Raw genomic sequence first — 57,671 nt, 5'->3', positions numbered from 1 at the left:
ATGCGCTGGTGGTCGGTTTTGCTATGGGATTCGCGGTTATCCCGACCATTTTTACTATCGCAGAAGACGCGATTTTCTCTGTGCCTAAACACTTATCTGATGGTTCATTAGCTTTAGGTGCAACCGCGTGGCAGACCCTTATTTATGTGGTGTTATTGACGGCTAGCCCAGGTATCTTTTCAGCCATCATGATGGGGCTAGGACGAGCTGTGGGCGAAACGATGATCGTTTTGATGGCAACAGGTAATACGCCGATCCTTGATTGGAATATTCTAGAAGGGATGAGGACGTTATCGGCAACGATTGCTGTAGAGCTGCCTGAATCTGAAGTGGGGGGATCTCACTTCCGCTTGTTGTTCTTGGCTGCACTCTTGCTGTTTATTTTTACGTTTGCGGTGAACTCAGTCGCAGAGTGGGTTCGACAAAGATTGAGAGACAAATATCGTGCACTGTAGTTTTATCGGTTTATCTCAATGTGTATCAACGGCTTTTAGTTGTTTGGCTAGCGCATCTCGTGATCTTTACTGTACCTTGGTTTCAGCGCGTCAGAGCAAGGTCGATTATGATCAATAAACTGAAGTCATTATTATTTTGGGTTAAATCGGGCTCTCCGTGGATATGGCTAACGGGTGGGGCGGTGAGCATCAGTATGCTTTCTGTTCTTGGCCTGATGCTGCTGATTGGTTGGAAGGGCTTGACCTATTTTTGGCCAGCACCTTTGTACCAATGGCAAGTTGATTCCAAAGACTTATCGTTAGTAGTTGACCTTGACGAAACCGTATCGAAACAAGATTTATTGATTGGTCAGTTATATGAACGCAAGTACATCCCGATAGAGCAAGTTCCACAAGTCCATGACCTTTTGTCACCTCAAAATTTGTCGACAGGGCTAATACAGCGCTTAAGCATCAAAGTCGCCAATAGAGAACTGTACCCTGCGGACTTTGTTTCCATTCTGGATGTTAACTTACGTGAACCAACCACTCCACTTGATTGGATTGTGATTGAACGAAGTCGAGGTGGCTATTTCTTTGGTAAGCCAGTGGGTTTTAAAACCGCTTCTGGCACATTTGATTCGAACATAGACCAAAAGCTCGAACAAGGTTTAGCGTTTGCTGATACGTTACGTAAAGAAACGTCGCGTGTTGTGAACCAAGAAATTCGCAATATAAGCTGGCAATTGGAAAACTTGCGTTTAGAAAAGCGTAAGCTTGAACTCAATGAATCAGTGAGCGATGAATATCTTAAAACCTATACTCAAACTAAACTGGAATTAAACCGCCAATTAGGTGAGGCTGAAGTAAAGCTTGAGCACTTGAGAACGCAGCTTAATGTAGAAAGCTTGCTCGTTGAGGATATGACAGGAGAACAGGTCGAAATTTCGCTCAGCCATATTCTGGATTATTGGTACCCGAATAATATGTCCTACCTTGAAAAGGTTGGGCATTGGGGCAAACAAGTTTGGAAGTTCTTGTCAGAGAACCCACGAGACTCAAACTCTGAAGGTGGCGTATTCCCAGCCATTTTCGGTACTGTTTTGTTGGTTATTCTGATGTCGATTGTAGTGATGCCTCTTGGTGTTGTTGCTGCTATTTATCTTCATGAATATGCAAAAAACAACGCCCTGACACGTTTGATTCGTATCGCCGTGATTAACTTGGCTGGTGTACCATCGATTGTGTATGGCGTTTTTGGTTTAGGCTTCTTCGTCTATACCATTGGCGGCTCGATTGATACGTTGTTTTATGCAGAGCGATTACCCGCTCCGACATTTGGTACGCCTGGCTTATTATGGTCTGCTTTGACCTTAGCAGTATTAACCTTGCCCGTTGTTATTGTAACTACGGAAGAGGGCTTAACGCGTATCCCTAGCTCCGTGAGGCATGGTTCATTAGCGCTTGGTGCTACTCAATTTGAGACGCTTTGGCGCATTGTTTTACCGATGGCAAGCCCTGCGATTATCACTGGTTTAATTTTGGCCATCGCGAGAGCCGCGGGGGAAGTTGCTCCACTCATGTTGGTGGGTGTTGTTAAGCTAGCATCCAGCTTGCCAGTCGATGGTCAGTTCCCGTATCTACATTTAGACAGAAAGTTCATGCATTTAGGCTTTCATATTTATGATGTTGGGTTTCAAACCTCGAATATCGAAGCGGCACGACCTTTAGTGTATGCCACTTCATTTTTATTGGTTACGGTGATTGTTGGATTAAATTTAACGGCCATCAATATCCGAAATAACTTGCGTGAAAAATACCGAACCTTAGGACAAGATTAGATGTTCTCGATTAATGAAACCTTGGGTTACCAAGCACCACTAGATGTTCATAACCTGAAGGATGAGCAAGTTGCTATCTCAATTGAAGGGCTGAATCTTTATTATAAAGAGAGTCAAGCACTCGATGATATTTCAATGCAAATTCCGAAGGGGCAAGTGACGGCTTTTATCGGCCCATCAGGGTGCGGTAAGTCGACGCTGCTGCGCTGTATTAATCGCATGAATGATCTTGTTGAGGGCTGCAAGGTTTCCGGGAAAGTGAAGCTTCATGGCAAGAACGTCTATCACCCTAAGGTAGATGTCGCGACCTTGCGACGTCGTGTTGGCATGGTATTCCAGCGCCCGAACCCTTTTCCTAAATCTATCTATGAGAATGTGGTTTATGGTTTGAGACTACAAGGTGTCAGCAATAGTCGAGACCTGGATGATGCGGTTGAGCGATCTCTGCGTGCTGCTGCACTATGGGATGAAGTGAAAGACCGACTTCATGAAAACGCATTTGGTTTATCGGGTGGTCAACAGCAGCGTTTGGTGATTGCACGTGCGGTCGCGATTGAGCCTGAAGTACTATTGTTGGATGAACCGACATCGGCACTGGATCCTATTTCTACTTTGACGATTGAAGAGCTGATTAACGATCTCAAAACACAATACACCGTGGTGATTGTTACTCATAACATGCAGCAAGCGGCGCGCGTGAGTGATCATACTGCTTTTATTCATATGGGAAAATTGATCGAGTACTCAGATACGGACTCAATTTTTACTTCTCCATTGAAAAATCAGACGGAAGACTACATTACTGGTAGATATGGCTAACCTCTATAGAGGCGTCATTTAGAGCTAAGTCACTCTATAAAAATGGCTTTCTTCATTTCTTTCAAGGAGCAGGTATGCATTTCGGTCGCCACATTTCAGGGCAATTCAATGTCGAGTTAGAGTCGATCCGTACTCATGTATTGACCATGGGCGGGTTAGTGGAGCAGCAACTTTCGTTTGCAATGCAGGCGCTTCATAAAGACGATGTTGAATTGGCTAAAAAAGTGATTCGTGACGACCATAAAGTGAATGCGATGGAAGTGTCGATTGACGAAGCGTGTACCCGAATTATTGCAAAGCGTCAGCCTACAGCGAAAGATCTGCGTTTGATTATGGCGATCATCAAAACGATTACCGATCTGGAACGTATTGGTGATGTAGCCTCTAAAATTGCTCAAGGCGCGATAGAGATCCCTTCGACCAAAGAGCAAAAATTCCATGTTTCGTTAGAGCCGCTATGCCGACAAGCAATCACCATGCTTCACCAAGTATTAGATGCTTTTGCTCGTATGGATGTTGATGCGGCAGCTGAAGTTCATAAGCTTGATGATAAGTTGGATGCGGAATACGAGGCGGTTATTCGTCAGTTAATGACGTATATGATGGAAGATCCTAAGAACATTCCTAATATTTTGCAGGTGATGTGGTCTGCGCGTGCGATTGAGCGAGTGGGAGACCGTTGCCAAAACATCTGCGAATACATTATTTACTTTGTGAAGGGTAAAGATGTACGTCACCTAGGCGATCAAAGCCTTGATGACGCATTGAAGTAGGGGACATCTTAAAAGCTAAGGATTGCACCAAGATTAAAATTGATCGTCGTGTCGTAAGGTACAAAGGTTTTATTGTGATCAAAAATATTCATATCAACACCAGCACGTAACCCAAGCATTGGTGTCGCTTGGTAAACATAGGCACCGCCTAGGCTTAACCCATGTGATGTTTTCTCTTCTACTTCGCCTGAGCGCGTTTTTGTACCGTCATAGCTTGCCACACCAATTTCAGCCTGAAAGCCGTGGGTTTGATTTCTTCCAAACATATTTTGGATACCAATACGATATGCATCGACAGTTTCATCATATCGATCGCTGTCATACCAAAGGTGAGAATAACTTAGGTAAACAGCGCCTAAATTTGCCACATCAGTAATACCCGCCTGTAATCCGAAGCCATGATAAGAACCAATTTTTAGTTCAGGGGATAAATGAAGACCACTTGAAAATGCAGAGGTTGAGAATAAAGCCGAAGTGAGAAGAAGTGTTTTTAGTTTCATGGTACCACCGAAGTAATTTTTGCTCTCCTTAGCATTAGGTCGATCCATGAATGAACCCAGAGAATTAACTGGATAACGGAAATCATTATATGGACTTTGAAAGAGCAGGCTAATTCGCATTGGTTATCTCTGTAATAACGTGTACTTATCAGTGGTTGTTTTCGTTATTTAGCGAATGCTTTGTCTTACGTAGCCTTACAAAACGAGTTTGATAGATAAGCGCCTACTTAACCTTATGTTATTTAATGTATTTGTTCCGATATGATGATGATAATGTCGATGTGGCTCATTAGTGTTTACTATATTCCGATCAATCTTTAATTTATTCTCCTGATGAATTTATCCTCCACATTTATTTTTCAGGTAGATATCAGTATGAAAAAGTTTCTTTTAGTTTTAACTCCCCTTTTCACGTTAACAGCGTGCGGCAGCGTTGCCATCATGGACAAATCAGAAGTGGTTAGTAAGCAACCGCAACTTATTATTAAAACAGATGGTGACTTCTGGGGATTGGGACAAGAAGGAACGTTTGATATTGCAGGTATGTATCAAGGCAAATACAGTCGAAACTCATCAAGCTCAACATGGTTTGATACTGTCTCTTTTAAAGACGGAGAGCTTGCTGCTGAGATCACTAGAAACGACAATGGTCAGGTGTGGAACTTAATTTGTTCTGGCGGTGGGACTTCAGTTAACTATATGGGTGTTGATTTCGGTGGCAATAAGCCTTATCGCTGCTCTGTAACCCAAAGGAATGAGAAAGTAGGAGAGTTCGTCTTAGAGCCTCAATCTGGGATGATTAAAGTTAGTTTAGAGAAGAAAGAAGCTGGCTACATACGAGTTGGGTCGAATAAATATGATGTCGAAACTGTCCACTCAAGCAAAGACCTTTTGATGTCAGTTGAAAAACCTTTAGGGTATAGCTTTAAACAAGCTTCACAAGAGGCAGCAGCGGCTCAGACGAATGGAATGCTAACTTTACAGATGATGCCTGAACTTAATGATGATGAGAAAGATACGTTAGTTATTGGTACTATCGCGAGTGCATTGAGTTGGCGTCCAGAAGATTAGAAAAGCGATGGTATTAATTATTTTGCTCACAATAAGAAATAATTGTGAGCAAATAGCGTACCTGATTACGAGAGAGGTTAGAACTTGTAGCCCACGGTTAAAGATAACTGGTCGATATCGTAATCATCCATCATGATGAAATTGAAACGCAGGTCAGTGTATAGGCCGAAATCAAAGTTTGCTCTTACACCTGTGCCGAGTAGGAGTGATGTTTCTTTATTTTTAAGACTAATACTATCCCCTGGCTCTTTTAAAGTTAGCTTTTCCTCGATACGTGCAATACCAATAGCACCGTAAGGTTTGATATTAAGCCCATCTAATAGAAATGCGTAACCAATATCTGAGTCAATTTTAAATGTCGATACTTTAGAATCGTAACCATACCCGTGGTAACTCTCATCATCTTTGCTGGTGTCCATCGCAACGTTCACACCAAAAATTCGGTTAATGTCATAACCATATTCAAGTTTTAGGCCGCTGCCTAAGTCACTTTTGGTGTAGTCTGAATCTAGGTGATCGACTTCGCTAGAAACAAAGCCCATTCCGATGCGGTGACCTGAATAGTCGGTATTTGCGTAAGCTGCTGTTGCTGTAGATAAGGCGATGATTGTAGTAACTGTTTTAAGTAATTTCATAACACTCTCAATAAACTTTGATATTGAGCATCCTTACTATGGCTTAATTGATGGACTCCGTGTCGATGGAATGGATATTAAACAGTGTTTTATTTTTAGGCTAAGTAGTATTTTGTATAGTTGTAATAAGTGTTACTTATTTATTTGTTCATTTAGTGCATGCTGAACGACATCGTAGAGCCACATATGAAGAGGGTTATTACGATTCTTTATATGGATATGGCTATACACTCCCACCGTTTTTAGTTCGCTCGCGATGTCTACATCTATGGCTCTCAGGTTGGGATAGTTGTGGATAGGAAAGAGGGTGGAATGTGGCATGTACATATCAGAATTAAGCAGAACATCAACAAGAGCTAATACCATTTCAGAACGGAATCCAACGCGATGAGGAATCGAGTGGGTTTCTAATATTCGTGAAGCTTGACTAAAGTTATCGTTCCAACCTGGTGATATTAGTGATGCAATCTCATAGCCTGCCAAATCTTGTGGGGTGACAATTGATTTTCTTATTGGATGATCTTTTCTTACAAATAGCTGCCCATCAATATCAATGAGCTTTTGAATATGAATTTCTTTTGAAACATCAGAGAGTTGATAAGCAACGCCTAAAAAGATCTTTTCTTTTTGTATGTCTTCAGCTGAGGCTGTCGTCCAGCTCGTTAGCTCTAGCTCGCAGTTAGGCGCCTGTTGCTTGATGATTTTGTAAAGAGCCCCCGACAAACATGAAAGTACGACAGGGGAAAGCGCGATTTTTATTGAGTAGTCGATTTCTTTGGGGTCAAAGGTATTTGAAGAGTTAATCGCCGTTTTCAAACCATCTAAATGAGGTGTGATTTCATTTGCTAGCTGTTCGCTAAATGCTGTGGCTTGCAAACCTCCGTGGACTTTAACAAATAAGTCATCCGAAAAGTGATGACGCAGCTTCTGCAAAGCTTGACTAACTGCAGGCTGTGAAACAAAGAGTCGCTCCGAAGCCTTTCTGGTGTTTTTTTCTTGATAAACAATCAGAAATGTTCGTAACAGGTTTAAATCAAGAGAGTTGAATAAGTCTTTAGCCATATCTATCCATGAAAAATTTCTGCGCTATTAAATCTAATATACGTCAGTCAGTTAGATTAGTCAGCGAGGTTCTCTAGATTTGTGTTAGCGACTGTTACCCTAAGCGATGAGAGAGGCTCTTACATCGGATATCTTACTCGCATCTGTCACGGGGATCTGATAATCATCAATATCATCACTGCCCATTTGAGCACTTGAGTTGTTTTCCATTAGGCTTGCTCTTGTCGACTTACCAGACAAATGCAGCGCTTGAACGCCAGTGTGCTTGAGGATATCTCGGCCATTGTTAGCGGTAACTCCCGCCCCAGCCATAATGTCTAAGCGGCCTTGAGCAAGCTCAACCATCTCCTTAAGAATATCTTTTCCTTGTTCTGCGTTACTTGCTAAGCCTGAAGTTAAAACACGTTCACAACCAAGTTCGATAATCTGTTCTAGTGCTGTTTGGTAATCCTTAAGTTGGTCGATGGCACGGTGAAAGGTCACGCCAAGCTTTAGTTGGTGGGCCTTTGAGGTGAGAGCTTTCATCGCGACCATTTCTATTTCACCTTGAGCGGAAAGTACACCCAATACCACGCCATGTAAACCAGCGTCGGCAGCGGCTTGGATATCATCAAGCATGCACATCATATCGTCATTATCGAAGATGAAGTCACCTTGTCTAGGGCGAATCATGGCATACACGGGAACTGATGATATGCGAGCGGCTTGCTTCATCATTCCGAAGCTCGGAGTTAACCCACCAAGTGCTAGTGAAGAGCAGAGCTCAATACGATTAGCTCCGCCAGCTAGGGCATTGTGTAGAGATTCTAGGTTATCGATACAAACTTCAATTTCGATGTTCATGCTATTTTACTCGTTCAAATTGAGACTAAGGAAATCATAGCAATCTTGGGATTATTCTGAATAGGTAGGGGCAGAGGAAAATAGAGGTAAAGTTTGGCTTTGCGGTTACCCCTATTCATAGCGGATATGAGCGAGGAATAAATCATTATTGAAGGGGTAGATGCAAAAAGCCCGAAGCGTTAACTTCGGGCTTTTAATAGGACTTTACTTCTTAACTGATTGGCGGTGCGCTTTGCGCTATTAGCTTATGCTTTATGTCTCTTTATAGAGAATCTTCCAACCATTAACCCGCGTTGAGTTCGGGCTTAAGAGGTAATTACTTGCTTAGGTCGTCAGCGTGCTCAGATAGGAATGCTGCAACACCTTGTGGAGATGCGTCCATACCTGATTTACCTTCTTCCCATTGTGCAGGACAAACTTCACCGTTCTTCTCGTGGAAGTTTAGTGCGTCTACCATGCGTAGCATTTCGTCGATGTTACGACCTAGTGGAAGGTCGTTAACTACTTGATGACGTACAAGACCGTCAGCATCGATTAGGAAAGAACCACGGAAAGCAACGCCTGCTTCTGGGTGCTCAACATCGTATGCTTTGCAGATCTCGTGCTTAACGTCAGCAACTAGAGGGTATTTAACTTGACCGATACCGCCATCAGCGATAGCAGTGTTACGCCATGCGTTGTGAGAGAATTGAGAATCGATAGAAACACCGATTACTTCAACGCCTTTAGCTTGGAAATCTTCAAGACGGTTGTCGAAAGCGATTAGCTCTGAAGGACAAACGAAAGTGAAGTCTAGTGGGTAGAAGAAAACTACAGCTTTCTTACCTTTAGTGAATTCTGCGAAGTTGAAGTTATCAACGATCTCACCGTTACCTAGAACAGCTGCTGCAGTAAAGTCAGGGGCTTGACGACCTACTAGTACCATTTTGGAATCTCCTAAAAAATTAGTTGGCCCAACACATCTTTGTTTGGGCTCCGTTTCTACGCGACAAACTATAGTACAATCGGTACTATAGAAAAAAGCGAATTAAATAGATTAAGTTAATCGAAAAAAGCGATAAGCTTATTCTTTATCCTGTTCTTAGGTCTCATGACCTTTACGTAACTTATCCTACTCATATTACAAAGTAATTTCATGAATAAATGGCCAAGTCTTAAGCAACTTCACTATCTTGTTACTCTTCACGAAACTCGTCACTTCAGTGATGCCGCTGATCGCTGCTTCGTGAGTCAATCTACGCTCAGTAAAGGCATTCAAAACCTAGAAGAGCTAATTGGTTGCCCTCTTTATGAAAAGAAGGATAAGAAGAGCCCATTGGTTTTTACTCAAGCGGGTGAGCTGGTGGTCAAGCATGGACGAGATCTACTGGCGAAGGGGCAAGACCTTGTCGAGCTTGGAAACCTATGTAACGGGGATGCGATGCAAGGTCAGCTGCGAGTCGGGTGTATTCCTACCATTGCACCATTCCTTTTGTGCGATTTGGTACAAGAAGCTAACCAACGCTTTCCTCAGCTAAATTTACTGTTACGTGAAGATACGACAACTAACTTATTGGCTGCATTACGTCATGGTGAGTTAGATGTGTTGATTCTGGCTTTGCCTGTCGATATCGATAACATGGAGAGTAAAGTTGTTGGGCAAGATCCGTTCAGAATGGTGATCAGTCGTAATCAAGCAGATGGTATTCGGGTTCCGATTAAATACGATGACCTGCCAGACGAGTCTGTATTTTTGCTGGAGAACGAACACTGCTTAACCGAGCACGCGGTATCAGCTTGTAAGTTAACCGACAAAGAGAAGATAAACCCATTTACCGCTACAAGCCTACACACATTGGTGCAAATGGTGGCCAATGGTTTAGGAACCACCTTTATTCCGCAGATGGCAATCGACCACGGTTTGTTGGAAAACCAAAACCTAGTGGTTATTGATCCCCCTGGTCAGCAAGCCTACCGAGATATCGGTCTCGTATGGCGACCAAGTTCATCACGTCGTGAAACCTTCCATCAGTTAGCCGATGTGGTATCTGAGTTACTTTAAGAGACATCATTTATCAGCGTATTTAATTTATATCTTTGAGCGGCTATTAAAGCCGCTCTTTTATTTATTGATACTGTTAAATAAATTTATTATTAGTTAAATCTAATGAAGCATAAAATAATAAATGGTTATTTTCTTCTAATTGTTATGCTTTTTATCATTCCATCTATTGATAACTGTGATCGAAATTAAGTTAATGATAATTGGGTTTTATAAAAGTTGATATTGCATTCCCTGTGTGGATAGTGAACCCGACTAATGATAAAAAATATTATTGTTAGCTAGGTAAAGTAAATGACCATTATGTTATTTACTTAATGATCAAAAATAAAATTAAAAGAATAATTATGATTGATACTAAACAGCGTTTGGTAGGGCTTTTTACGCCCTTATTACTATTATCAGGAGTTGCTAACGCTTCAGATGATAAAAATGAAAACTCTATATTTGATGAGAATAATCTAAGGCAGAGTTGTTATCAGGAGTTTATTGAAGGTGAACGCTGTTGGTCGAGCGTACCTCAATTTTCTACAACATATACGACTATCGAACAAGCGTTATCTAAATTATATCCTCAGTATGCAAAAGATACTGAAGCTAAAGATTTAACAGCTTTTCGTTATTTGGAGCGTATGTTTACTCTCGACCCAAAAACAGGAAATATTATCGTTGCAATATCTGAAAGCGGAGAAGGATGGCCCTTCGACTCTTTATGGGGTAATGCAGAAAAACGTCAAGCTGCTGGTGCCATTAAAACGATTGAAAAACTCGTTATCGAAACTTCTGATTTGGTGGGCTTAAAAGCGGTACTTTTTGATATTTATTATGATCGCGCTACAGCAGATTTTATTTTGGCGAATCGTGCAACTGACCAAGCTAGAATATTATGGGTAGATCGAGCAAGCACAGCCGCAGTGGAAAAGTACCGTCAACAGTCTTTAGATATTCTATTAAGCGCTTTTGATGATTATTGGAGATTGATCGAAAAGTACCCTCAATCATTTGCTAGTGCGCAGCCATTTCGTGATGTGAAAAGTGCTCGATACCTAAATGAAAAAGGACAGTCATTACCTGTATACCAAGAAGACCGTTTAATTACAGGTTATAAAGATGCTTTATTAGCTTATCAGTTTATGAATGAGTTATTAGCTCAGCAGTTACAAATTAGTAAATTAAAGTCGGTATCGGCGAGTTCTGTAGAGCAAAAATCTAAGCTTGCATATGATGCTAGTTCACTGCTTGAGCGAGTTATTTCAAAAGAGACGCAGTTACGTCGTTTGTTAGGCGATGATTCCTATACCCATATAATATTGTCGTCTGAGCTAGATAAATTTAAAGGTAACGTTGTTGAATTGAAATCTGTAGCCAACTGGCTCGAAGGTGGAGCTAACTATTTAGGGCTGCCAGATGATTTCGTTTTGTTGATGCCAGATTATGACTCTGAAGATAGTATTGGGAGCAGTTCAACTGAGGTTATAGGGAAAGTATTAGATGAAATGACGCTCTCTCTTGAGAGTTCACTGAATTTTGCTCAAAAAAAACACCTTGATTACCGTTATCAGTTGGGCGTCTTTACACGAAATTTTGAGCAAGAAAATCAACGCTCAAAAGAGAGGTTATCAACTCTTCTAGGTTGCCCTTCTTCATTGATTGTTAACTCCTGTAAAGAGCAGACTAAGAGTCAACGTAGAGGCAGCTTAATCGGCTATCAGTTGAAAAACATTCAAGCTGCAAAGCGCGAAGTTGAACGAGCTTATAGAGTCCATAGTGAGGTATTAAACAACATAGCACTAGAAGTGGCACGTCTTGAGCTGGTGCAGCAAACTAGTAATTTGGTCGATAAGATCACGGTTAAATTAGGTCTTAATGAATTTAAGCTCCAAAGCCTAATTGATGAAAGTCGAACTTCGACTTTCGATATGAACACATTGCTGCTGTCTGAAGAAGTACAACACTCTCTTGATATACTAAATCGTTTCTTGAATGATACCGGCTCTACCGATTTATCATCGACATTTACTGCTGTCGAGAACTTACAAGGTGCATTGAAGGGAAGTTCTCTTAAGGCTGACTTATATACACAGAAGTTGGCTTTGCTTGAGCGTGCAACAATAAAAGGTTTACAGGTAGAGACATCAGATGTTTTTGCTAAGGGGCGAATTCAACAACTAACCTTAGAATTGGCAACGGCTAGAGCTGATATGGCTAAGTCACTTTCTAATTTAAGTGATGATGCTGGTAGGTTACTTGCTTTAAATGCTGAAGCTTTGCGTTTGGTCGCGGAAACCGACCAAAATGAGTATCTGGCTTCAGAGCGCTCGTACGCTAATCCACTATCTTTCAGCACATTGACTGTTGAAACGTATCAAGCAGAATTAGAGTTTTCTGAACTTCAAGAGTGGCTGTTTTATGCTGTACAAGCTTTTGAGCATAGTAGACAAGTGTTGTTCAATGACCGTAATGCAGAGCTAGATAAAGGCGATGTATTCAAAGTCTCAAACATTCAGCAATCTATCGAATACCTCAATGCTTTGGAAAGTTTCTATGGCGGATGGTATACATCAAATGGTCATCAAACCGTGGATATTATTTCTCTCAAGAGGGATATCTTTGGTTACGTTGATAACTATAACGGGAGAACTATCCTTTACCCAGACCCAAATGGTAGTGGTGAAATGTTGAATGCTGATGAAGCATTTAATGCCAAGCTTAAGTTATTATCTCGCGATTTAGTTTCTGGTGAATGGCTAACGGTAGAGTTCAGTACCGTGAAAAACTTTCCATCCTCAGTCCTTTTTCAAGGTCCGATTGTGGGTAGTGATGATGACGTTATGTGCTTAAGTGCTGCCGGTACATATTCTGATAAAATTGGTGGTGTTGCTATTGATCTCGCGCTGAATTACGACATATCTGGCGAGGCGACAACTAAAGCATATCTTACTTACGGCGGGAATAGTTACATGCGTAGTAGCACTCCAGGAGTATTAGTAGGTGATGGCGAGGGGCTTCAAGGTGGTTTGAACTCTTATTCCACTCGTTTTGCTGATATTTCCCGTGATAGCGTTGTATCTAATGGTAGTTTTAGACAGCGTATGACCGCTAACTTAACGGCAGGTTATCATGACAATAGAGAGTTACTTAATCCAACCTATTCATTTAAAGAGAGAAGTGTAGCTGCTTCTGGTTGGAGATTGTCTCTGCAATTAGGTGATGAATATGGCGATATTGTTGAGACGGAAGCGATTGATGATATTCAGCTAGTTATTCAGCATCAATTCAGAACTCGACAAACTAACCTTTGCAGTGATGCTACCCCTCTGTAACAACAGAAACAGTAAATCTGATTCTAATAGAGCCTCATGATGTCATGAGGCTCTTTTTATTGTTGCCTCAATCTACTTCAGCTTCTTCTGGCTCGACTTCTTCTTGCAGTTCAAGCAAGTTAATCGCGATGGTGACGAAGTCACTGTCGGTGATAATGCCTACTAGTTCGTGGTTTTCTACGACAGGTAAACAGCCCACTTTATGTTTCTGCATATAGATAGCCGATTCTTTTAATCCTGCACGTGGCTCTACTGACATAACACTTTTGTGCATGGTGTCGTTGAGGGGAGTAGCAAGAGTAAAAGATTGAGCTTGTGGGATGTTTTGTAGGCTGGATTCTTGAGCGGCTAGAACGTCTCGTTGTGTGACAACACCGAGTAGCTTTCTATCGGAATCAACGACCGGAATATGGCGGATATCAAGCGCTTCCATCATGTGCTTAGCATCGGCCAGTGAGTGTGAGCGCAATAGGGTATGAGGGTTGCGAGTCATCATATCTTCAACCTTGATCATACGAACCTCCTTCTTTTTTATTTTGTTGCTATTACTATAGTTTTTTATCCTAAAAATAACTGAGATCTGACGCATTTTTGGGTGAGTTTTATGCAACTAATTCTTTAGTTTAAGGAGGTGAGTTAGTAGCATTATTTTACGCCTCTTTACAATAATCCATTGCTGTAAACCTTGCTATTGCGGCTCGTGTGCCTATACTAGCCCACTGCGAAATTTTTAGTCGTGTTTGCGATGTGTTTCCGGTAATGATTGACTTACCGTAACCATTGTTCAGCAACTACGATTGATGATTCGTCAACGGCACAAATCTCATCAACTAAGACAAGACTAGACACATGCAAGTTTCAGATTTTCACTTTGACCTACCAGATGAACTCATTGCTCGCTACCCTCAAGAGGAGCGTACAGCAAGCCGCCTGCTTAAATTAGATGGCAACAGCGGTAACCTAGCTGATGGTTCGTTTAAAGACGTTTTAGACTTGGTTGAACCAGGCGATCTTGTTGTTTTCAATAACACTCGAGTGATTCCAGCTCGTGTATTTGGTCGCAAGGCATCAGGCGGTAAGCTTGAAGTGCTGGTTGAGCGTATGCTTGATGAGAAGAGTATTCTAGCGCATGTTCGTTGTTCTAAATCACCGAAGCCGGGCACTAAATTGTTCCTTGGTGAGAACGATGAGTATGAAGCTGAAATGGTGGCGCGACATGACGCGTTATTTGAAATCCATTTCACATCTGACCAAAGCGTTTTAGAGATTCTGAACAGTGTTGGTCATATGCCGCTACCTCCTTATATTGATCGTCCAGATGAAGACGCAGATAAAGAGCGTTACCAGACGGTCTATAATGAGAAGCCAGGTGCGGTTGCAGCTCCAACAGCGGGTCTTCATTTTGATGACAAGTTAATGGCTGACATGAAAGAGAAAGGTGTTGAGTTTGCTTACGTGACGCTTCACGTTGGCGCTGGCACATTCCAGCCAGTTAAAGTAGACAACATCAATGATCACCACATGCATGCGGAGTACGTTGAAGTCCCGCAAGAAGTGGTTGACGCCGTAGCTGCAGCAAAAGCTCGTGGCGGTCGTATTATTGCCGTTGGTACAACATCAGTACGCTCATTAGAAAGTGCAGCGCAAGATGCATTGAAAAAAGGTACTGAATTCGTTCCTTTCTTTGGTGATACAGAAATCTTCATCTTCCCTGGTTATGAATACCAGTTGGTGGATTGCTTGATTACCAATTTCCACTTACCAGAATCAACGCTGATTATGTTGGTGAGTGCATTTGCAGGTTACGACAATGTGATGGGCGCATACGATCACGCAGTGAAGAGCGAATATCGTTTCTTCAGCTACGGTGATGCCATGTTCATCAATAAGAAAATAAGCTAATTTAAGCTAGTTATAAACGATATACATAAGAATTTACGGGTGCTAGCAGTAAGCTAGGAGTCGGGCAGGGTGTCTGTCTAATCTCTCGCAAGGAATACGCGACCGCTCCTCATAGAACTCACTGGACTGAACTTTTGTTTGGCTTAAGGTTCTGAATTAACAGTCAGATTGTTTCTCTGGCATATTGGAGGCTTCGTGAAATTAAAATACGAACTTAAAAAAACTAATAGCGGCGCACGTCGTGGTCAACTTCAGTTTGAACGCGGTACCGTTGAAACCCCAGCATTCATGCCTGTAGGTACTTACGGTACTGTAAAAGGTATGACACCTGAAGAAGTGAAAGACACAGGCGCTGAAATCCTATTAGGTAACACATTCCACCTATGGCTACGTCCTGGTCAAGAAATCATGAAACTGCACGGTGACCTGCACGATTTCATGAACTGGCACGGTCCTATTCTGACTGATTCAGGCGGTTTCCAAGTATTCAGCCTAGGTGCAATGCGTAAGATCACTGAAGAGGGTGTTCACTTCCGTAACCCTGTAAACGGTGACAAGATCTTCATGGACGCTGAGAAGTCTATGGAAATCCAAAAAGACTTAGGTTCAGACATCGTAATGATCTTTGACGAGTGTACGCCTTACCCAGCGACACACAAAGAAGCAAAAGACTCAATGGAGATGTCTCTTCGTTGGGCTGAGCGTTCACGTAACCACTTCGACAAACTTGAAAACCCGAACTCACTATTCGGTATCGTTCAAGGTGGTGTGTACGAAGACCTTCGTGATGTATCTGTTAAAGGCCTAACTGAAATTGGTTTTGATGGTTACGCAGTTGGTGGTCTAGCAGTAGGCGAACCAAAAGAAGACATGCACCGTATTCTTGAACACACATGTCCTCAACTGCCGGAAGATAAGCCACGTTACCTAATGGGCGTAGGCAAACCAGAAGACCTAGTTGAAGGTGTTCGTCGTGGTATCGACATGTTTGACTGTGTAATGCCAACGCGAAATGCACGTAACGGCCACCTGTTTGTGACTGAAGGTGTGATCAAGATCCGTAATGCGAAGCATAAAACCGATACAACACCACTAGATTCAGAGTGTGACTGTTACACTTGTAAGAACTACAGCAAGTCGTACTTACACCATTTGGATCGTTGTAACGAAATCCTAGGTGCTCGACTGAACACGATTCATAACCTGCGTTTCTACCAACGAGTAATGTCAGACATTCGTCAGTCTATCGATGAAGACCGCTTTGAAGAGTTCGTTGCAGAGTTCTACGCAAGAATGGGGCGTGAAGTGCCACCACTAGGTAAAGAATCTTAGTATTTCTTTTTTGCGAGCCCTATCTCTCTTCCGAGTGATGGGGCTTGAAAATAAAGGGATGCAACCCAATTAGACAAACAATTACGAAAATATAAATAGAGGATGTTTTAAATGTTTATTTCTCAAGCTCACGCAGCAGCAGAAGGTGCACCAGCAGGCGGCGGTTTCGAAATGCTTATCATGCTAGGTATGTTCGCTGTGATCTTCTACTTCATGATCTACCGTCCACAAGCTAAGCGTGTTAAAGAGCACAAGAACCTTATGTCTTCTATGGGCAAAGGCGATGAAGTTCTTACAAGCGGCGGCCTAATCGGCAAGATCACTAAGATTGCTGAAGACAGCGACTACGTTGCTATCGAACTGAACGCAAACAACGAAGTAGTTATCAAGAAAGACTTCGTTACAGCAGTGCTACCAAAAGGTACTCTGAAATCTCTATAAACAGCTAGAGGATCCTCGCTGTGCTAAACCGTTACCCGTTATGGAAGTATTTGATGGTGGTGTTTGCCATCGCTATCGCTGCGTTGTACGCACTTCCAAATATATACGGTGAAGATCCGGCAGTTCAAGTTACAGGGGCGCGCGGCGCCTCTGTAGATATGTCTACGCTGGATGCTGTCACCAATGCTCTTGAAGCAGAAAACCTTTCTACTAAATCCGTTGCTCTCGAAAACGGTTCCATTCTTGTTCGCTTTAACGACACAGATACGCAAATTAGTGCCCGTGATATCATCACAGAAGCACTAGGCGATGACGTTATTGTTGCTTTAAACCTAGCGGCTTCAACTCCTGATTGGCTTGAATCTATTGGTGCTGCACCAATGAAACTTGGTCTTGATCTACGTGGTGGTGTTCACTTCTTAATGGAAGTGGATATGGACGCGGCGATGCAAAAGCTGGTTGGTCAACAAGAAGAAGCATTCCGTAGTGAACTTCGTGAAGAGAAAATCCGTTACCGTGCGATTCGCCCATCTGGTAAAGATGCGGTTGAAGTGATTCTGCGTAACGAAGAGCAGCTTGCTGAAGCGAAATCGCTACTGCAATCTAAGCACCAAGATATGACGTTCGTAGATTCTGAATCTAACGGTCGTTTCTCTTTGGTTGCAAGCTTTACAGAGGCTCGTCTTCAAGAAATCCGTAACTACGCGGTTGAGCAAAACATTACCATTCTACGTAACCGTGTTAACGAACTTGGTGTTGCTGAACCTTTGGTTCAACGTCAAGGTTCTAGCCGTATCGTAGTGGAATTGCCTGGTGTTCAAGACACGGCTCGCGCTAAAGAAATCCTTGGTGCTACCGCGACGCTTGAGTTCCGTGAAGTAGATAGCAGTGCTGATTTAGCCGCTGCCGCTTCTGGTCGTGCCCCTGCGGGTAGCGAAATCAAGCAAGATCGTGATGGTCGTCCTGTGGTACTTAAGAAGCGCGTTATTCTAGGCGGTTCAAGTATTACTGATGCAAGCTCAAGTGTTGATGAATATGGTCGTCCTCAAGTTAACATCTCGCTAGACAGCGAAGGTGGTAGCAAGATGTCTGCATTCTCTCGTCAGAATATCGGTAAGCTAATGGCGACGGTATTTGCAGAGTACAAAGACAGCGGTCGTAAAACACCGGAAGGTCGAGTTATCTTAAGTAAGCACGAAGAAGTGATTAACCAAGCGACGATTCAGTCTGCACTTGGTCGTAACTTCCGTATTACTGGTATCGACTCAACGGCTGAAGCTCATAACTTGGCACTTCTACTGCGTGCTGGTGCTCTGATTGCGCCTATCTCGATTGTAGAAGAACGTACGATTGGTCCATCTATGGGGCAACAAAACATCGATATGGGTATCATGGCGATGGTTTGGGGTATGGCTGCTGTAATGCTGTTTACGCTGCTTTACTACCGCAGCTTTGGTCTGATTGCGAACGTTGCGCTAATGGCTAACTTGGTGTTGATTATCGGTGTGATGTCGATGATTCCGGGGGCTACTATGACCCTGCCAGGTATTGCCGGTATCGTATTAACGGTCGGTATGGCGGTTGATGCCAACGTTCTGATCTTTGAGCGTATACGTGAAGAGCTTCGAGATGGACGTAGTCCACAACAAGCGATTCACCAAGGTTACGCGAACGCATTCAGCACAATCGCCGATGCCAACATCACCACGCTACTAACAGCAATTATTCTATTTGCTGTGGGTACTGGTGCTATCAAAGGCTTCGCGGTAACGCTGTCTATCGGTATCTTGACTTCAATGTTTACAGCTATTGTGGGAACACGTTGTATCGTGAACCTGATGTATGGCGGCAAACGCGTTAAAAAACTGTCGATCTAAGGCTAGGAATTAATATGTTTCAGATTCTAAAAGCAGACAAAATGATCGACTTTATGCGTTGGTCAAAGGTTGCCTTTGTTTTTTCTATCTTGATGATTGGTACTGCTATCTTCACCCTAACAACGAAATCGTTGAACTGGGGTCTAGATTTTACTGGCGGTACTCTGATTGAAGTTGGTTTTGAACAACCGGCACACCTTCCTGATATCCGTAGTGCACTAGAAGCCGAAGGCTTTGGTGATGCAACGGTACAGAACTTCGGTTCAGCTCGTGATGTGATGGTTCGTTTACGTCCACGTGATGGCGTAGCGGGCGAAACGCTTGGTAACCAAATCCTTTCTGCTATTGAGAATGGTACTGGTGAGCAAGTTGAAATGCGTCGTATCGAGTTCGTTGGTCCTAACGTAGGTGATGAGCTAACAGAAGCGGGTGGCCTTGCTATCCTAGTTTCTCTTATCTGTATCTTGATCTACGTATCAGTGCGATTTGAATGGCGTTTGGCTGCGGGTGCGGTATTAGCACTGGCGCACGATGTTATCATCACACTTGGTGTGTTCTCTCTAATGCAAATTGAGGTCGACCTTACCATCGTAGCAGCCTTGCTAACGGTAGTCGGTTACTCCCTCAACGATACCATCGTTGTATTCGACCGTATTCGTGAGAACTTCCGTAAGATGCGTAAAGGTGAAGCGCCTGAAGTACTGAACAGCTCAATCACACAAACATTGAGTCGTACATTGATCACTTCTGGTACCACGTTATTCGTAGTTATCGCACTGTTCGTTCAGGGCGGCGCTATGATTCACGGCTTCGCAACTGCCCTTCTATTGGGTATTACGGTTGGTACTTACTCTTCTATCTACGTTGCATCTGCACTAGCAATGAAGTTGGGTATTACACGTGAACACCTAATGCCACCACAAGTGGAAAAAGAAGGTGAAGAGTTTGACGAAATGCCTTAGGCCTTGGCTTAACAAGTTTCGCTAAACCAAAAAAACCGCTAGGCAACTAGCGGTTTTTTTATGGCTGCATTTTGCAGGAAAACTCAATACAAATTTTATGGTCGAAGTGAGTTGTACTTAATACCATAAGCGCTATTCTGCTCGCATCTCGCATCTCGCATCTCGCATCTCGCATCTCGCATCTCGCATCCCTGAACCACAGATACAAAAAAGCCTCGCTATCTAGCGAGGCTTTGGAATTTTTATGCGCCCTTAAAACAGGGAGCTTTAACGTAAGGTCTGAATTATTTCAGCATACCTTCGTTAGCGTTCTCACGAACGTGCTTAAGAATAGACTTAACACCACGTGCGCTTGAAGCAACAACATTACCAGAAGTCATGTAATCAGTACCGCCAGCGAAGTCGGTCATGATAGCACCAGCTTCACGAGCGATTAGGTCACCAGCTGCTAGATCCCATGGCTTAAGGCCTAGTTCTAGGTAACCATCAACACGGCCAGCTGCTAGGTAACATAGGTCAAGAGCAGGAGAACCTGTACGACGGAAATCAGCACAGTCAATGAATAGACCAGAGATGATCTTCATGAAAGATTCTGAGTGTTGTTTTTGCTTGAATGGGAAACCAGTCGCTAGAACAGTACCTTGAAGGTCTTTTAGTTGAGTAACACGCATACGAGCGTTGTTAAGTTGAGCGCCAGCGCCACGTTGAGCTGTGAATAGCTCGTTTAGCATTGGGTCATAAACACAAGCAACTTCTGTACGACCGTTCATGCGAACAGCGATAGATACAGAGAAGTGAGGGAAACCTTTTACAAAGTTGTTGGTGCCATCTAGTGGGTCAACGATCCATTGTACGTCAGAGTCTTTACCTTCAGTCAGGCCTTTCTCTTCAGAAATAATGCTGTGCTCTGGGTAAGATGCTTTGATTGTCTCAATGATCATGTACTCAGCTTCTTGAGCAATGTTAGTAACGTAATCGTTGTTACCTTTTAGAGACGATTCGATCTTATCAGTTGTTTCTAGAGATTTAGCAATATGGTTGCCAGCTTTACGCGCAGCGCGTATCGCAATGTTTAGCATTGGATGCATATGGTTTTTCCCACAAGATGTTAAAGAACAATTTAAAGCGGCGGCGAGTATACCAAAGTTTTACCAAAAGGGAAGTGGTTATTTTTTGAACTCTTGGTTTCACATTGCGCGAAGGGTCTGACCATTTTACTTTGCTATGTGTTAATATCTCGCGATTATTTTTAAAGTGGTGTCATATAGCATGTTAGACAATGTAAAAGTCGTTCTGGTTGGTACGTCTCATTCGGGAAATATCGGATCAGCAGCTCGCGCAATGAAAGTGATGGGTTTGAGTCAATTAGTTCTTGTAGACCCTCAATGTGAAGTTGACGAGCAGACCTTAGCACTGGCTGCGGGTGCTGGTGACATCGCAGAAAACGCGACTATCGTTTCCACACTGGACGAAGCAGTAAAAGACTGTGGTTTAGTGGTTGGTTCGAGTGCACGTTCACGCACACTTGAATGGCCAATGCTTGAGCCTCGTGAGTGTGGACAAAAATTTGCAATTGAAGGTCAGAAGCACCCAGTAGCATTAGTATTCGGCCGTGAGCGTACGGGCTTGACTAACGATGAGCTTCAGAAGTGCCACTTCCATGTATGTATCCCAGCTAACCCTGAATACAGCTCGCTAAACCTAGCAATGGCGGTACAGACTCTGAGCTACGAAGTGCGTGTCGCCCACCTTGATATGGTCGCTAGCCAATATCAACCACAGCCACAAGATGAGTACCCTCGTCACGAAGAACTAGAAATGTTCTACGAGCACCTTGAAAAAGTGATCATTGATACCCAATTTATCTCTAAGGATAAGCCGGGGCAGGTGATGAATAAGCTGCGTCGTCTGTTTAGCCGAGCTCGTCCAGAGCTGCAAGAGATCAATACTCTACGTGGCATTTTGACTTCAATTGAGAAGAGCAAAAACGATAAATAAAGCCCACGTGAAAACTAAGGGTGAATACCTGACTAAAATAGTCAACTAAATACTTGACCAATTTAGTCGGGTATGGGAAGATTCCAACCACATAAACAATGTGGATACGGTGTGATATGAAACTTACATCTAAAGGAAGATATGCGGTAACAGCTATGCTCGATGTAGCACTGCATTCGCAAAAAAGCCCAGTTCCTCTGGCTGACATTTCAGAGCGACAAGGCATCTCGTTATCTTACTTAGAGCAACTTTTTTCTAAGTTACGTAAAGCTGGCTTAGTTGCTAGTGTTCGCGGCCCTGGTGGTGGTTACCGTTTAGGTGCTGAAGCGAGCGACATCGCTGTCGGAACTGTGATTGCAGCAGTAGACGAATCAGTTGATGCGACTAAGTGTCACGGTCGAGCAGATTGCCAGGGTGGTAGTCGTTGTTTAACTCACACTCTATGGCGTGATTTAAGCTCCCGAATCAGCAGCTTCTTAAACGACATTACGCTCGGTGAGCTAATGAAAGATAACGAAGTTTTAGAAATTTCTGATCGTCAAGATATCGATCTTGCGGTTAATAATGGTTTTACACATAAAAATACGAGCACTACAACGATTAGTGCAGCACCTCACGGTGTTAATGCCCGCTCTTAGCGGTCAGTTTTTACATTGGAGTAGAAAATGAAACTGCCTATTTACTTTGACTATTCAGCTACATGCCCAGTCGATCCACGAGTTGCTGAGAAAATGGTTCAGTGCATGACGATGGACGGTAACTTCGGTAACCCTGCATCTCGTTCACACCGTTACGGCTGGCAGGCAGAAGAAGCAGTAGATAATGCTCGTGAGCAAATTGCTGACCTATTAAATGCAGACCCACGTGAGATTGTTTTCACTTCAGGTGCTACAGAGTCAGACAACCTTGCTATTAAAGGTGCAGCGCACTTTTACGAGAAGAAAGGTAAGCACGTAATTACGTGCAAAACAGAACATAAAGCGGTTCTTGATCCATGTCGCCAACTAGAGCGTGAAGGTTTTGAGGTAACTTACCTTGAGCCAGAAGCAAACGGCATCATCGATCTAGACAAGCTACAAGCTGCAATGCGTGAAGACACTGTTCTAGTTTCTATCATGCACGTTAACAACGAGATTGGTGTAATCCAAGATATCTCTGCAATCGGCGAATTATGTCGTTCCCGTAAGATCATCTTCCACGTTGATGCGGCTCAGTCTGCGGGTAAAATCCCACTAGACGTACAAGAGATGAAAGTTGACTTAATCTCACTTTCAGCTCACAAAATGTATGGCCCTAAAGGTATCGGTGCACTTTACGTTCGTCGTAAGCCACGTATTCGTCTTGAAGCGCAAATGCACGGCGGCGGTCATGAGCGTGGTTTCCGTTCAGGTACGCTTGCTACTCACCAAATCGTGGGTATGGGCGAAGCTTGTGCTGTTGCTAAGCAAGACATGCAGAAAGATTACGATCACGCACTAGCACTTCGTGAGCGCCTATTGAAAGGTGTTCAAGATCTAGAAGCGGTAACGGTAAACGGTGACTTAGACCAACGTGTACCACACAACCTAAACGTTAGCTTCGCTTTCGTCGAAGGTGAGTCTCTGCTTATGTCTCTAAAAGACCTAGCAGTATCATCAGGTTCTGCATGTACATCAGCAAGCCTAGAGCCTTCATACGTTCTACGAGCTCTTGGCCTGAACGATGAACTGGCACACAGCTCAGTACGTTTCTCATTCGGCCGTTTCACAACGGAAGAAGAAATCGACTACGCGATTGCACAAATTCGTGTAGCGGTAAACAAATTACGCGACATGTCTCCTCTATGGGATATGTATAAAGAAGGGATTGATTTGAACACTGTTGAGTGGGCTCATCACTAATCTCACGGAAATAGAGGATTCGAGGTAACTATCATGGCATATAGCGAAAAAGTAATTGATCACTACGAAAACCCACGTAACGTAGGTTCGTTTGATAAAGAAGACCCAAGTATTGGTAGCGGTATGGTTGGCGCACCAGCTTGTGGTGATGTAATGAAACTGCAAATCAAGGTAACGCCAGAAGGCATTATCGAAGATGCAAAATTCAAAACTTACGGTTGCGGCAGCGCAATCGCTTCTAGCTCACTAGTAACTGAGTGGGTTAAAGGCAAAAGTATTGATGAAGCGGCAGCTATCAAAAACTCTGAAATCGCAGAAGAGCTAGAGTTGCCACCAGTGAAAGTTCACTGTTCAATTCTTGCTGAAGATGCAATCAAAGCAGCTGTTGCGGATTACAAAAAGAAGCGTTAATCGTCTCATTAAGTAATCACAAAAAATAAGCAATATTTGGGAGCATCCTTTGTGCTCCCCCTGAGTTCTCAATTTATATAAAACACAAGGTTGTAGTATGGCCATCACCATGACAGATACGGCAGCAAGCCGAGTTCAAGCTTTCCTAGATAACCGAGGTAAAGGTATCGGGTTACGCTTAGCGGTAAAAACGACTGGCTGTTCGGGTATGGCGTATGTACTAGAATTCGTTGACGAGCTTAACGAAGAAGACGAAGTGTTCGAGCATTCAGGTGTTAAGGTCATCATTGATCCAAAGAGCCTAGTTTACCTAGACGGAACTGAGCTTGATTACGTAAAAGAAGGCCTAAACGAAGGTTTTGAATTCAACAACCCTAACGCGAAAGGCGAATGTGGTTGTGGTGAGAGCTTCAACGTATAAACGCTTCAATCGTTAAGCGTTTATAGTGAGCGAAGAATAAAATTAGGCTCTGATTGAAGAGCCTAAACTTAGGACCACCGTTACATGAATCATTTCGAATTATTTGGGCTACCACTTCAGTTTCAACTGGATGGTAGCCTTCTTTCTTCTCAGTTTAGAGATCTGCAACGCCAATTCCACCCTGATAAATTTGCCACTGCTTCTGAGCGTGATCGCCTGCTAGCCGTGCAAAAAGCTGCGCAAATCAATGATGCGTATCAGGTATTGAAGAATCCAATCAGCCGAGCTGAATACCTGTTAGTGCAACATGGTGAGGATATTCGTGGTGAACAGCAGACCCTGCAAGATCCTATGTTCCTAATGGAGCAAATGGAATTGCGTGAAGAGCTTGAAGATATCGCCGACAGTTCTGAACCTGAAGATGCTTTGTTTGCATTTGAAGGAAAGGTTAGCAAAATGTATAAACAACAATTAAGCGCTATCCAACAAGAACTCGACAGTGAGGCTTGGCTAGAAGCTGCAGACCGAGTAAGAAAGCTTAAGTTTATTGCAAAATTAAAGAATGAAATCGAGTTAGTTGAAGATCGTCTGATCGGCTAGTTCGTATAACAAGGACACATCCATGGCACTACTTCAGATTGCAGAACCAGGGCAAAGCGCCGCTCCTCACCAGCACAAGCTTGCTGTGGGTATTGATTTAGGTACAACAAACTCATTGGTTGCGGCAGTGCGCAGTGGTGAGGCGAGCACACTGATTGATCAACAGGGTCGCAGTATTCTTCCTTCCGTTGTTCACTATACGTCAGAGTCATACACGACTGGTGATGAAGCTCGTGCAAATGCACAGACTGATCCTAAAAATACCATTATCTCAGTTAAGCGACTAATCGGTCGCTCACTGTCAGATATTCAACAGCGATACCCATCTCTGCCATATCAATTTGAAGAAAGTGATAATGGTTTGCCTGTGATTCGCACAGAGCAAGGTAACAAGAACCCGATTCAAGTATCTGCAGATATTCTGAAAGCGCTCGGTCAACGTGCTGAGTCTACATTAGGTGGTGAGCTATCTGGTGCGGTGATTACTGTTCCTGCGTATTTCGATGATGCACAACGTGCTGGTACTAAAGATGCGGCGCAACTTGCTGGTCTTCACGTGTTACGTCTTCTTAATGAGCCGACTGCCGCTGCGATTGCTTACGGTTTGGATTCAGGTAAAGAAGGGGTAATTGCTGTTTATGACTTAGGTGGTGGTACGTTTGATATCTCTATCCTACGCCTATCTAAAGGTGTCTTCGAAGTTCTAGCTACGGGCGGTGACTCTGCATTAGGCGGCGACGACTTTGACCATTTAGTTGCGGATCATTTCCAAGAGCAAATGGGCTTATCGGAGCTAACTGCAGAGCAGAACCGTATTCTTCTAGACGCCGCAACAGAAGCTAAGATTGGCTTATCTGAAGCTGAAAGCGTTGAGGTTGACGTACTAGGTTGGTCTGGTTCATTAACTCGTGAAGAGTTTGAAGAGATCATCAAACCGCTCGTTAAGAAAACACTGCTTTCATGCCGTCGTGCACTAAAAGATGCGGAAGTTGATGCAGATGAAGTTCTAGAAGTCGTGATGGTCGGCGGTTCAACTCGCACATTACTTGTACGTGAAATGGTCGGTGACTTCTTTGGTCGTACGCCACTAACCAGCATTAACCCTGATGAAGTGGTTGCAATTGGCGCATCGATTCAAGCGGATATCTTAGTCGGTAATAAGCCTGACTCTGAGATGCTGCTACTGGACGTTATCCCTCTGTCTCTTGGCATCGAAACCATGGGCGGTTTGGTCGAAAAGATCATCCCTCGAAACACCACGATCCCAGTGGCTCGCGCACAAGAATTTACCACGTTCAAAGACGGTCAAACTGCTATGACAGTGCACACCGTACAAGGTGAACGCGAAATGGTTGATGACTGTCGTTCACTGGCTCGATTTGCTTTGAAAGGCATCCCGCCGATGACTGCAGGTGCTGCTCATATTCGTGTGACTTACCAAGTGGATGCTGATGGCCTGCTATCGGTTACCGCAATGGAGAAGAGCACAGGCGTTCAAGCTGAAATCCAAGTTAAGCCCTCTTACGGTCTAAGCGATAACGAAGTGGCTAGCATGCTGAAAGATTCGATGACTTTTGCAAAAGAAGACATGCAAGCGCGTGCTCTTGCTGAGCAACGCGTAGAAGCGGATCGCGTTATTGAAGGCCTAATTGCTGCAATGCAAGCCGATGGCGATGAGTTACTTGATGAGCAAGGCAAACAACAACTTGTTCAAGCGATTGAAGCACTGATTGAAGTGCGCAATGGCGATAATGCCGATGCGATTGAACTAGAAATTAAGAATACCGACAAAGCGAGCCAAGACTTTGCTTCTCGTCGTATGGATAAATCAATTCGTGCTGCACTGTCAGGTCAGTCAGTCGATAATATTTAATAGTTAGAGAATAGATAAACATGCCAAAGATTATTGTTTTACCTCACGAAGATCTATGTCCAGAAGGCGCTGTTTTAGAAGCAAAAACTGGTGAGACGGTTCTTGATGTTGCATTGAAGGCCGGTATTGGTATTGAACACGCATGTGAAAAATCGTGTGCATGTACGACATGTCACGTTGTGATTCGTGAAGGTTTTGATTCTTTAGAAGAGAGTGATGACCTAGAAGACGACATGCTAGATAAAGCATGGGGCTTAGAGATGGAATCTCGACTGGGTTGCCAAGCAAAAGTGGCGAATGAAGATCTTGTAGTAGAGATTCCAAAGTACACATTGAACCTGGCTTCTGAAGACCACTAAGAACCTGTTCTCAGTCATGGCTAATACAGTGATGACTGAGAGAGCTATTGCTTAGACAAACATACTAAGAAAACTGGCCTAGAATATAGATCATAAAGGTGACATAGCGTCGCTGATAAATATAAGGAAGTGTTATGAGCTTGAAGTGGATTGATTCGCGAGATATCGCAATTGAGCTATGTGATTTGTACCCTGATACTGATCCTAAAACGGTACGTTTTACCGATCTGCATCAATGGGTGCTAGACCTTGAAGAGTTCGACGACGAGCCTAACCACTCGAATGAGAAAATCTTAGAGGCTATTATTTTGTGCTGGATGGATGAGATGGATTAATCCTCTTATCTGATGATTTGGTCGCGGGTTGGTATCAGTCCAATATAAAACGCAGCCAAGTTAACAATTCTTACTAAAAAAAGCGGACCTTATGGTCCGTTTTTTTATCAAAATGACATTTTCCTCCTACATAATGCTAACATCAGTGCGCTAATAAAAAATAATCAGAATCACACACTCAAAGTGGTTCATGACAAGGAGAAATCATGTCTACACAGATGTCAGTATTTTTAAGTCAAGAAGCTGCCCAGCCTCAGTGGGGAGCAAGAGCTATTTTATCGTTCTCAGAAGCGGGAGCGACAATTCACATTGGTGAAGGCCACGATCTAGGCGCGGTTCAGCGTGCTGGTCGTACGCTTGACGGACAAGGTATCGCATTCGTTTCACTTCGTGGTGAAGGTTGGGATCTAGAAATCGTTTGGGCTTTCTACCAAGGCTACCGTGGACCAAAGAAAAAGAATGCATTGGAATGGGGTGCACTTTCAGAAGCCGATCAAGCTGAGCTAGAAGCTCGCATCCGTGCTACTGATTGGACGCGTGACATTATCAATAAAACGGCTGAAGAAGTGGCTCCTCGTCAATTAGCGACGATGGCAGCTGAATACATCAAATCAGTGGCGCCAGCAGGCACAGTAAAAGCAAAAATCGTTAAAGACAAAGATCTCCTAACTGAAGGTTGGGAAGGCATTTATGCGGTAGGTCGTGGCTCTGAGCGCACCTCTGCAATGCTGCAACTGGACTTCAACCCAACCGGTGATGAAAACGCACCAGTGTTTGCTTGTCTAGTGGGTAAAGGTATTACCTTTGACTCAGGCGGTTACAGCATCAAGCCAGGGCAATTCATGACAGCGATGAAGGCTGACATGGGCGGCGCAGCTACCATCACTGGTGGTTTGGGTCTTGCGATTGAACGTGGTCTGAACAAGCGTATCAAGCTTATCCTATGTTGTGCTGAGAACATGATCTCTGGCCGTGCATTGAAGCTTGGCGACATCATTACTTACAAAAATGGTAAGACAGTTGAGATCATGAACACCGATGCGGAAGGCCGCTTGGTGCTTGCTGATGGCCTGATGTACGCAAGTGCACAAAACCCTGAGCTTATCATCGACTGTGCAACGCTAACTGGTGCAGCTAAAAATGCACTGGGTAACGACTACCACGCACTATTAAGCTTCGACGATGAGCTTTCTCATCAAGCGCTAACGGCGGCAAACCAAGAGAAAGAAGGCCTATGGCCATTGCCTCTTGCTGATTTCCACCGTGGCATGTTGCCTTCAAACTTTGCTGATCTTTCAAACATCAGCACGGGCGATTACACGCCGGGTGCAAGTACAGCCGCTGCGTTCCTTTCTTACTTTGTAGACGACTACAAAAAAGGTTGGATTCACATGGATTGCGCGGGTACCTACCGTAAATCAGCAAGTGATAAGTGGGCGGCAGGCGCAACGGGTATGGGTGTTCGTACACTGGCTCGTCTTCTTGTTGACCAAGCAAAATAATAATAAGAGTGAGCGGTATTTTGTGCCGCTCATTCATAAAGCTAAGATTGAAAGATCTCAGTAATTTCAGTATTTAATAACAAAAAAATGAAGTGAAGGAATCCCTATGGCTCTAGAAAGAACGTTCTCAATTGTTAAGCCGGATGCAGTTAAGCGTAACCTTGTTGGTGAAATTTACCACCGAATCGAAAAAGCAGGTCTTGAAATTATCGCTGCTAAGATGGTTCGTCTGACTGAAGAGCAAGCGAGCGGCTTCTACGCGGAACATGAAGGCAAAGAATTTTTTGGTCCACTAAAAGAGTTCATGACTTCTGGTCCTATCATGGTTCAAGTACTTGAAGGCGAAAACGCAATCGCTCGTTACCGTGAACTAATGGGTAAAACTAACCCAGAAGAAGCAGCATGCGGCACTATCCGCGCTGACTACGCAATCAGCATGCGTTACAACTCAGTACACGGCAGCGACAGCCCTGAGTCTGCAGCTCGTGAAATCGAGTTCTTCTTCCCAGAATCTGAAATTTGCCCACGCCCAGCTCAATAAGCGACACAGCAAATGATTCTAAAGGCTTCACTTCGGTGAGGCCTTTTTTGTAAGTGAGTTTTACGTTCTCGATAATCAATTTAGTCGTCATTCCTGAAAGCGACGAAGGAGCGTAGTCGGGAATCTTTTGTTTAAATTGGGTAATCTCAGGCTGATAAATACAGTTGTTCAAATTTTAATCGCTTAAGTTTGAATGTCTTAATAAACACAGGGTTTTACAGTGCTTGTTGAAGTTGCGTAAAGCCTGTACAATTCGCGCCCTTAATTATTGTTCCGTCATTGAGAGGCATCATGACCACAGCTAAAGTCAATCTACTCGATTTTGATCGTAAAGGTCTTCGTAAATTTTTCACAGAAGAACTGAATGAGAAAGCGTTTCGAGCAGAGCAAGTGATGAAGTGGATTTATCACTTCGGTGTCGATGACTTCGAACAAATGAACAACATCAACAAAAAGTTACGTGAGAAACTGCAACGTCGCTGTGAGATTGTTGCACCTGTTGTTTCTGAAGCTCAACACTCTTCAGATGGCACAATCAAATGGGCGATGAGCGTTGGCGACCAAGACGTTGAAACGGTATACATCCCAGATGGTGACCGTGCGACGCTGTGTGTATCTTCACAGGTTGGTTGTGCACTTGAATGTAAGTTCTGTTCTACAGCTCAACAAGGCTTTAACCGTAACCTAAAAGTTTCAGAGATTGTTGGCCAAATCTGGCGTGCATCTCGCGAAATCGGCCTAGAAAAAGAAACCGGTCGTCGTCCAATTACTAACGTTGTAATGATGGGTATGGGCGAGCCTCTATTGAACATGAAGAACCTAATGCCATCATTAGAAATCATGCTTGATGATCTAGGTTTCGCACTGTCTAAGCGTCGTGTAACCGTATCAACTTCTGGTGTTGTATCTGGCCTTGACCAAATGACAGACAACATCGATGTAGCATTGGCTATCTCTCTACACGCACCAAACGATGCACTACGTAGCCAAATCATGCCGATCAACGATCGTTGGGATATCCAAGACTTCCTAGCATCTGTTCGTCGTTACATTGCCTCTTCAAATGCTAACCGCGGTAAAGTAACGGTTGAGTACGTGTTATTGGATCATGTGAATGATGATATGGACCACGCACGTGAACTTGCAGAGCTAATGAAAGAGACGCCTTGTAAGATCAACCTGATTCCATTCAACCCTTACCCGGGTTCGCCTTATAAGAAGCCAAGTAACTCTCGAATTGATCGCTTCCAAAAAACGCTGATGGAATACAACTACACAGTAACGGTTCGTAAAACGCGTGGTGATGATATTGATGCCGCGTGTGGTCAGTTAGTCGGTGATGTTATTGACAGAACCAAGCGTACTAAAATGCTTAAAGCAGCCTCTGAAGCGAACTTAATTGCCGGTGGCGTGATTGAAGTAAAAGCGGTATAAAACGCGATTAGAACCTAAACAAGCCAGAAGTCTTACTTCTGGCTTGTTGCTTTTCTGGGGGACAGTTTTTGATTTTTTGGACTTCTTGCCCACGCTTTCTTACATTTTTCGTCAAATTTTGGACAAAACCATGAGCTGACGGTAAATTTTGTTTAAAGTGTTTTTGCCTTGTAATGGCATTAGCTTATGATTAACTAATCTTAAATTAATTTAAGTGCTCGCTTGCTACTGATCGCCAATATGTCTATTTAGGTTGGCTACTTGATAAACTAGCTTCCTGAGAAGGTCATCCATAACAAATGAATGATGTTCGCCTTTAAGGGTTGATGATTCAGATAGCAGGAAAAATTCCACATAACGTGGGTTGTTAGATTGAGCTTAAACGACAATAAAAAAACGCTCTCCTCAACTTGCGATAATACTTTAGAAGTTCACTCTCTATGAACACAGAACAAGATACACAAACGCAAGAACCGATCGCTCCAGCTTTGGAAGCGGGAACGCTGCTTAAGAACAAACGAGAATCTCTTGGTTTAACGCAAAAGCAGATTTCTGATCGCTTAAAACTTCGCGTTACGCTGATTCAGCAAATTGAAGAAAACCAATTCGAGTCAGATCAAGTGGCGACGTTTATGCGTGGCTACATTCGTTCATACGCGAAATACGTCAATCTTGACGAAAAAGTCGTATTGAGTGCGCTGCATCATGCTGGTGATGCTCAGCATCAAGAGCAAGAAATGCTGAGCTTTTCTCGTAAGACCAAAACCGAGAAGCACAACAGCCGTATTATGATCCTTACTTGGAGCATTTTTGCGGTAATTGCGGGTATCTCTTCACTGTGGTGGTGGCAGAACCAACAGCAAGACACCCTATCTCAATCTTTAGCGAATACTGCAAGTTCAGAAGAGCTAGCGGTAGAAGAATCACTTGCCCCTGAATTCACCTCTTTAGAAGTGATTGAAGCTGAACAAAACGAAGCAGGTGCTGCTGCTGAAAGTACAGATGACCTTGTTGCTATAAGCGATACGGAAGATACTTCAGATGCAGTTGCTCTAGCTGACGAAACTGCGGCACAACAAGCAACAGAGACAGAATCCGCTACTGAAGTTGCTGCTAAGGCAGAAGCTGTAGAAGCAAGTGCTACTCCTGAAGTTGTGGCTAACGAGCTAGTGATGCAGTTCTCTGCTGATTGTTGGATCCAAGTAAAAGATGCAACCGGTAAAACCCTGTCGACTGGCATCAAAAAAGCAGGTCAGTCATTAAATCTATCAGGAACCGCGCCATATAAAGTGATTCTAGGCGCGCCAGAGGGCGTATCAATGACATTTGCAAGTGAACCTGTCGACCTTTCTGGGTATACTTCAGGCAAAGTAGCTAGAATAACCTTACCTTAGAGTTAATATGCAACACGAATCTCCTATTATTCGTCGCAAATCAACCCGTATTTATGTGGGTGATGTGCCGATCGGTGATGGTGCACCAATTGCTGTGCAATCCATGACCAACACAAGAACAACAGATGTAGCCGCGACCGTTGCTCAAATTCGAGCTTTGGAAAAAGTTGGCGCTGATATCGTTCGCGTATCTGTACCGACTATGGATGCCGCTGAAGCCTTTAAGCTAATCAAACAGCAGGTCTCTGTTCCTTTGGTTGCTGATATTCACTTCGACTACCGTATTGCTCTTAAAGTGGCAGAGTACGGCGTTGACTGTCTGCGTATCAACCCAGGTAACATCGGTAACGAAAGCCGTATCCGCTCAGTTGTTGATTGCGCACGTGATATGAATATTCCGATTCGTATTGGTGTTAACGGCGGTTCTCTTGAGAAAGAGATCCAAGAGAAATACACAGAGCCTACAGCAGAAGCGCTTGTTGAATCAGCAATGCGTCACGTAGATATCCTCGACCGTCTGAACTTTGATCAATTCAAAGTCAGCGTGAAGGCGTCTGATGTATTCCTAGCTGTTGGTTCTTACCGTTTGCTGGCTAAGCAGATTGACCAACCTCTTCACCTTGGTATTACCGAAGCGGGTGGGGCACGTGCTGGCTCTGTGAAGTCCGCGGTAGGTTTAGGTATGCTTCTTTCTGAAGGTATCGGCGATACGCTGCGTATCTCGCTAGCGGCTGATCCTGTTGAAGAGATCAAAGTCGGCTTTGATATTCTTAAATCTTTGCGTATTCGTTCGCGTGGCATCAACTTCATTGCGTGCCCAAGCTGTTCACGTCAAGAGTTCGATGTTATTAACACCGTTAATGCTCTTGAAGAGCGCCTAGAAGACGTGATTACACCAATGGATGTATCAATCATCGGTTGTGTGGTTAACGGCCCTGGTGAAGCTGAAGTGTCTCACTTAGGTCTAGCGGGTAGTGCACGTAAGAGTGCCTTCTACGAAGACGGTAAGCGTCAGAAAGAGCGCTTCGACAACGATGATCTTGTCGACAAACTTGAAGCTAAGATTCGTGCAAAAGCGTCAGTGCTTGATCAAGCAAATCGCATTGATGTAGAAAACTTAGAAGATTAATACAACGCGATGGGGTGTGATTGTCTATTCGCACTAACACCTGGTCGTGAGAAATTACGGAATAAATACTGTGGCTAAAAATATCCAAGCAATTCGAGGCATGAACGACTGCCTTCCAACTCAATCACCACTGTGGCAGAAAGTAGAAAGCGCAGTTAAAAACGTGGTGAGCGCATACGGTTACAACGAAGTACGTATGCCTATCGTTGAAGAAACAAACCTATTTAGCCGTGCAGTTGGTGAAGAGACAGATGTTGTTTCTAAAGAAATGTACACTTTTGATGACCGCAATGGCGATAGCCTAACGCTGCGTCCAGAAGGCACAGCAGGTTGTGTACGTTCATGTATTCAAAATAGCCTTATCAACCGTGATGAACAGCGCCTATGGTACATGGGCCCTATGTTCCGTCACGAGCGTCCTCAAAAAGGTCGTTACCGTCAATTCCACCAATGTGGTGTTGAAGTGTTTGGCCTAGACGGTCCAGATGTTGACGCAGAACTTATCATGATGACAGCACGTCTATGGCGTGAGCTAGGCATCGATAAGCACGTTCGCCTAGAGCTTAACTCAATCGGTTCTCAAGAAGATCGCGTAAGCTACCGCACTGCGTTAGTGGCTTTCCTTGAGCAGCACATTGATGTGCTTGACGAAGACTGCAAACGTCGCATGCACACTAACCCTCTACGTGTACTTGATACTAAGAACCCTGATGTTCAAGCTATCTTAGGTGACGCACCTCGACTATCTGAATATCTAGGTGAAGAATCGAAGCAACATTTTGCTGGTTTGTGTGAACTTCTTGACGCTGTTGGTATCGAATACCAAGTTAATGAGCGTCTAGTGCGTGGCCTAGATTACTACAACCGCACTGTATTTGAGTGGATCACTGACAGCCTTGGTGCTCAAGGTACTGTATGTGGCGGCGGCCGTTACGATGGTCTTGTTGAGCAACTAGGCGGCAAAGCAACCAATGCAGTTGGCTTCGCAATGGGTCTAGAGCGTCTGGTTCTTATGATGGAAACGCTAGAGCTAACAGAAGTTCGCCGTAGCGTTGATGTTTACGTAGTTGCTGCTGGCGAAGGTACTATGATCGCGGGCATGCAGTTAGCGAATCAATTACGCGACACCGTTGAAGGCGTGCGTGTAATGAACCACTTCGGTGGTGGTAACTTCAAGAAGCAATTCAAACGTGCTGACAAAGTAGGTGCTGTTGTGGCGCTGGTACTTGGTGAGAACGAAGTTGCTGACAATACAGTTGTGCTAAAAGATCTGGTTGGCGGCGAGCAAGAAACCGTGTCTCAAACGGAAGTTGCAGAGAAAGTTGCTGCGCTAATCTAATTAGCCATTGAGCAAACGCTCATAATGAATACTAACGTCAGCACTATGCTGGCGTTTAAAGAATTAAAGAGGACAGGAAGTGGAACTTTACGATAGCGAAGAGCAACAAGTTGAAGCCATTAAAGATTGGTGGAAAGAGAACGGTAAAGCCGTAATCTTTGGTGCGGTTATTGGTTTAGGTGGTCTATTTGGCTGGCGTTATTACCAAGATTCAGTCGTTGAAGCGCGTGAAGCAGCTTCAGAAAGCTACACCTCTGTAATTTCAGCTCTTGATACTAAGGGCGTTGATGCTCAATCTGATATTCAAGCTTTCATCGACGCAAACAAAGACGCTGAGTACTCAGTACTTGCAGCTATGCAATTAGCAAAAGTACAAGTGCAAGCGGGTGAGCTAGCAGCAGCACTTGAACAGCTAGAGTGGGCAAAATCGGCAACTAAGGATGCGGCACTTGCGCCATTACTTACTTACCGTGTTGCACGCATTAAAGCTGAGCAAGGTGAATTTGACGCAGCATTGACTGATCTTACTGCTATGACTGATGAATCTTGGAAAGGCCGTGTTGCTGAACTGCGTGGTGATATCTCACTTCGTAAAGGCGACACTGACGCAGCATACAGTGCTTACACAGAAGCACAGCAAGCTGTTGATGCTAGCCAAACGCTTCAAATCAAACTTGACGACCTAGCTAAATAAGGCGCTTTGAATGAAGAAGATGTTTCCAAAAGCGGCGTTGTGTGCGATTGCTCTTGGCCTACTAGCTGGCTGTGCGGGTGAAGAAGACACCGTAATCATGGCTCCAGTACCAACGGTAAACAGCGAGTTCACTCCTAGTCAGGAATGGTCTACGTCGGTTGGTGATGGTGTTGGTCACTACTTTTCAAAACTAACGCCAGAATTGGCTTACGACAAAGTGTTTGTTGCAAGCCGTGAAGGTATGGTTAAAGCGCTTGATCCTGATACAGGTAAAGAGCTGTGGAAAGTCGATCTTGAGAAAGACGTACTGGCTCGTTTATCGGGTGGCTTAACGGCGGCTTACGGTAAAGTATTTGTTGGTTCTGAAAATGGCGAAGTGATCGCATTGGAAGAATCGACCGGTGAAGAGCTGTGGCGTGTATCAGTGAATGGCGAGGTGCTTGCATCCCCAGCAACTGATAGCAACATGGTCATTGTTCATACCAGTCGCGGTATGTTGATCGCGTTAGATCAAGCCAGTGGCGAACAAAAATGGACCATCAGTACTGAAGTACCAAGCCTAACACTCCGTGGTGATAGCTCACCGGTTGCGGTTTCTGGTGGTGTATTCTGGGGTACAGCAAATGGTCGTCTAGCTGCAGCTATCGTCGACCGTGGTCAGCTTATTTGGCAACAGCCAGTAGGCACGCCAAAAGGCGCAACGGAAATCGATCGCTTGGTTGATGTTGATGCATCTCCAATTGTTCTCGGTGGCACCCTTTATACCGTAGGTATCAATGGTCAGCTGATTGCAATTGACCTTCGTTCTGGTAAGCCCATTTGGAAGCGTAACTACTCGTCAGCGATTGATTTAGCAAGTGATGGCAGCCGTTTGTTCGTTGTTACCGACAAAGACCATGTGGTTGCGGTTGATGCTCGTAGTGGTACTGAACTGTGGAGCACTCCATTGTTAGAAAACCGCTTACTGACAGCACCTGCTATTATTAATGGTTATGTAGTCGTGGGTGACACAGAAGGTTACCTGCACTGGTTAGATCGTTCATCGGGTGAGTTTGTTGCTCAACAGCTTGTCGATGATAGCGGCTTTGCGGTTGCACCAATTGAACTGCCTGAAGGCTACTTAGTGACGACTCGCAATGGCGATGTAAAGAAACTAACGATTAGCCAATAAAAGCGTGATATAATTCACAGTCGGCTCCTGGTTGGTAACAGCCAGGAGCCGTTTTGTTGTTAAAAATTAATAAACCGTGTGGTTATAGGTAAGAGTTTAAACTTGCGAACAAGTGCTTACCTATAACTACATTTAGAGAAGAAATTGTAGAGGTTGTTATGGTACCTGTTGTTGCTCTAGTAGGGCGTCCGAACGTAGGTAAATCTACGTTATTTAACCGATTGACTCGAACTCGTGATGCATTGGTTGCGGATTTCCCTGGCTTAACGCGTGACCGTAAATACGGTCATGCTCATTTTAGCGAGCATGACTTTATTGTTATTGACACTGGCGGTATCGACGGTACTGAAGAAGGTGTTGAAACTAAAATGGCTGAACAGTCGCTAGCGGCGATTGATGAAGCTGATGTCGTTCTATTTATGGTAGATGGCCGTGCGGGTCTAACACCTTCAGACGTGGCGATTGCTAAGCACCTGCGTCAACTAGAAAAGCCTTCAATGCTAGTGGTAAACAAGGTTGATGGTATCGACCCTGATGCTGCAAGTGCTGACTTCTGGCAACTAGGCGTAGAAGACATGTACCAAATCGCTGCGGCGCACGGTCGTGGTGTTACTGCACTGATTGATCTTGCTCTTAACCCGTTCGCAGAAGCGCTAAAAGCGGAAAATGGCGAAGTAAGCGATTTGACTGAGTTTGAAGACGAAGAAGAAGAGCAGGTTGAATTTACAGAAGAAGAAGCTGAAGCAGAATTCAAGCGTCTTCAAGATCAACCGATCAAACTAGCGATCATTGGCCGTCCTAACGTAGGTAAATCAACGCTAACTAACCGTATTCTTGGTGAAGAGCGTGTGGTTGTTTACGATATGCCAGGCACAACTCGTGACTCTATCTATATCCCAATGCAACGTGATGAGCGTGAATACGTTCTAATCGATACTGCGGGTGTTCGTCGTCGTAAAAACATCAACGAAACGGTAGAGAAGTTCTCAGTAGTTAAAACACTGAAAGCGATTGAAGATGCCAACGTTGTATTGCTGCTTATCGATGCTCGCGAAAACATCTCTGATCAAGATCTAAGCTTGTTAGGCTTTGCGTTGAACGCGGGTCGTTCAATCGTGATTGCGGTAAACAAGTGGGATGGCCTAGATAACGACGTTAAAGAACGCGTTAAGAAAGAGCTAGACCGTCGCTTAGGTTTCGTTGATTTCGCACGTATTCACTTTATCTCTGCACTTCACGGTACAGGTGTTGGTCACTTGTTTGAGTCTGTTCAAGAAGCTTACAAGTCAGCGACGACTCGTGTTGGTACTTCTGTGCTAACTCGTATCATGAAGATGGCGACTGATGATCACCAACCGCCTATGGTTCGTGGCCGTCGTGTGAAACTGAAATACGCGCACGCTGGTGGCTACAACCCACCGATTATCGTTATCCACGGTAACCAAGTTCGTAACTTGCCAGATTCATACAAACGATTCTTGATGAACTACTACCGTCGTTCACTAGAAATTATGGGTACACCTATTCGCATTCAGTTCCAGAACAGCGAGAACCCATTTGAAGCTAAGACAAACAAGCTGACAATTTCTCAAGAACGCAAACGTAAACGTATGATGAGCATGGTTAAAGGTCGTAAGTAAACCTTTCCAATAGATTTGATACCCGAGCCTGTCTCGGGTATTTTTTTAAGCAAAATTCACGTTAAGCCATAACAATACGTTTTTATCATCATGGCTTAACGAATCAGACTAGATTCCCAAAGAAGAACGATATGACTACTAGCGATTTGATTACACCTGCGTCAGCAATCACACCAACCATCACTAAATTTTGTCATCAGGCCTGGCAGTTCAATGCTAAAGCGCTGTACGTTGAAAGTGATGACAGTAAAACTTACTTGATCACCGACGTAACACCTTTCCATCCAGTGAGTCATATTTGGCCAGATCACCCGGCAGACCAAGGCTTTGTGAATGTTGGTGACGTGCAATATCCCGTTGAAGATTGCCTTGTTGGTTCCATAGAACAATCCACTGGAAAACTTTTTATCGCAGCAGATATACCTGTTAAGCGTGATACGGAAGGGTGGGCGTTTGTGGTTGTCCACCAGCTACCCGCATCTGCTTCTATGATTAAGGTTAGCGACGAAGTCGTGTTGTCGGTTGATAAAGAATATCAAGCCAGTTTGAGCCGTGGTCACAGTGCTGGCCACATCGCTTTTCTAGCCCTGAATAAAGTATTGGCTGAAAGCTACTGGCGTAAAGATGCGGACAGAAAAGATCCGCTTGGCAGCTACGATTTCAATAGCTATGCACAAGTGACGAGCTTTGTGACTCCTGATCTATGTACTGATAAGTATCGTTTAGGCAAAACCCTGAAGAAGCGCGGTTTGAACGTTGCAGACATGCTAGCAAACCTAGATGGCATTGAAGCTGACATCAACCAGATGATTGCGGGCTGGCTTGCAGAGCCGACACCAGTTGCGATGCGACTGGAAGGCGAGACATTAACAGACTCTCGCTATTGGGAATGGCAGTTGGATAGCGATACTTTGGTGTCTATTCCGTGTGGTGGTACTCACATCGAGAACACCTCAGAACTTAAGGCATTATCCGTTAAGTTAACCCAGCTAGATGACCAGCATATTGAAATGCTGACGCATGTAATTCGATGATTTAGACTGCAGATCGAAATGGGTTGTGCTGTATATTCTGTTTTAATATGTAACTTTTGATATAAATGACCATTTAAAATTGAAATGCAGCACATGTAACTTATGCTTTCGGTGTGTGGTGATATAAATATTCTTTTTGGGGTAGATCGCTGATCAAAATAGATAAAGCGAAAGATCAACCTATGATCTTCGGTTGTGTGTGGTACTAACTTAGTGTGTTATTATTAACCAATAACAAGCTTGCATAAGAACAAGCTGTACCCAATTACGCAATTGAAAGCTTTAGTGAATGGAACAACAATTTTTATTAGAAGGCCACCGAGCAGTCAATAGTTTGCTGCGGAAGCTTGCCCTTGGGATGGATCGCAAGGACTTAAACCATAAGATCATTCAGCTTACTGAGCTGCTTTTTGGTCAGCGCATGGCTTCAATTTTACTGCTCAACTCAGAGTCAAAGACTTTGCACCTTGAATATGCTCCGAACCTACCTGATTTTTATAATCAGCAAATAGAAGGGGTGGGGATAGGTGTGGGAATTGGTTCTTGTGGAGAGGCGGCGGCACTCAAGAAAGCCGTTATGGTTTCAGACATCAATGCACACCCAAACTGGGCGCCTTTCTTAGCCTTAACCAGCCAAGCCAATCTGCATGCCTGTTGGTCGGTACCCATTATATCGTCGCGCGGTAATGTTTTGGGTACCTTTGCTATTTATAGTCAGTACATCTCTGAACCACATGAATTTGAGCTCGAGATCTTAGAGCTATTAGCGTCTCTGTATTCGGTCGCACTAGAGAAGTTTGAGCTGGAGAATCAGCTTAACTTTTTCGCCAATCGTGATTCTCTAACTCACTGTTTGAATCGTCGGGCATTGTTCAATGAAGCCGAAAAAGTGTTAACTAAGCGCTGTTTTGCACAAAAGGTGATGGCGTGTCTGTTTGTTGATGTCGATAAGTTCAAATCGATAAATGATACCTATGGCCACAGTTTCGGTGACGATGTGTTGTTGGCGGTTGCTGAGGTTCTTGATGAGGCAACTACAGCCTGTGCCAAGATAGGACGTTATGGTGGTGATGAGTTTGTGGTGTTCTCTTGTTTTGATGATCAAGAAAGCGTTGTTAGCTTCTATCACAGCTTAGAAAAAGCACTGCAACAAGCGCTTTATATCAATGATGTGCAGTTTTCAGTGAGTGTCGGGCTTTCTTGTGAGAAAGATCCTCAAGGATTAGACCAGTTGATTGCACAAGCTGATAAGAACATGTACCAAATCAAGCAAGCTAAATCCCAGCAGTAGTAGATTGTAAACAGAGTAGTGAATTAGGAAATGCTAATGAGTGAAAATATCTGCCCTAAGTGTCAGTCTGAGCTTGGTTGGGATGGTAAATATCATTGTGAAACTTGTCAGGCTCACTTTACTAAAGTTGGGTTTTGCCCTGAATGCAGCTGCCAACTTGAGAAGCTTCAAGCCTGTGGTGCCGCGAGCTATTTTTGCAATGGCGATTGCAACGAGCTTAAGTCTAAATCGAGAGTAAAATTCGAATTCCAACCAGCGGAATAGCCTTAAACTGCATGGTTTGAACGACTATCGGTGATGTTATACCAGAGACTCAATACTAAAGTGTTGGGTCTTTTTTGTATCTGAAGAACAGGAATGTGTCATCTTGGTTCATTCTTATCGCCGCTGCACCAGTATGAAACATAGTTACATGATTACTATGCACTCTACTGGTGTGAGTTAATTTTAAATTCTATTAATACAATAACTTATAAATAAACTTGTTGATTTATAAGTTTGGCACTCTTCTTGTAACTCTGTAATTGAATAACAAAAATACAATTATGGAGTACTATCATGAACAAGGTGTTCAATTTATCGCTAGCTGCACTGTGTACAACACTTTCATTTTCTTCTGCTACCGTGCTTGCGGCTGATGAGACCATCAAGGTCGGCGTTCTACATTCACTGTCTGGTACCATGGCGATCAGTGAAACAACGCTAAAAGATACCGTGCTAATGCTTATCGAAGAGCAGAACAAAAAGGGCGGTTTACTTGGCAAGAAGCTAGAGCCTGTTGTGGTTGACCCTGCGTCAAACTGGCCGCTATTTGCTGAGAAAGCGCGTGAGCTTATCGAAAAAGAGAAGGTCGATGTGGTGTTCGGTGGTTGGACATCGGTATCACGTAAATCGATGCTGCCTGTCTTTGAAGAACTCAACAGCATCCTTTTCTACCCAGTACAGTATGAAGGTGAAGAGTCCTCTAAAAACGTTTTCTACACCGGTGCCGCGCCAAACCAACAAGCGATCCCAGCAGTGGATTACTTGATGGAAGAGCTTGAAGTTGAGCGTTGGGTACTTGCAGGTACCGATTACGTTTACCCACGTACTACCAATAAGATCTTAGAAGCTTACCTAAAAGATAAAGGTGTCGCAGAAGAAGACATCATGATCAACTACACGCCATTTGGTCACTCTGATTGGCAATCTATCGTTTCAGACATCAAAAAGTTCGGCGAAGCCGGTAAGAAAACCGCTGTGGTTTCTACTGTGAACGGCGATGCTAACGTACCTTTCTATAAAGAGCTTGGCGCACAAGGCATTTCATCTGAAGACATCCCAGTTATTGCATTCTCTGTTGGTGAAGAAGAACTTTCAGGTATGGACACAGAACCACTAGTAGGCCATCTAGCCGCATGGAACTACTTCATGAGTGTTGATACCGAAGCCAATGAAGAGTTCGTTGAAACGTGGCAGTCGTTCATAAAGAGTGAAAAGCGTGTCACCAATGACCCAATGGAAGCGCACTATGTGGGCTTCAACATGTGGGCGCAAGCGGTAACCAACGCGGGTACAACCGATCCGGAATCTGTACAAGATGCTTTGATTGGTGTGTCTGTACCTAACCTTTCTGGCGGCTACTCAACCATGCTGCCAAACCACCATATAACTAAACCAGTCCTGATCGGTGAGATCCAAGACGATGGTCAATTCGATATCGTTTGGGAAACCACAGGTCTAGTTGCGGGTGATGCTTGGTCGAGTTACTTACCTGAATCGGCAAAACTGTTCTCTAGCTGGTCGAAGCCATTCTCATGTGGTGCGTTTAACGTCGAAACCAAGAAGTGTTCTGGCGGTAACTAGATCCATAAATATGAGCCTTTTCCTTAGCAAACTGAGAAGGCTCATTACTTTTCAGATAACAATAATTATCCACGTATCCATCAAGCAAAAATAACAATATCTAGCTCGATGGATTAAGGAAGCAGGGATGAAAAACCTATTGAACGTATTTAAGGCGCTATTGCTTATGGCAGTCAGTGCTCAGTTGGCTTTTGCTGGAATAACGGATGAAGCTAGCTTTACCAAGGCGCTAGTTGGTAAGAAAACATCGGATAAAGAATTAGCTATTGATTGGGTGATTGAGACGCAAACGGAAGATGTGTCGAAACCTATTCTGGATGGTTGGTTAAACGGAAACCTTTACTATTTTGGTGATAAACAGAGCGAGCAGTATAAACAGCTCTACCTCATTCAAAGCATCAAAACAGCGACGTCAGCTCAGTCGGTGTGGGATGAATCAAGCCTCAGTATCGAGAATGCTAGACAGTTTAAAAAGGTTCGAGTAAATAACAAACTTCGCGGCATCTTGCGCGGGGAAATTGCTTCTATTGGACTCAACAGCAGTAACCCAGACGTACGTTATAAAGCGGTTCTGGATCTGCTCGGTACCAAAGATTCTAACATCATCGATCGTTTAGCAGTACTCAGAACCAGTGAGTCAGAGGGCAAAGTCGCTGAGTTGATGGACTTGTCGTTAGCTATTTTCACTTCTCTTGATAAGAGTGCCACGGTTGACGATCGTGTGGTTTCGATTGACCGAGTCGGTGACTTCAAACATTCAGTGGTACTCAAAACTTTGAATCAACTACTGAACAGCGAACAAGATCCCAAGGTATTGGCAGCAGCAGAGCGCGCGATGGATAGCTATCAACAAAGCCAAGCACTCTATTCGGGTGTAGAAACAGTATTCTTCGGTTTGAGCTTAGGCTCGGTATTGGTGCTGGCGGGCATTGGCTTAGCGATTACCTTTGGTGTGATGGGCGTTATCAACATGGCTCATGGCGAGCTGATCATGATTGGCGCTTACACCACTTATGTATTGCAGTTGTTGATGCCGAATCATATTGGCCTAGCGCTAGTACTTTCCATTCCAGCGGCATTCATTGTGTCTGGCTTAGTGGGCATTGCGATTGAGCGAAGTGTGATTCGTCATCTTTATGGACGCCCATTGGAAACCTTGCTCGCGACCTTTGGTATTAGCTTGATCTTGCAGCAAGCCGTTCGCTCGATTTTCTCTCCTTTGAACCGCTCAGTGAGCACACCTGAATGGATGTCTGGCGCACTTCAATTGAACCCAATGTTATCTCTGACCTACAACCGACTTTATATCATCTTGTTCTGTGGTTTGGTGTTTATGGGCTTATTAATGGTTCTGAAAAAGACACCACTAGGTTTGCAGGTTCGTGCCGTTTCTCAAAACCGTGGTATGGCGCGCGCGATGGGCATTCGTTCTGAACGAGTTGATGCGATGACCTTTGGTTTAGGTTCTGGCGTGGCGGGTGTCGCGGGTGTGGCACTGTCTCAACTGACTAACGTTGGCCCGAATATGGGGCAAGCGTACATCATCGATTCTTTCATGGTGGTGGTGTTCGGCGGAGTAGGCAACTTGTGGGGAACATTAGTCGCAGGCTTAAGCCTTGGTTTGTTCAATAAGATCTTAGAGCCTTGGGCTGGCGCAGTACTTGCCAAGATTCTAGTGCTGGTTTTCATCATTCTATTTATTCAAAAACGCCCACGCGGATTGTTCCCGCAACGTGGTCGTGCGGCTGAAGGTTAAGGACAACATCATGCAGTCTAAATCATTTGTACTTTCGGCGATGCGTGGTGATAAAGGTGGCCAACTGACCATCCTTGCCATTCTTGCGGCCGTGATTCTTATCCCACTGGCTAATACCGTGTTACCAAGTGGACACCCGCTTCATGTCGAGACTTTCACTATCTCGCTGATGGGCAAATACCTAAGCTATGCGATGTTGGCGTTGGCGCTCGATCTGGTGTGGGGCTACCTCGGCATACTGAGCTTAGGCCACGGTGCTTTCTTTGCGCTTGGCGGTTATGCGATGGGCATGTACTTAATGCGCCAGATTGGTGATCGTGGGGTTTATGGCGATCCTATTTTGCCTGACTTCATGGTGTTCCTTGATTGGTCAGCGTTGCCGTGGTTCTGGCAGGGCTTTGATCAATTCTGGTTTGCTTGCTTAATGGTGGTGTTGGTGCCGGGCGCATTGGCCTATTTGTTCGGTTATTTGGCTTTCCGATCTCGCGTGTCTGGTGTCTACCTTTCGATCATGACTCAAGCGTTAACTTACGCTTTGATGTTGGCGTTCTTCCGCAACGAGATGGGCTTTGGTGGTAACAATGGACTGACGGATTTTAAAGACATCATTGGCCTGAGTTTACAGAGTGATGCGGTCAAGATTGGTCTGTTTGTCGCGACGGGTATCTTGCTCATCCTTAGCTATATAGCGTGTCGCATGGTCGTGACCAGTCGATTAGGACGTGTGGCCTTAGCGATTCGTGATACTGAATCTCGCACCCGCTTTATGGGTTACGACGTCGATGGCATTAAGCTTTGGGTCTTCGTTTTGTCTGCGGTTATCGCGGGTATTGCTGGCGCGCTCTATGTGCCTCAAGTCGGCATCATCAACCCAGGTGAATTTGCACCGCTTAACTCGATTGAAATTGTGGTTTGGGTTGCCTTAGGCGGCCGCGCCACTCTGTTTGGTGCCATTGTTGGTGCCCTGATCATCAACTACGCCAAGAGCTGGTTTACCGTTGAGTTCCCTGAGGTGTGGTTATTTGCCCTCGGTGGTCTATTCGTTCTCTCGACTATGTACTTCCCACAAGGTGTGATTGGCTTTGTTAGCGAAAAATGGCAACAGCTGCGCAAGGCATCGAACTCGAAAGGCGAAGGACAAGATAAGGATGATCAACATAGAGGAAAGGAGGCGATCGCATGACCACATTTAATAGCGTAAAGGAATCGGTTCAGGCGTTCACTCGTCGAGATGAAGTGTTTGATTATCTTAAACCTGATATTCATCCTGCCATCGATACTCGTCATAACGTGCTGTTGTATGTTGAAGGCGTCAATAAAAGCTTTGATGGTTTCCAAGCGATAAACGACCTCAATCTCTATATCAAAGAGGGCGAACTGCGCTGCATCATCGGCCCTAATGGCGCCGGTAAAACCACCATGATGGACATCATCACCGGGAAGACTAAGCCAGACGCTGGCGAAGTTTGGTTAGGTTCGAACATCAATCTACTCAAGATGAACGAAGCTGAAATTGCTAATGCAGGTGTTGGACGCAAGTTCCAAAAGCCGACCGTGATTGAATGTTTAACCGTGTGGCAAAACCTTGAATTAGCCATGGCAGGTGATCGCTCGGTGTGGGCGACTTTCACTGCCGGGATGTCTGGCGAGCAGAAAGACAAACTGACCTCTGTGCTTGAGCTGATTCATTTAAAAGACGAAGCGGCTAACTTAGCAGGCAACCTGTCTCACGGGCAAAAGCAATGGTTAGAGATCGGCATGTTACTGATGCAAAACCCTAGGCTGTTGCTGGTGGATGAACCCGTTGCAGGTATGACTCACCAAGAGATGGACCGCACATCTGAGTTACTTAACTCACTGGCAGGTAAGCACTCAGTGGTCGTGGTTGAACACGATATGGATTTCGTGCGCTCTATCGCCAGTCATGTGACGGTGTTGCACCAAGGTCACGTGTTGGCAGAAGGCACCATGGACCAAGTGCAGGCTCACCCTGAAGTTAAACAAGTTTATCTCGGAGAATAGGATGTTAGAGGTTAAATCAGTTAATCAATATTACGGTGAGAGCCACACTTTGTGGGACTTGGATATGCAGATCCCAGAGGGTAAATGCACGGTGTTAATGGGCCGCAATGGCGTCGGTAAAACTACGTTGCTGCAATGTATCATGGGGCTGATTAAGGTTGAAAGTGGTGACATCTCTTTATCGGGTGAGTCGTTACTAAAAACCGACGCCGAGGATCGTCCTCGCCAAGGGATCGGTTATGTGCCGCAAGGTCGTCAGATATTCCCGATGCTCACTGTTCAAGAAAATCTAGAGGTTGGCTTGCCGATTCGAGAGAAGGGCGATCGTAAGATCCCAGAGTTCATTTTCGATATCTTCCCTGTCTTGAAAGAGATGCTGCATCGCCGCGGTGGTGACTTATCCGGTGGTCAGCAGCAGCAACTCGCAATTGGGCGTGCGTTGGTGGTTAATCCAAAGCTATTGATCTTGGATGAACCAACAGAAGGTATTCAGCCCAATATTGTGCAAGAGATTGGCGACATCATTCGTATGCTCAACGCGAAAATGGGACTCACGGTTTTGTTGGTTGAGCAGAAGTTGCCGTTTGCAAGAAAAGTCGGTGACCGTTTTTGTATTCTCGACCGTGGCCGTCAGGTGGCTGAAGGTGAAATGAAAGGGCTCAATGAGTCCTTGATTAAGGAGTACCTAACCGTATGAATTCTCTCTTTTCTCCGAATGAAGTAAGGAACGCTTCTTTAGTAGAAGCCTTGTCTCTGAATGAGACCATCGAACAAGATATTCGAGATGGTTGGCAGGCGAGCTTAAACCTCACCTTTGTCGACCGTGGTGACAAAACCGTATTAAAGAATCGTCAGCAGTCTGGTCCGCTTGCGGTGCAACGTCCCTTGTATCCTGATGGGGAAACGTGTCACACCTACTTACTTCATCCCCCCGGCGGAGTGGTAGGTGGTGACACTCTTAATATTGAGGCAACCGTAGAAAGCGGTGCTCATACGTTGATCACCACACCCGGTGCGACCAAGTTCTATCGTTCTAACAATAAGTACGCCAAGCAGAAGCAAACCCTGCGCGTCAAGAAAGGTGCGCGCTTGGAATGGATGCCGCAAGAGAACATCTTTTTCCCCAATGCACACGTGCGCCTAGACACTGAAATTCGTCTAGAAAAGGGTGCACAGTTTTGGGGGTGGGAGATGCACTGTTTTGGACGACCTGCACAGAATGAGGGATTTGAGCGAGGTCACCTTGTTGGGAAAACGGAAATCTATCTTGATAATCAAAGGCTTCTGACTGAAGGTTTTAATTTTCATGGTGGCGATAAGTTGATGATAAATATGGGGTTACTTGATTTTTCAATGATGGGAACCTTTTATATCACCTCAAATGAGAAGCAAGATTTAGAGTTGGTACAGAGCTTGCTCTTATCTATTACACAGCAAGCTTCACAGCAATCAGTTACATCAAAAACGTCGAGTGAACCCACATTAATATTGGGCGCTACTCAGATAGAAGGATTGATTGTGGTGCGAGCCTTGGGGAATTGGAGTGAGGATATCCTCCAAGCCTTTGGTCAGATTTGGCAAGCAACTCGCTCTCATTTATGTGGTACGACTCCTGATTTACCAAGGATTTGGGCGACTTAGCGATTAGCCCTATTTGTACCGGGGGCGCCTTCCGGCCCTCGGTACATTTTTTCAAGCTTGCTGTGATTGAATCCCACTTACTGCTCATGCTTTTTGAGCAATAAGAAAACAACACTAACAGCGGGTGGCTAAATGGAATTAACACCAAGAGAAAAAGACAAGTTACTTATCTTCTGCGCAGGAATGCTGGCACAGCAGCGCAAACAAAAAGGCTTAAAACTCAACTACCCAGAATCTATTGCGCTGATCAGCAGTGCCATTCTTGAAGGTGCCCGTGAGGGTAAAACCGTTTCGGAATTGATGGATTTTGGACGCACACTGCTTACCGTCGATGACGTTATGGAGGGGATCCCTTCCATGATCCCAGATGTACAAGTCGAAGCTACTTTTCTTGATGGCACCAAGTTGGTGACCGTTCATGAACCTATCGTGTAGGGAGAAGTAATATGGCTGGTTCCACCAAACAATATTCAGGCTTCGTACCCGGAAAAGTAGAAACCGCTCCCGGTGACATCACTCTCAATGAAGGTCGAGACACGACGTCCGTAAAGGTTCAAAACATTGGCGATCGTCCTGTTCAAATTGGTTCTCATTACCACTTCTATGAAGCAAACCCTTCGCTGATTTTTGATCGAGAAGCCACTAAAGGTTTTCGACTCAATATCCCAGCAGGCACCGCCACCCGTTTTGAACCGGGTCAGTCGCGCAGCGTCGAGTTAGTGCGTTACGCCGGTAAGTTAGAGATCTACGGCTTCCAAGGGAAAGTGATGGGCAAGCTCTAAGCGCTCTCACGGAAACAATGAAAATAACAAAGGATTGAACATGGCGACGATATCCAGACAGGCTTATGCCGAAATGTTTGGGCCAACAGTCGGAGACCGAGTGCGTCTTGCTGACACCGATTTATGGCTAGAAGTTGAAAAGGATTACACCGTATACGGTGACGAAGTGAAGTTCGGCGGCGGTAAAGTGATTCGTGATGGACAAGGGCAAAGTCAACGTCCAAGTGCCGAAACTCCTGATTTGGTGATCACCAATGCGATTGTTTTGGACTACTGGGGCATCGTAAAAGCCGATGTCGCTATCAAAGACGGCCGAGTTCAAGCGTTGGGTAAAGCGGGTAACCCCGATGTTCAACCGGGCGTCGATATAGTGATTGGTCCGGGCACAGAGATTTTAGCAGGTGAAGGTTCGATCCTCACGGCAGGTGGCATCGACTCACACATCCACTTTATCTGCCCACAGCAGATTGAAGAAGCGTTGGCGTCGGGTGTTACGACCATGATAGGCGGTGGCACGGGGCCAAACACCGGTACTAACGCGACCACATGTACACCGGGACCGTGGAACATGCATCGTATGTTGGAATCACTCGATCAATTCCCAATGAACTTTGGTTTACTCGGGAAAGGCAATGCTAGCCAACCGGAAGCACTGCGTGAGCAAGTGGCAGCGGGTGCTGTGGGTTTGAAGTTGCATGAAGACTGGGGAACAACACCCGCTTCAATTGATACTTGTTTGAGTGTTGCAGACGAGATGGACGTACAAGTTGCGATTCACACCGATACTCTGAACGAATCTGGTTTTGTGGAATCGACACTTGGTGCCATCGGTGATCGCGTGATTCATACCTATCACACTGAAGGTGCGGGTGGTGGTCATGCTCCTGATATTATCCGCGCGGCAGGTGAACCAAATGTTCTGCCTTCTTCGACTAACCCAACGCGACCTTATACGGTCAATACGGTCGATGAGCACTTAGACATGTTGATGGTGTGTCATCACTTGTCACCGTCAATTGCTGAAGATGTCGCGTTCGCTGAATCGCGCATTCGCCGTGAAACCATTGCCGCAGAAGATATTCTTCATGACTTAGGAGCCTTTTCGATGATCGCTTCGGATTCGCAAGCGATGGGGCGCGTAGGTGAGGTAGTAACACGTACTTGGCAAACCGCACACAAGATGAAAGTGCAGCGTGGCAACCTAAAAGAAGATTCTGACTACAGCGATAACTTCCGCCTAAGACGTTATGTCGCTAAGTACACCATTAACCCTGCGATCACGCACGGCATGGCACATGAGATCGGCTCTATCGAAGCAGGAAAGCTCGCGGATCTCGTGCTGTGGAAACCTGCTTTCTTTGGTGTGAAGCCGAGCGTGATTTTGAAAGGCGGTATGATCGCCATGGCGCCGATGGGTGACCCAAATGCTTCAATCCCAACACCTCAGCCAGTTCACTATCGCTCGATGTTTGGTAGCTACGGCAAGGCATGTCAGAACACATCAATGTTGTTTGTCTCTAAAGAAGCCAAGGCACAGAACATCGACAAACAATTGGGTCTGCAGAGCTTGATTGGTGTTGTGAGTAACTGCCGAAACATCAGCAAAGCCGACATGAAGCTCAATGATTGGATGCCAAAAATTGAGGTCGACTCTCAGACTTATCAAGTGCGTGCTGATGGTGAACTGCTGACGTGTGAGCCGGCTGAAGAACTGCCAATGGCTCAAAGATATTTTTTATTTTAATAGCTCGGCTGAAGGCTTTTATTTTAAGTCCTTTAGCTGAAGCTCGTATTTTAGCTCTTGGCTGAGGGCTCCTAATTTGAACGTTATAAATCTCACAAGGAGATTGAGGTAATAGCATGATTGAACTGACTCAACTAAATACTCAAATACAAAATGCACCGGACGGCTATTTAAGTCTGCCGATCGATAGTCGCATTAAAAGCCGTCTTAAGGTGATGCTTGATGACGGGCGCAATGCTGGATTGTTTCTACCACGCGGTCATATTTTGCGTGGTGGAGAACAATTGACTAGTGAGTGTGGCTTAACTGTCGAAGTGAAAGCGGCGCCGGAAACCGTGTCGACCGTTTACTGTGAAGACTCGCATCTGTTAACTCGTGTTGCTTATCACCTTGGTAACCGACATGTTCCGCTGCAAGTGGAAGCGGGCTGGGTTCGTTATCAACACGACCATGTTTTGGATGAAATGGTTGAAGGCTTGGGCGCGACAGTGACGACCGAAAAACAACCGTTTGAACCAGAAGGCGGCGCTTATGGCGGTCGCTCTGGTGGTCATCATCACCATCATTAATCGAGTCATTTGAGACTCATCCATTTATAGATACAACCACGATATCAATAATTATAAACGCAAGGAACTCGCGATGAACTTTAAAACAGCTGCTGGCTTTTGTACTTTCACACTGGCTTCTCTAACAACATCCACGATGGCTTTCGCTCACCCGGGGCACGGTTCGCATTCGGTTCATGAGTCTCACTCATTTATGTCTGGCTTAACTCACCCTGTGACAGGTATGGATCACCTGATTATGCTGATCGCTTTTGGTCTGTTAATTGGCGCACTGTCGTTTTCAACCAAGATAAAAGCCGCTTTGATTGGTGGTGGATTGGCTTCGTTGGTGGTTGGGCTTATCGCAGGCCAAGCCTTAGGTTTCTCTGTAATTGTTGAACCAGCCATTATCGCTTCTCTGTTCGTCGTCAGCCTTTGCCTTTGGCACGTATTCTCACCATCAACCAAGCGTGTAAACAGCGTATTAGTCGCTTCTATTGCTATGTTGTTTTTCCATGGCTACGCACACGGCGTTGAAGCTGCGAGCAACCTAACTCAGTTTGCAGCAGGCATGAGCATCACTGCTTTGGCTCTTATGGTTATCGGTACATCGGTTGGACGCGCGGTTTACTCAAAATGGATGTCGGTTGGTGTGGCTTCAGCTAGCGCATTATTACTGTTAGGCGCGTAAGCTCTCGAACTTTTTCGATTCTAGAAGACTGAGGGCGCGATTATGAACACAACAGAAAATGTTGCCATCTATCGTCTGTTTCAATTGATCAGTCCGTCACTGCCGATTGGTGGATTCACATACTCGCAAGGCTTAGAGTTAGCGGTTGAAGCGGGGTGGGTAACCAATCGCGATAGTATGGAACAGTGGCTTAATACTATCGTCAGTTCCAGTGTCGCGACCTTGGAATTACCTATCTTAGAGCGTCTTTATCACGCTCTAGAAAAGGGTGAAATCGATGAGATTGAGCATTGGTGTAACTACTTATACTCAAGCCGTGAAACCAGTGAATTGCGAGCGGAAGAAAAGCAGCGTGGGCAGGCATTGAACACCTTGTTGAAGCGCTTGGATATCGATATTTCGCTGGTGGACTCTGTTGATAGTCACCCAAACCAACTGTTGGGCATGTGTATGGCGGCTCAGCATTGGTGCATTGATTTAGAAAGCCTCAAGCAAGGTTACTTATGGAGCTGGCTTGAAAATATCGTTACCGCAGGAGTCAAATTGGTGCCTTTAGGCCAAACCGACGGGCAGTTGGCACTGATTAATATCACTAACACCTTTCCCGAGGTGATTGAGAAAGCACGCACGATTGAAGATTGGATGATAGGTAGCTTTTCGCCATCAATGGCATTAGCAAGTTCACTGCACGAAACACAATACACACGACTATTTCGTTCGTAGCGGTCAGCTTGAACGGTGTAGTAAAAAGAATATAAGGAAGTAGACAATGGAAAGTTATAAGCAACCACTTCGAATTGGTATTGGTGGCCCGGTAGGGTCTGGTAAAACAGCGTTGTTAGAGGTGCTATGTAAGGCGATTCGCGACAAGCTCAACATTGCGGTGGTAACCAACGACATCTACACCCAAGAAGATGCCAAGATACTCACGCGAGCAGAAGCGCTAGAACCGGATCGTATTATCGGTGTGGAAACAGGCGGCTGCCCACATACCGCGATTCGTGAAGATGCCTCGATGAACCTCGCAGCAGTCGAAGAGCTGGCTAAGCTACATAAGAACCTCGATGTGGTATTTGTAGAGAGTGGTGGCGACAACCTCAGTGCGACGTTCAGCCCTGAGTTAGCCGACCTGACTATCTACGTGATTGATGTAGCGGAAGGGGAGAAGATCCCACGTAAAGGTGGCCCGGGTATTACACGCTCTGATCTGTTGGTTATCAATAAAATCGATTTAGCACCGTATGTTGGCGCGTCACTGGAGGTGATGGAACAAGACACACAACGCATGCGTCCAACCAAGCCGTACGTATTCACCAACCTCAAAGAGAGCCAAGGGTTAGACTTCATCATCAACTTTATCGTGACGGAAGGGATGCTAACCATGAAAGAGCCTTCTACTACTGAGTAGGGTTAGAATTATTGATTTTATAAACCCTTAGAGACTAAAAAGCCCTGTCGATTATCGATAGGGCTTTTTGATTTTAAACGTTCGAGTCGAACTTAAAGCTCGCTCTTAGCGACTCTTGTGGTCACTTGCGACTCAATAACACCGTCTTCAACTTGGGTGGTGATCACTTCGCCCACTTCGACATCGTTAATCGATGATACCGTCTTGCTCGATGCTGAATGAGTAATGCTGTAGCCACGCTTTAGGGTAGCTAGTGGACTAACGGTTTCTAACTTCTCTGCAGCCATAGCGAGCTGGTGGCGAGTCGTTAGTAACGTTTTATCCATCGCATCCAATAGCTTTTGCTCTGAACGTTGCAGATGTAGCTTCTGTTCGCCAAGGCGCTTTACTGGCGAGTTTAATTGAAGCTGGTGCTGTTTACGTTCAACACGCTGTGCATGCTGCTTTAGGTATTGAGTCATACCACGACGCAAACGCATATCTAGGTCATCAAGCTGCTGACTCTGCTTTTGCAGTTGGTAGCTAGGATGTTGCTTCTCTAAGCGGTACTTCAATGTTTGAGTTGATTGCGCTTGTTTGATTAACACATGACGAATCGCACTGACTAAGCGAGCACGTTTAGACGCAAAAGCTTGTTCTTTATGGCTGTTATCACGGCTAACCAATTCAGCGGCTGCTGATGGTGTTGGAGCGCGCATATCTGCGACGAAATCGGCGATAGTGACATCAACTTCGTGGCCAACTGCACTGATAATCGGGATTTGGCTTGCAGCGATTGTGCGAGCTACGATCTCGTTATTGAAGCACCATAGGTCTTCTAACGAACCGCCGCCACGACCCACGATCAACACATCACACTCATTGCGCTCATTGGCACACCCAATCGCCTGAGCAATCTGAATTGCCGCCTCTTCGCCTTGAACCATGGTCGGGTAAACCACAACAGGCAATGAAGGATCGCGTCTTTTCAGGACATCAAGAATATCAAACAGTGCTGCACCGGTTTTAGAGGTGATGACGCCAACGCGTTTTGGATGTTCAGGAAGAGCTTGCTTACTGGACTGAGCAAATAAGCCTTCTGCCGCCAAGTTCATCTTAAGCTTTTCAAACTCTTGCTGAAGTTTACCGTCACCCTCTGGCTGCATGCTTTCGATGATCAGTTGGTAGTCACCGCGTGGCTCATAAAGCGACAGACGAGCTTTGACTAACACTTGATTACCGTTCTGAGGCTTAAAAGTGACTCGGCGGTTATTGCCACGAAACATGGCGCACTTAACTTGAGCGCGAGAGTCTTTAAGCGTGAGGTACCAGTGACCAGATACAGGTGCAGAGAAGTTTGATATTTCACCAACGAGCCAGACTATTCCCATTTCGTTTTCTAATAGGAGACGAACCTCTGAGTTGAGGCGAGAAACAGTAAAGATGTTTGGATTAGTCATAGAAGCACTATCTTTCCTTGAAGGAAGGTCTTTCTTGGATTCTCACAGGGCGTGAGTATGGAAGATAGCGGCAATATAATACATAGCAAGGGGGTAAATGCAAATTAAAAATACAAAAATGTGTAGCCAAGCGATTTCGTTGGCCGTATAATCCGTCCGCAATATCTAATCCAAATGCAGTTTGATTTTCCTTAATTGGCTGCCCTCATTAGGCGAAACGATGAGATTGGATTGTTTCTTTTTACTCCTATTATTGTGAGATATTGCAAATGCTAAGAATTGCCAAAGAAGCGCTGACATTCGACGACGTACTGCTAGTGCCAGCACACTCCACCGTTCTCCCTAATACAGCTGATCTTCGCACTCAGCTGACGAAGAATATTTCCCTAAACATCCCAATGATCTCTGCATCGATGGATACTGTGACAGAAGCTCGCCTAGCGATTGCACTGGCACAAGAAGGCGGAATAGGCTTCATTCATAAGAACATGTCTATTGAACAGCAAGCTGAAATGGTTCGCCAGGTTAAAATTTACGAAGCAGGTGTGGTTTCTCACCCAGTAACTGTAAACCCTGACGCGACAATCGCTGATGTTGTAGCCCTAACTGAAAAACACGGCTTTGCCGGTTTCCCTGTTGTTACTGAAACAAACGAATTGGTTGGTATTATTACTGGCCGTGACGTTCGCTTTGTTACTGACCTTTCTAAGAAAGTTGATGTAGTAATGACGCCTAAAGCTCGCCTTGCTTCTGTTAAAGAAGGTGCAACTCGTGAAGAAGTTCAAGAGAAAATGCACGAAGCGCGTGTTGAAAAAGTTCTTGTTGTAAATGATGACTTCCAACTAACGGGCATGATCACTGCAAAAGATTTCCACAAAGCAGAACGTAAACCAAACGCTTGTAAAGATGAGCGCGGCAGCCTACGTGTAGGTGCAGCTGTTGGTGCTGGTGCTGGTAACGAAGAGCGCGTTGCTGCTCTAGTTGAAGCTGGCGTAGACGTTCTACTTATCGACTCTTCACACGGTCACTCTGAAGGCGTACTTAACCGTATCCGCGAAACTCGCGCTGCATACCCTGATCTACAAATCATCGGTGGTAACGTAGCAACTGGCGCTGGCGCTCGTGCTCTTATCGAAGCTGGTGTTAGTGCGGTTAAAGTAGGTATCGGCCCTGGTTCAATCTGTACGACTCGTATCGTTACTGGTGTTGGTGTTCCTCAAGTGACAGCAATCGCAGATGCAGCTGAAGTCGCTAACGAATACGGTATTCCAGTAATCGCAGATGGCGGTATCCGCTTCTCTGGCGATATCTGTAAAGCTATCGTTGCTGGCGCATCTTGTGTGATGGTTGGTTCAATGTTCGCTGGTACTGAAGAAGCTCCAGGTGAAGTTATCCTTTACAACGGTCGTTCTTACAAGTCTTACCGTGGTATGGGTTCTCTTGGTGCTATGTCTCAAGGTTCTTCTGACCGTTACTTCCAATCTGACAACGCTGCAGACAAGCTTGTTCCAGAAGGTATTGAAGGTCGTATCGCATACAAAGGTCGTCTAAAAGAGATCGTTCACCAACAGATGGGCGGTCTACGCTCAAGCATGGGCCTTACGGGTTCTGCAACTGTTGAAGACATGCGTACTAAAGCTGAGTTTGTTCGTATCTCTGGTGCGGGCATGAAAGAATCTCACGTACACGATGTTCAAATCACGAAAGAAGCACCTAACTACCGTTTAGGTTAATAATACGTCCAAACGTTTGAATAATGTGCTGATTTAGTCGGCACATTATTTTATCTACCGCCTGTTTTGCTGAAATTCTGATTTTCTCAAAACACGAGGTTACAGATAACCAACGAAAACGTTTGCTTTATTTCTTGAAGAGTTAATCAGAGGTGAGTAAACTCGCCTCCGTTTTATCACATAGCCAATAAGACTGCTTACAATGACTAAAAATATTCATGACCAACGTATTCTAATTCTAGACTTCGGTTCTCAATACACACAGCTAGTAGCTCGTCGTATTCGTGAGATCGGTGTTTACTGTGAACTTTGGAGCTGGGACGTAGAAGAAGCGGATATTCGTGAATTCAATCCAGACGGCATCATCCTATCTGGTGGCCCTGAAAGTGTAACGGAAGAGAACTCTCCACGTGCACCTCAGTACGTATTTGATTCAGGTGTTCCTGTATTCGGTATCTGCTACGGAATGCAAACTATGGCTGAGCAACTTGGCGGTAAAGTAGCAACGTCTACTGAGCGCGAGTTCGGCTACGCAGCGGTACAAGTGACTGGTGAATCTGCACTTTTCGCAGACCTTGAGTCTACTCAAGATGTTTGGATGAGCCACGGCGATAAAGTGGTTGAGATCCCAGCTGATTTCACAAAGATCGCTGAAACAGACACTTGCCCATACGCTGCAATGGCAAACGAAGAGAAGAAGTACTACGGCGTACAATTCCACCCAGAAGTAACACACACTAAGAACGGCCTAAAAATGCTAGAGAACTTCGTTCTTAACGCATGTGGTTGTGAAGGTCTGTGGACTTCAGCTTCAATCATTGAAGATGCAGTTGCACGTATTAAAGAACAAGTAGGTGACGACGAAGTTATCCTTGGTCTTTCTGGTGGTGTTGATTCATCTGTAGTTGCAATGCTTGCTCACCGCGCTATCGGCGACAAACTAACATGTGTATTTGTAGATAACGGCCTTCTTCGTTTGAACGAAGCTGAGCAGGTTATGGAGATGTTCGGCAACAAGTTTGGTCTAAACATCATCAAAGTAGATGCTGAGCAACGCTTCCTTGACGCTCTTGAAGGCGAAGCTGAACCAGAAGCTAAGCGTAAGATCATCGGTCACGTATTCGTAGATATCTTCGATGAAGAGTCTAAGAAACTGAAGA

General features: G+C 44.7%; 56 protein-coding genes (2 of these 56 running past the window's edge). 48 read left to right on the top strand and 8 right to left on the bottom strand.

The window, feature by feature from the left end:
* From CWO27_RS13235 to phoU, 4 genes are all read left to right on the top strand, one after another.
* Positions 1-455, top strand: partial view of an ABC transporter permease subunit gene (locus CWO27_RS13235; RefSeq protein WP_102432989.1) — the end only. Its footprint begins 1,762 nt before the window's first position; 455 of the gene's 2,217 nt are visible here — the last part of the coding sequence; its start codon lies beyond the left edge, outside the window; it ends in the stop codon at positions 453-455.
* A 110-nt stretch (positions 456-565) separates the two neighbouring features.
* Positions 566-2,275 (top strand): phosphate ABC transporter permease PstA, encoded by a 1,710-nt coding sequence (gene pstA, locus CWO27_RS13230; protein WP_080967680.1) that lies wholly within the window; start codon positions 566-568, stop codon positions 2,273-2,275.
* Entirely contained in the window at positions 2,276-3,094 is an 819-nt protein-coding gene (gene pstB / locus CWO27_RS13225) for a phosphate ABC transporter ATP-binding protein PstB (protein WP_048663744.1), read from the top strand.
* Between the two features lie 74 nt (positions 3,095-3,168).
* On the top strand, positions 3,169-3,867 hold the full coding sequence (gene phoU, locus CWO27_RS13220) for a phosphate signaling complex protein PhoU (protein ID WP_009848270.1): 699 nt from the start codon (positions 3,169-3,171) through the stop codon (positions 3,865-3,867).
* A gap of 8 nt (positions 3,868-3,875) precedes the next feature.
* Here the strand turns inward: phoU and CWO27_RS13215 are convergent, their stop codons facing one another.
* The gene (locus tag CWO27_RS13215; protein WP_102432995.1) at positions 3,876-4,367 is read right to left on the bottom strand and encodes a hypothetical protein; all 492 of its coding nucleotides are present in this window, start codon (positions 4,365-4,367) and stop codon (positions 3,876-3,878) included.
* Positions 4,368-4,742: 375 nt separating this feature from the next.
* Between CWO27_RS13215 and CWO27_RS13210 the strand changes: the two genes are divergently transcribed.
* A complete protein-coding gene (locus tag CWO27_RS13210; RefSeq protein WP_102432990.1) occupies positions 4,743-5,438 on the top strand; it encodes a hypothetical protein in 696 nt (231 codons plus the stop codon).
* A 77-nt stretch (positions 5,439-5,515) separates the two neighbouring features.
* On the opposite strand, the gene CWO27_RS13205 is transcribed toward CWO27_RS13210, so the two are convergent.
* The 4 genes from CWO27_RS13205 to CWO27_RS13190 form a co-directional block, all read right to left on the bottom strand.
* Entirely contained in the window at positions 5,516-6,073 is a 558-nt protein-coding gene (locus tag CWO27_RS13205) for a porin family protein (RefSeq protein ID WP_107899074.1), read from the bottom strand.
* 132 nt (positions 6,074-6,205) lie between these two features.
* Complete coding sequence (locus tag CWO27_RS13200; RefSeq protein ID WP_107899073.1) at positions 6,206-7,135, bottom strand: LysR family transcriptional regulator; 930 nt, start codon at positions 7,133-7,135, stop codon at positions 6,206-6,208.
* A gap of 99 nt (positions 7,136-7,234) precedes the next feature.
* Positions 7,235-7,978: a copper homeostasis protein CutC gene (locus CWO27_RS13195; RefSeq protein WP_107899072.1), complete on the bottom strand. Its 744-nt coding sequence runs from the start codon at positions 7,976-7,978 to the stop codon at positions 7,235-7,237.
* A 316-nt stretch (positions 7,979-8,294) separates the two neighbouring features.
* Entirely contained in the window at positions 8,295-8,903 is a 609-nt protein-coding gene (locus CWO27_RS13190) for a peroxiredoxin C (protein ID WP_048658845.1), read from the bottom strand.
* 210 nt (positions 8,904-9,113) lie between these two features.
* Between CWO27_RS13190 and CWO27_RS13185 the strand changes: the two genes are divergently transcribed.
* Both CWO27_RS13185 and CWO27_RS13180 read left to right on the top strand, forming a co-directional pair.
* Positions 9,114-10,019: a hydrogen peroxide-inducible genes activator gene (locus tag CWO27_RS13185; protein ID WP_048663742.1), complete on the top strand. Its 906-nt coding sequence runs from the start codon at positions 9,114-9,116 to the stop codon at positions 10,017-10,019.
* Between the two features lie 347 nt (positions 10,020-10,366).
* Positions 10,367-13,342 (top strand): hypothetical protein, encoded by a 2,976-nt coding sequence (locus tag CWO27_RS13180; RefSeq protein ID WP_102431868.1) that lies wholly within the window; start codon positions 10,367-10,369, stop codon positions 13,340-13,342.
* A 67-nt stretch (positions 13,343-13,409) separates the two neighbouring features.
* Here CWO27_RS13180 and CWO27_RS13175 read toward each other — a convergent pair whose 3' ends face one another.
* Complete coding sequence (locus tag CWO27_RS13175; RefSeq protein WP_107899071.1) at positions 13,410-13,856, bottom strand: CBS domain-containing protein; 447 nt, start codon at positions 13,854-13,856, stop codon at positions 13,410-13,412.
* A gap of 335 nt (positions 13,857-14,191) precedes the next feature.
* Between CWO27_RS13175 and queA the strand changes: the two genes are divergently transcribed.
* The 5 genes from queA to secF all read left to right on the top strand — a co-directional run bounded on the left by queA (position 14,192) and on the right by secF (position 19,856).
* Positions 14,192-15,244: a tRNA preQ1(34) S-adenosylmethionine ribosyltransferase-isomerase QueA gene (gene queA / locus CWO27_RS13170; protein WP_107899070.1), complete on the top strand. Its 1,053-nt coding sequence runs from the start codon at positions 14,192-14,194 to the stop codon at positions 15,242-15,244.
* A gap of 195 nt (positions 15,245-15,439) precedes the next feature.
* Entirely contained in the window at positions 15,440-16,576 is a 1,137-nt protein-coding gene (tgt, locus tag CWO27_RS13165) for a tRNA guanosine(34) transglycosylase Tgt (RefSeq protein ID WP_107899069.1), read from the top strand.
* Positions 16,577-16,687: 111 nt separating this feature from the next.
* Positions 16,688-17,017: a preprotein translocase subunit YajC gene (gene yajC / locus CWO27_RS13160; RefSeq protein WP_010440492.1), complete on the top strand. Its 330-nt coding sequence runs from the start codon at positions 16,688-16,690 to the stop codon at positions 17,015-17,017.
* 20 nt (positions 17,018-17,037) lie between these two features.
* On the top strand, positions 17,038-18,894 hold the full coding sequence (gene secD, locus CWO27_RS13155) for a protein translocase subunit SecD (protein ID WP_080967378.1): 1,857 nt from the start codon (positions 17,038-17,040) through the stop codon (positions 18,892-18,894).
* A 14-nt stretch (positions 18,895-18,908) separates the two neighbouring features.
* The gene (gene secF / locus CWO27_RS13150) at positions 18,909-19,856 is read left to right on the top strand and encodes a protein translocase subunit SecF (RefSeq protein WP_048658840.1); all 948 of its coding nucleotides are present in this window, start codon (positions 18,909-18,911) and stop codon (positions 19,854-19,856) included.
* A gap of 284 nt (positions 19,857-20,140) precedes the next feature.
* Here the strand turns inward: secF and suhB are convergent, their stop codons facing one another.
* Entirely contained in the window at positions 20,141-20,944 is an 804-nt protein-coding gene (gene suhB, locus CWO27_RS13145; protein WP_017062836.1) for an inositol-1-monophosphatase, read from the bottom strand.
* A gap of 181 nt (positions 20,945-21,125) precedes the next feature.
* Between suhB and trmJ the strand changes: the two genes are divergently transcribed.
* The 34 genes from trmJ to ureG all read left to right on the top strand — a co-directional run bounded on the left by trmJ (position 21,126) and on the right by ureG (position 53,339).
* Positions 21,126-21,854: a tRNA (cytosine(32)/uridine(32)-2'-O)-methyltransferase TrmJ gene (trmJ, locus tag CWO27_RS13140; protein ID WP_048658839.1), complete on the top strand. Its 729-nt coding sequence runs from the start codon at positions 21,126-21,128 to the stop codon at positions 21,852-21,854.
* Between the two features lie 116 nt (positions 21,855-21,970).
* Positions 21,971-22,492 carry a Fe-S cluster assembly transcriptional regulator IscR gene (iscR, locus tag CWO27_RS13135; RefSeq protein WP_102431871.1) on the top strand — a complete coding sequence of 174 codons (522 nt, stop codon included), beginning with the start codon at positions 21,971-21,973 and terminating at the stop codon, positions 22,490-22,492.
* A gap of 27 nt (positions 22,493-22,519) precedes the next feature.
* Positions 22,520-23,734: an IscS subfamily cysteine desulfurase gene (locus CWO27_RS13130; RefSeq protein WP_017629866.1), complete on the top strand. Its 1,215-nt coding sequence runs from the start codon at positions 22,520-22,522 to the stop codon at positions 23,732-23,734.
* Positions 23,735-23,767: 33 nt separating this feature from the next.
* The gene (gene iscU, locus CWO27_RS13125; protein ID WP_107899068.1) at positions 23,768-24,145 is read left to right on the top strand and encodes a Fe-S cluster assembly scaffold IscU; all 378 of its coding nucleotides are present in this window, start codon (positions 23,768-23,770) and stop codon (positions 24,143-24,145) included.
* Between the two features lie 97 nt (positions 24,146-24,242).
* Positions 24,243-24,566 carry an iron-sulfur cluster assembly protein IscA gene (gene iscA, locus CWO27_RS13120; RefSeq protein WP_010440519.1) on the top strand — a complete coding sequence of 108 codons (324 nt, stop codon included), beginning with the start codon at positions 24,243-24,245 and terminating at the stop codon, positions 24,564-24,566.
* Between the two features lie 84 nt (positions 24,567-24,650).
* Positions 24,651-25,166 carry a co-chaperone HscB gene (hscB, locus tag CWO27_RS13115; protein WP_019822106.1) on the top strand — a complete coding sequence of 172 codons (516 nt, stop codon included), beginning with the start codon at positions 24,651-24,653 and terminating at the stop codon, positions 25,164-25,166.
* Between the two features lie 22 nt (positions 25,167-25,188).
* A complete protein-coding gene (gene hscA, locus CWO27_RS13110; RefSeq protein ID WP_107899067.1) occupies positions 25,189-27,039 on the top strand; it encodes a Fe-S protein assembly chaperone HscA in 1,851 nt (616 codons plus the stop codon).
* Positions 27,040-27,059: 20 nt separating this feature from the next.
* Positions 27,060-27,398: an ISC system 2Fe-2S type ferredoxin gene (gene fdx, locus CWO27_RS13105; RefSeq protein ID WP_017629863.1), complete on the top strand. Its 339-nt coding sequence runs from the start codon at positions 27,060-27,062 to the stop codon at positions 27,396-27,398.
* A gap of 134 nt (positions 27,399-27,532) precedes the next feature.
* Positions 27,533-27,733 (top strand): Fe-S cluster assembly protein IscX, encoded by a 201-nt coding sequence (gene iscX, locus CWO27_RS13100; RefSeq protein WP_004740335.1) that lies wholly within the window; start codon positions 27,533-27,535, stop codon positions 27,731-27,733.
* A gap of 206 nt (positions 27,734-27,939) precedes the next feature.
* A complete protein-coding gene (gene pepB, locus CWO27_RS13095) occupies positions 27,940-29,235 on the top strand; it encodes an aminopeptidase PepB (protein ID WP_107899066.1) in 1,296 nt (431 codons plus the stop codon).
* 106 nt (positions 29,236-29,341) lie between these two features.
* Complete coding sequence (ndk, locus tag CWO27_RS13090; RefSeq protein ID WP_008222758.1) at positions 29,342-29,776, top strand: nucleoside-diphosphate kinase; 435 nt, start codon at positions 29,342-29,344, stop codon at positions 29,774-29,776.
* Between the two features lie 291 nt (positions 29,777-30,067).
* Positions 30,068-31,210 (top strand): bifunctional tRNA (adenosine(37)-C2)-methyltransferase TrmG/ribosomal RNA large subunit methyltransferase RlmN, encoded by a 1,143-nt coding sequence (locus tag CWO27_RS13085; protein ID WP_017062516.1) that lies wholly within the window; start codon positions 30,068-30,070, stop codon positions 31,208-31,210.
* A gap of 440 nt (positions 31,211-31,650) precedes the next feature.
* Positions 31,651-32,604: a cytoskeleton protein RodZ gene (rodZ, locus tag CWO27_RS13080; RefSeq protein ID WP_107899065.1), complete on the top strand. Its 954-nt coding sequence runs from the start codon at positions 31,651-31,653 to the stop codon at positions 32,602-32,604.
* A gap of 7 nt (positions 32,605-32,611) precedes the next feature.
* Positions 32,612-33,733 (top strand): flavodoxin-dependent (E)-4-hydroxy-3-methylbut-2-enyl-diphosphate synthase, encoded by a 1,122-nt coding sequence (ispG, locus tag CWO27_RS13075; protein WP_048658835.1) that lies wholly within the window; start codon positions 32,612-32,614, stop codon positions 33,731-33,733.
* A 70-nt stretch (positions 33,734-33,803) separates the two neighbouring features.
* A complete protein-coding gene (gene hisS, locus CWO27_RS13070) occupies positions 33,804-35,072 on the top strand; it encodes a histidine--tRNA ligase (protein WP_017062514.1) in 1,269 nt (422 codons plus the stop codon).
* 79 nt (positions 35,073-35,151) lie between these two features.
* A complete protein-coding gene (locus CWO27_RS13065; protein ID WP_107899064.1) occupies positions 35,152-35,766 on the top strand; it encodes a YfgM family protein in 615 nt (204 codons plus the stop codon).
* A 10-nt stretch (positions 35,767-35,776) separates the two neighbouring features.
* Positions 35,777-36,937, top strand: a complete 1,161-nt coding sequence (gene bamB, locus CWO27_RS13060) for an outer membrane protein assembly factor BamB (RefSeq protein WP_048613470.1) — start codon at positions 35,777-35,779, stop codon at positions 36,935-36,937.
* Positions 36,938-37,095: 158 nt separating this feature from the next.
* Complete coding sequence (der, locus tag CWO27_RS13055) at positions 37,096-38,577, top strand: ribosome biogenesis GTPase Der (protein ID WP_017062511.1); 1,482 nt, start codon at positions 37,096-37,098, stop codon at positions 38,575-38,577.
* Positions 38,578-38,708: 131 nt separating this feature from the next.
* Positions 38,709-39,611 (top strand): metal-dependent hydrolase, encoded by a 903-nt coding sequence (locus tag CWO27_RS13050; RefSeq protein ID WP_107899063.1) that lies wholly within the window; start codon positions 38,709-38,711, stop codon positions 39,609-39,611.
* Positions 39,612-39,900: 289 nt separating this feature from the next.
* A complete protein-coding gene (locus tag CWO27_RS13045) occupies positions 39,901-40,902 on the top strand; it encodes a sensor domain-containing diguanylate cyclase (protein WP_107899062.1) in 1,002 nt (333 codons plus the stop codon).
* Between the two features lie 36 nt (positions 40,903-40,938).
* The gene (locus CWO27_RS13040) at positions 40,939-41,166 is read left to right on the top strand and encodes a zinc ribbon domain-containing protein (protein WP_107899061.1); all 228 of its coding nucleotides are present in this window, start codon (positions 40,939-40,941) and stop codon (positions 41,164-41,166) included.
* 294 nt (positions 41,167-41,460) lie between these two features.
* Positions 41,461-42,747 carry an urea ABC transporter substrate-binding protein gene (urtA, locus tag CWO27_RS13035; protein WP_076650847.1) on the top strand — a complete coding sequence of 429 codons (1,287 nt, stop codon included), beginning with the start codon at positions 41,461-41,463 and terminating at the stop codon, positions 42,745-42,747.
* Positions 42,748-42,874: 127 nt separating this feature from the next.
* Positions 42,875-44,503, top strand: a complete 1,629-nt coding sequence (urtB, locus tag CWO27_RS13030) for an urea ABC transporter permease subunit UrtB (RefSeq protein ID WP_107899060.1) — start codon at positions 42,875-42,877, stop codon at positions 44,501-44,503.
* 10 nt (positions 44,504-44,513) lie between these two features.
* The gene (gene urtC / locus CWO27_RS13025; protein WP_107899059.1) at positions 44,514-45,686 is read left to right on the top strand and encodes an urea ABC transporter permease subunit UrtC; all 1,173 of its coding nucleotides are present in this window, start codon (positions 44,514-44,516) and stop codon (positions 45,684-45,686) included.
* Positions 45,683-46,525 carry an urea ABC transporter ATP-binding protein UrtD gene (gene urtD / locus CWO27_RS13020; RefSeq protein ID WP_107899058.1) on the top strand — a complete coding sequence of 281 codons (843 nt, stop codon included), beginning with the start codon at positions 45,683-45,685 and terminating at the stop codon, positions 46,523-46,525. The genes urtC and urtD overlap by 4 nt, the downstream gene beginning before the upstream one ends.
* Position 46,526: 1 nt before the next feature.
* Positions 46,527-47,222: an urea ABC transporter ATP-binding subunit UrtE gene (gene urtE, locus CWO27_RS13015; protein ID WP_102431882.1), complete on the top strand. Its 696-nt coding sequence runs from the start codon at positions 46,527-46,529 to the stop codon at positions 47,220-47,222.
* Entirely contained in the window at positions 47,219-48,166 is a 948-nt protein-coding gene (locus CWO27_RS13010; protein ID WP_102431883.1) for an urease accessory protein UreD, read from the top strand. Before urtE ends, CWO27_RS13010 begins: the two co-directional genes overlap by 4 nt.
* A gap of 132 nt (positions 48,167-48,298) precedes the next feature.
* On the top strand, positions 48,299-48,601 hold the full coding sequence (ureA, locus tag CWO27_RS13005; RefSeq protein WP_107899057.1) for an urease subunit gamma: 303 nt from the start codon (positions 48,299-48,301) through the stop codon (positions 48,599-48,601).
* 11 nt (positions 48,602-48,612) lie between these two features.
* Positions 48,613-48,948 (top strand): urease subunit beta, encoded by a 336-nt coding sequence (locus tag CWO27_RS13000; protein WP_004735120.1) that lies wholly within the window; start codon positions 48,613-48,615, stop codon positions 48,946-48,948.
* 40 nt (positions 48,949-48,988) lie between these two features.
* Positions 48,989-50,692 (top strand): urease subunit alpha, encoded by a 1,704-nt coding sequence (gene ureC / locus CWO27_RS12995; RefSeq protein WP_102431885.1) that lies wholly within the window; start codon positions 48,989-48,991, stop codon positions 50,690-50,692.
* A 116-nt stretch (positions 50,693-50,808) separates the two neighbouring features.
* On the top strand, positions 50,809-51,261 hold the full coding sequence (ureE, locus tag CWO27_RS12990) for an urease accessory protein UreE (protein WP_048669212.1): 453 nt from the start codon (positions 50,809-50,811) through the stop codon (positions 51,259-51,261).
* 73 nt (positions 51,262-51,334) lie between these two features.
* Positions 51,335-51,931 (top strand): HupE/UreJ family protein, encoded by a 597-nt coding sequence (locus CWO27_RS12985; protein ID WP_048663724.1) that lies wholly within the window; start codon positions 51,335-51,337, stop codon positions 51,929-51,931.
* Positions 51,932-51,973: 42 nt separating this feature from the next.
* On the top strand, positions 51,974-52,654 hold the full coding sequence (locus tag CWO27_RS12980; RefSeq protein WP_107899056.1) for an urease accessory protein UreF: 681 nt from the start codon (positions 51,974-51,976) through the stop codon (positions 52,652-52,654).
* Positions 52,655-52,700: 46 nt separating this feature from the next.
* Positions 52,701-53,339: an urease accessory protein UreG gene (gene ureG, locus CWO27_RS12975; RefSeq protein WP_017062498.1), complete on the top strand. Its 639-nt coding sequence runs from the start codon at positions 52,701-52,703 to the stop codon at positions 53,337-53,339.
* A gap of 92 nt (positions 53,340-53,431) precedes the next feature.
* Here ureG and xseA read toward each other — a convergent pair whose 3' ends face one another.
* On the bottom strand, positions 53,432-54,778 hold the full coding sequence (gene xseA / locus CWO27_RS12970; RefSeq protein ID WP_102478559.1) for an exodeoxyribonuclease VII large subunit: 1,347 nt from the start codon (positions 54,776-54,778) through the stop codon (positions 53,432-53,434).
* A 269-nt stretch (positions 54,779-55,047) separates the two neighbouring features.
* On the opposite strand from xseA, the gene guaB reads away from it, so the two are divergent.
* Positions 55,048-56,511: an IMP dehydrogenase gene (gene guaB / locus CWO27_RS12965; RefSeq protein ID WP_048669208.1), complete on the top strand. Its 1,464-nt coding sequence runs from the start codon at positions 55,048-55,050 to the stop codon at positions 56,509-56,511.
* A gap of 202 nt (positions 56,512-56,713) precedes the next feature.
* On the top strand, positions 56,714-57,671 hold the 5' portion of the coding sequence (gene guaA, locus CWO27_RS12960) for a glutamine-hydrolyzing GMP synthase (protein ID WP_019820323.1). 596 nt of this gene lie beyond the right edge of the window; the window shows 958 of its 1,554 coding nt (coding positions 1-958); it begins with the start codon at positions 56,714-56,716; its stop codon lies off the right edge, out of view.

It is taken from the genome of Vibrio sp. 10N.286.51.C3, from assembly GCF_003050065.1.
GTDB classification, from domain to species: domain Bacteria; phylum Pseudomonadota; class Gammaproteobacteria; order Enterobacterales; family Vibrionaceae; genus Vibrio; species Vibrio crassostreae.
This window is presented reverse-complemented; position numbering and strand designations above follow the sequence as displayed.

What these genes read in the sequence shown, in the direction of transcription:
- CWO27_RS13180 (WP_102431868.1), top strand. Translation starts at nt 10,367, where the DNA reads ATGATTGATACTAAACAGCGTTTGGTAGGGCTTTTTACGCCCTTATTA.
- ndk (WP_008222758.1), top strand. Translation starts at nt 29,342, where the DNA reads ATGGCTCTAGAAAGAACGTTCTCAATTGTTAAGCCGGATGCAGTTAAG.
- CWO27_RS13010 (WP_102431883.1), top strand. Translation starts at nt 47,219, where the DNA reads ATGAATTCTCTCTTTTCTCCGAATGAAGTAAGGAACGCTTCTTTAGTA.
- CWO27_RS13130 (WP_017629866.1), top strand. Translation starts at nt 22,520, where the DNA reads ATGAAACTGCCTATTTACTTTGACTATTCAGCTACATGCCCAGTCGAT.
- xseA (WP_102478559.1), bottom strand. Translation starts at nt 54,778, where the DNA reads ATGACTAATCCAAACATCTTTACTGTTTCTCGCCTCAACTCAGAGGTT.
- hscA (WP_107899067.1), top strand. Translation starts at nt 25,189, where the DNA reads ATGGCACTACTTCAGATTGCAGAACCAGGGCAAAGCGCCGCTCCTCAC.
- secF (WP_048658840.1), top strand. Translation starts at nt 18,909, where the DNA reads ATGTTTCAGATTCTAAAAGCAGACAAAATGATCGACTTTATGCGTTGG.
- fdx (WP_017629863.1), top strand. Translation starts at nt 27,060, where the DNA reads ATGCCAAAGATTATTGTTTTACCTCACGAAGATCTATGTCCAGAAGGC.
- urtD (WP_107899058.1), top strand. Translation starts at nt 45,683, where the DNA reads ATGACCACATTTAATAGCGTAAAGGAATCGGTTCAGGCGTTCACTCGT.
- urtC (WP_107899059.1), top strand. Translation starts at nt 44,514, where the DNA reads ATGCAGTCTAAATCATTTGTACTTTCGGCGATGCGTGGTGATAAAGGT.
- pepB (WP_107899066.1), top strand. Translation starts at nt 27,940, where the DNA reads ATGTCTACACAGATGTCAGTATTTTTAAGTCAAGAAGCTGCCCAGCCT.
- trmJ (WP_048658839.1), top strand. Translation starts at nt 21,126, where the DNA reads ATGTTAGACAATGTAAAAGTCGTTCTGGTTGGTACGTCTCATTCGGGA.
- CWO27_RS13185 (WP_048663742.1), top strand. Translation starts at nt 9,114, where the DNA reads ATGAATAAATGGCCAAGTCTTAAGCAACTTCACTATCTTGTTACTCTT.
- CWO27_RS13045 (WP_107899062.1), top strand. Translation starts at nt 39,901, where the DNA reads ATGGAACAACAATTTTTATTAGAAGGCCACCGAGCAGTCAATAGTTTG.
- der (WP_017062511.1), top strand. Translation starts at nt 37,096, where the DNA reads ATGGTACCTGTTGTTGCTCTAGTAGGGCGTCCGAACGTAGGTAAATCT.
- CWO27_RS13190 (WP_048658845.1), bottom strand. Translation starts at nt 8,903, where the DNA reads ATGGTACTAGTAGGTCGTCAAGCCCCTGACTTTACTGCAGCAGCTGTT.
- urtB (WP_107899060.1), top strand. Translation starts at nt 42,875, where the DNA reads ATGAAAAACCTATTGAACGTATTTAAGGCGCTATTGCTTATGGCAGTC.
- bamB (WP_048613470.1), top strand. Translation starts at nt 35,777, where the DNA reads ATGAAGAAGATGTTTCCAAAAGCGGCGTTGTGTGCGATTGCTCTTGGC.
- iscR (WP_102431871.1), top strand. Translation starts at nt 21,971, where the DNA reads ATGAAACTTACATCTAAAGGAAGATATGCGGTAACAGCTATGCTCGAT.
- ispG (WP_048658835.1), top strand. Translation starts at nt 32,612, where the DNA reads ATGCAACACGAATCTCCTATTATTCGTCGCAAATCAACCCGTATTTAT.
- urtE (WP_102431882.1), top strand. Translation starts at nt 46,527, where the DNA reads ATGTTAGAGGTTAAATCAGTTAATCAATATTACGGTGAGAGCCACACT.
- CWO27_RS13040 (WP_107899061.1), top strand. Translation starts at nt 40,939, where the DNA reads ATGAGTGAAAATATCTGCCCTAAGTGTCAGTCTGAGCTTGGTTGGGAT.
- pstB (WP_048663744.1), top strand. Translation starts at nt 2,276, where the DNA reads ATGTTCTCGATTAATGAAACCTTGGGTTACCAAGCACCACTAGATGTT.
- iscX (WP_004740335.1), top strand. Translation starts at nt 27,533, where the DNA reads ATGAGCTTGAAGTGGATTGATTCGCGAGATATCGCAATTGAGCTATGT.
- CWO27_RS13205 (WP_107899074.1), bottom strand. Translation starts at nt 6,073, where the DNA reads ATGAAATTACTTAAAACAGTTACTACAATCATCGCCTTATCTACAGCA.
- ureG (WP_017062498.1), top strand. Translation starts at nt 52,701, where the DNA reads ATGGAAAGTTATAAGCAACCACTTCGAATTGGTATTGGTGGCCCGGTA.
- CWO27_RS13195 (WP_107899072.1), bottom strand. Translation starts at nt 7,978, where the DNA reads ATGAACATCGAAATTGAAGTTTGTATCGATAACCTAGAATCTCTACAC.
- iscU (WP_107899068.1), top strand. Translation starts at nt 23,768, where the DNA reads ATGGCATATAGCGAAAAAGTAATTGATCACTACGAAAACCCACGTAAC.
- yajC (WP_010440492.1), top strand. Translation starts at nt 16,688, where the DNA reads ATGTTTATTTCTCAAGCTCACGCAGCAGCAGAAGGTGCACCAGCAGGC.
- guaB (WP_048669208.1), top strand. Translation starts at nt 55,048, where the DNA reads ATGCTAAGAATTGCCAAAGAAGCGCTGACATTCGACGACGTACTGCTA.
- CWO27_RS13175 (WP_107899071.1), bottom strand. Translation starts at nt 13,856, where the DNA reads ATGATCAAGGTTGAAGATATGATGACTCGCAACCCTCATACCCTATTG.
- ureE (WP_048669212.1), top strand. Translation starts at nt 50,809, where the DNA reads ATGATTGAACTGACTCAACTAAATACTCAAATACAAAATGCACCGGAC.
- CWO27_RS13085 (WP_017062516.1), top strand. Translation starts at nt 30,068, where the DNA reads ATGACCACAGCTAAAGTCAATCTACTCGATTTTGATCGTAAAGGTCTT.
- CWO27_RS12980 (WP_107899056.1), top strand. Translation starts at nt 51,974, where the DNA reads ATGAACACAACAGAAAATGTTGCCATCTATCGTCTGTTTCAATTGATC.
- hscB (WP_019822106.1), top strand. Translation starts at nt 24,651, where the DNA reads ATGAATCATTTCGAATTATTTGGGCTACCACTTCAGTTTCAACTGGAT.
- CWO27_RS12985 (WP_048663724.1), top strand. Translation starts at nt 51,335, where the DNA reads ATGAACTTTAAAACAGCTGCTGGCTTTTGTACTTTCACACTGGCTTCT.
- CWO27_RS13215 (WP_102432995.1), bottom strand. Translation starts at nt 4,367, where the DNA reads ATGAAACTAAAAACACTTCTTCTCACTTCGGCTTTATTCTCAACCTCT.
- CWO27_RS13210 (WP_102432990.1), top strand. Translation starts at nt 4,743, where the DNA reads ATGAAAAAGTTTCTTTTAGTTTTAACTCCCCTTTTCACGTTAACAGCG.
- iscA (WP_010440519.1), top strand. Translation starts at nt 24,243, where the DNA reads ATGGCCATCACCATGACAGATACGGCAGCAAGCCGAGTTCAAGCTTTC.
- rodZ (WP_107899065.1), top strand. Translation starts at nt 31,651, where the DNA reads ATGAACACAGAACAAGATACACAAACGCAAGAACCGATCGCTCCAGCT.
- CWO27_RS13200 (WP_107899073.1), bottom strand. Translation starts at nt 7,135, where the DNA reads ATGGCTAAAGACTTATTCAACTCTCTTGATTTAAACCTGTTACGAACA.
- CWO27_RS13050 (WP_107899063.1), top strand. Translation starts at nt 38,709, where the DNA reads ATGACTACTAGCGATTTGATTACACCTGCGTCAGCAATCACACCAACC.
- ureA (WP_107899057.1), top strand. Translation starts at nt 48,299, where the DNA reads ATGGAATTAACACCAAGAGAAAAAGACAAGTTACTTATCTTCTGCGCA.
- phoU (WP_009848270.1), top strand. Translation starts at nt 3,169, where the DNA reads ATGCATTTCGGTCGCCACATTTCAGGGCAATTCAATGTCGAGTTAGAG.
- suhB (WP_017062836.1), bottom strand. Translation starts at nt 20,944, where the DNA reads ATGCATCCAATGCTAAACATTGCGATACGCGCTGCGCGTAAAGCTGGC.
- CWO27_RS13000 (WP_004735120.1), top strand. Translation starts at nt 48,613, where the DNA reads ATGGCTGGTTCCACCAAACAATATTCAGGCTTCGTACCCGGAAAAGTA.
- ureC (WP_102431885.1), top strand. Translation starts at nt 48,989, where the DNA reads ATGGCGACGATATCCAGACAGGCTTATGCCGAAATGTTTGGGCCAACA.
- urtA (WP_076650847.1), top strand. Translation starts at nt 41,461, where the DNA reads ATGAACAAGGTGTTCAATTTATCGCTAGCTGCACTGTGTACAACACTT.
- queA (WP_107899070.1), top strand. Translation starts at nt 14,192, where the DNA reads ATGCAAGTTTCAGATTTTCACTTTGACCTACCAGATGAACTCATTGCT.